Annotated in this window: 45 protein-coding genes and 2 tRNA genes (1 of these 47 running past the window's edge); 31 read left to right on the forward strand and 16 right to left on the reverse strand. The window is 73.1% G+C overall.

The annotated features are described in order from the left end of the window. Positions 1-140 precede the first annotated feature (140 nt). Positions 141-356 (reverse strand): hypothetical protein, encoded by a 216-nt coding sequence (locus ACFWEE_RS23765; protein ID WP_386891920.1) that lies wholly within the window; start codon positions 354-356, stop codon positions 141-143. Between the two features lie 115 nt (positions 357-471). Here ACFWEE_RS23765 and ACFWEE_RS23770 point away from each other — a divergent pair, with 115 nt between their 5' ends. From ACFWEE_RS23770 to moeZ, 7 genes are all read left to right on the forward strand, one after another. Next, on the forward strand, positions 472-1,437 hold the full coding sequence (locus tag ACFWEE_RS23770; RefSeq protein ID WP_386891922.1) for an alpha/beta fold hydrolase: 966 nt from the start codon (positions 472-474) through the stop codon (positions 1,435-1,437). Between the two features lie 8 nt (positions 1,438-1,445). Continuing rightward, positions 1,446-2,942, forward strand: coding sequence for a DUF3152 domain-containing protein (locus tag ACFWEE_RS23775; protein WP_386891924.1), 1,497 nt, complete (start codon positions 1,446-1,448; stop codon positions 2,940-2,942). 308 nt (positions 2,943-3,250) lie between these two features. After that, positions 3,251-5,215: a DUF3492 domain-containing protein gene (locus ACFWEE_RS23780; RefSeq protein WP_386891926.1), complete on the forward strand. Its 1,965-nt coding sequence runs from the start codon at positions 3,251-3,253 to the stop codon at positions 5,213-5,215. Next, positions 5,208-6,605 carry a hypothetical protein gene (locus ACFWEE_RS23785; protein WP_386891927.1) on the forward strand — a complete coding sequence of 466 codons (1,398 nt, stop codon included), beginning with the start codon at positions 5,208-5,210 and terminating at the stop codon, positions 6,603-6,605. Before ACFWEE_RS23780 ends, ACFWEE_RS23785 begins: the two co-directional genes overlap by 8 nt. A gap of 272 nt (positions 6,606-6,877) precedes the next feature. After that, positions 6,878-7,843 (forward strand): NAD-dependent epimerase/dehydratase family protein, encoded by a 966-nt coding sequence (locus ACFWEE_RS23790; protein ID WP_328719545.1) that lies wholly within the window; start codon positions 6,878-6,880, stop codon positions 7,841-7,843. Continuing rightward, positions 7,831-8,664: a phage tail protein gene (locus tag ACFWEE_RS23795; RefSeq protein WP_386891929.1), complete on the forward strand. Its 834-nt coding sequence runs from the start codon at positions 7,831-7,833 to the stop codon at positions 8,662-8,664. The genes ACFWEE_RS23790 and ACFWEE_RS23795 overlap by 13 nt, the downstream gene beginning before the upstream one ends. An 85-nt stretch (positions 8,665-8,749) precedes the next feature. Beyond that, complete coding sequence (moeZ, locus tag ACFWEE_RS23800; RefSeq protein ID WP_386891931.1) at positions 8,750-9,928, forward strand: adenylyltransferase/sulfurtransferase MoeZ; 1,179 nt, start codon at positions 8,750-8,752, stop codon at positions 9,926-9,928. A 119-nt stretch (positions 9,929-10,047) separates the two neighbouring features. On the opposite strand, the gene ACFWEE_RS23805 is transcribed toward moeZ, so the two are convergent. Both ACFWEE_RS23805 and ACFWEE_RS23810 read right to left on the reverse strand, forming a co-directional pair. Further along, a complete protein-coding gene (locus ACFWEE_RS23805; RefSeq protein WP_386891933.1) occupies positions 10,048-11,640 on the reverse strand; it encodes an alpha/beta hydrolase in 1,593 nt (530 codons plus the stop codon). A 158-nt stretch (positions 11,641-11,798) separates the two neighbouring features. Further along, entirely contained in the window at positions 11,799-14,609 is a 2,811-nt protein-coding gene (locus ACFWEE_RS23810) for a YbhN family protein (protein ID WP_386891935.1), read from the reverse strand. A gap of 252 nt (positions 14,610-14,861) precedes the next feature. Between ACFWEE_RS23810 and ACFWEE_RS23815 the strand changes: the two genes are divergently transcribed. From ACFWEE_RS23815 to nudC, 5 genes are all read left to right on the forward strand, one after another. Then, positions 14,862-15,341 (forward strand): MGMT family protein, encoded by a 480-nt coding sequence (locus ACFWEE_RS23815; protein WP_386891937.1) that lies wholly within the window; start codon positions 14,862-14,864, stop codon positions 15,339-15,341. Positions 15,342-15,701: 360 nt separating this feature from the next. After that, positions 15,702-19,217, forward strand: coding sequence for an ATP-dependent helicase (locus ACFWEE_RS23820; protein WP_386891939.1), 3,516 nt, complete (start codon positions 15,702-15,704; stop codon positions 19,215-19,217). An 87-nt stretch (positions 19,218-19,304) separates the two neighbouring features. Next, the gene (locus ACFWEE_RS23825) at positions 19,305-22,844 is read left to right on the forward strand and encodes a UvrD-helicase domain-containing protein (protein ID WP_386891941.1); all 3,540 of its coding nucleotides are present in this window, start codon (positions 19,305-19,307) and stop codon (positions 22,842-22,844) included. A 10-nt stretch (positions 22,845-22,854) separates the two neighbouring features. Continuing rightward, on the forward strand, positions 22,855-24,258 hold the full coding sequence (locus ACFWEE_RS23830; protein ID WP_386891942.1) for a dipeptidase: 1,404 nt from the start codon (positions 22,855-22,857) through the stop codon (positions 24,256-24,258). Positions 24,259-24,295: 37 nt separating this feature from the next. Continuing rightward, positions 24,296-25,243 (forward strand): NAD(+) diphosphatase, encoded by a 948-nt coding sequence (nudC, locus tag ACFWEE_RS23835; RefSeq protein WP_386891944.1) that lies wholly within the window; start codon positions 24,296-24,298, stop codon positions 25,241-25,243. A 323-nt stretch (positions 25,244-25,566) separates the two neighbouring features. On the opposite strand, the gene ACFWEE_RS23840 is transcribed toward nudC, so the two are convergent. Next, a complete protein-coding gene (locus tag ACFWEE_RS23840) occupies positions 25,567-25,824 on the reverse strand; it encodes a glutaredoxin domain-containing protein (RefSeq protein ID WP_266708857.1) in 258 nt (85 codons plus the stop codon). Between the two features lie 277 nt (positions 25,825-26,101). Between ACFWEE_RS23840 and ACFWEE_RS23845 the strand changes: the two genes are divergently transcribed. The 5 genes from ACFWEE_RS23845 to ACFWEE_RS23865 all read left to right on the forward strand — a co-directional run bounded on the left by ACFWEE_RS23845 (position 26,102) and on the right by ACFWEE_RS23865 (position 30,373). Then, positions 26,102-28,324 (forward strand): UvrD-helicase domain-containing protein, encoded by a 2,223-nt coding sequence (locus ACFWEE_RS23845; protein ID WP_386891946.1) that lies wholly within the window; start codon positions 26,102-26,104, stop codon positions 28,322-28,324. A 175-nt stretch (positions 28,325-28,499) separates the two neighbouring features. Continuing rightward, complete coding sequence (locus ACFWEE_RS23850; protein WP_386891948.1) at positions 28,500-28,835, forward strand: hypothetical protein; 336 nt, start codon at positions 28,500-28,502, stop codon at positions 28,833-28,835. A 172-nt stretch (positions 28,836-29,007) separates the two neighbouring features. Continuing rightward, complete coding sequence (locus ACFWEE_RS23855; RefSeq protein WP_386891949.1) at positions 29,008-29,376, forward strand: WhiB family transcriptional regulator; 369 nt, start codon at positions 29,008-29,010, stop codon at positions 29,374-29,376. Positions 29,377-29,393: 17 nt separating this feature from the next. Next, positions 29,394-29,732: a hypothetical protein gene (locus tag ACFWEE_RS23860; protein WP_386892017.1), complete on the forward strand. Its 339-nt coding sequence runs from the start codon at positions 29,394-29,396 to the stop codon at positions 29,730-29,732. 440 nt (positions 29,733-30,172) lie between these two features. Continuing rightward, a complete protein-coding gene (locus ACFWEE_RS23865) occupies positions 30,173-30,373 on the forward strand; it encodes a hypothetical protein (RefSeq protein ID WP_386891951.1) in 201 nt (66 codons plus the stop codon). Positions 30,374-30,567: 194 nt separating this feature from the next. On the opposite strand, the gene ACFWEE_RS23870 is transcribed toward ACFWEE_RS23865, so the two are convergent. After that, entirely contained in the window at positions 30,568-32,154 is a 1,587-nt protein-coding gene (locus tag ACFWEE_RS23870; RefSeq protein WP_386892019.1) for an ABC1 kinase family protein, read from the reverse strand. A gap of 71 nt (positions 32,155-32,225) precedes the next feature. Next, positions 32,226-33,368 carry a ThiF family adenylyltransferase gene (locus ACFWEE_RS23875; protein ID WP_386891953.1) on the reverse strand — a complete coding sequence of 381 codons (1,143 nt, stop codon included), beginning with the start codon at positions 33,366-33,368 and terminating at the stop codon, positions 32,226-32,228. A gap of 301 nt (positions 33,369-33,669) precedes the next feature. On the opposite strand from ACFWEE_RS23875, the gene ACFWEE_RS23880 reads away from it, so the two are divergent. The 4 genes from ACFWEE_RS23880 (at position 33,670) to ACFWEE_RS23895 (ending at position 37,466) form a co-directional block, all read left to right on the forward strand. Continuing rightward, positions 33,670-34,290, forward strand: a complete 621-nt coding sequence (locus ACFWEE_RS23880; RefSeq protein WP_386891955.1) for a M48 family metallopeptidase — start codon at positions 33,670-33,672, stop codon at positions 34,288-34,290. A gap of 107 nt (positions 34,291-34,397) precedes the next feature. Continuing rightward, a complete protein-coding gene (locus ACFWEE_RS23885; RefSeq protein WP_386891957.1) occupies positions 34,398-36,011 on the forward strand; it encodes a TerD family protein in 1,614 nt (537 codons plus the stop codon). A gap of 11 nt (positions 36,012-36,022) precedes the next feature. Beyond that, positions 36,023-36,703, forward strand: coding sequence for an AIM24 family protein (locus tag ACFWEE_RS23890; protein WP_327177876.1), 681 nt, complete (start codon positions 36,023-36,025; stop codon positions 36,701-36,703). A 16-nt stretch (positions 36,704-36,719) separates the two neighbouring features. Further along, positions 36,720-37,466, forward strand: coding sequence for an AIM24 family protein (locus tag ACFWEE_RS23895; protein ID WP_386891958.1), 747 nt, complete (start codon positions 36,720-36,722; stop codon positions 37,464-37,466). A 147-nt stretch (positions 37,467-37,613) separates the two neighbouring features. On the opposite strand, the gene ACFWEE_RS23900 is transcribed toward ACFWEE_RS23895, so the two are convergent. Together ACFWEE_RS23900 and ACFWEE_RS23905 are read right to left on the reverse strand one after the other, a co-directional pair. Next, a complete protein-coding gene (locus tag ACFWEE_RS23900) occupies positions 37,614-38,150 on the reverse strand; it encodes an NUDIX hydrolase (RefSeq protein WP_386891959.1) in 537 nt (178 codons plus the stop codon). Beyond that, positions 38,147-39,625, reverse strand: a complete 1,479-nt coding sequence (locus tag ACFWEE_RS23905) for a zinc-dependent metalloprotease (protein ID WP_386891960.1) — start codon at positions 39,623-39,625, stop codon at positions 38,147-38,149. The genes ACFWEE_RS23900 and ACFWEE_RS23905 overlap by 4 nt, the downstream gene beginning before the upstream one ends. 192 nt (positions 39,626-39,817) lie before the next feature. On the opposite strand from ACFWEE_RS23905, the gene ACFWEE_RS23910 reads away from it, so the two are divergent. The 4 genes from ACFWEE_RS23910 to ACFWEE_RS23925 all read left to right on the forward strand — a co-directional run bounded on the left by ACFWEE_RS23910 (position 39,818) and on the right by ACFWEE_RS23925 (position 43,209). Beyond that, positions 39,818-40,960 carry an SDR family oxidoreductase gene (locus tag ACFWEE_RS23910; protein ID WP_386891961.1) on the forward strand — a complete coding sequence of 381 codons (1,143 nt, stop codon included), beginning with the start codon at positions 39,818-39,820 and terminating at the stop codon, positions 40,958-40,960. 168 nt (positions 40,961-41,128) lie between these two features. Then, a complete protein-coding gene (locus ACFWEE_RS23915) occupies positions 41,129-41,590 on the forward strand; it encodes a molybdenum cofactor biosynthesis protein MoaE (RefSeq protein WP_386891962.1) in 462 nt (153 codons plus the stop codon). A 159-nt stretch (positions 41,591-41,749) separates the two neighbouring features. After that, complete coding sequence (locus ACFWEE_RS23920) at positions 41,750-41,920, forward strand: hypothetical protein (RefSeq protein ID WP_266708887.1); 171 nt, start codon at positions 41,750-41,752, stop codon at positions 41,918-41,920. 200 nt (positions 41,921-42,120) lie between these two features. Further along, positions 42,121-43,209 carry a PDZ domain-containing protein gene (locus ACFWEE_RS23925; RefSeq protein WP_386891964.1) on the forward strand — a complete coding sequence of 363 codons (1,089 nt, stop codon included), beginning with the start codon at positions 42,121-42,123 and terminating at the stop codon, positions 43,207-43,209. Positions 43,210-43,353: 144 nt separating this feature from the next. Here the strand turns inward: ACFWEE_RS23925 and ACFWEE_RS23930 are convergent, their stop codons facing one another. Next, positions 43,354-43,914 carry a PPA1309 family protein gene (locus ACFWEE_RS23930; RefSeq protein ID WP_386891966.1) on the reverse strand — a complete coding sequence of 187 codons (561 nt, stop codon included), beginning with the start codon at positions 43,912-43,914 and terminating at the stop codon, positions 43,354-43,356. 135 nt (positions 43,915-44,049) lie between these two features. Between ACFWEE_RS23930 and ACFWEE_RS23935 the strand changes: the two genes are divergently transcribed. From ACFWEE_RS23935 to ACFWEE_RS23950, 4 genes are all read left to right on the forward strand, one after another. Beyond that, entirely contained in the window at positions 44,050-46,998 is a 2,949-nt protein-coding gene (locus tag ACFWEE_RS23935; protein WP_386892021.1) for a UPF0182 family protein, read from the forward strand. A 101-nt stretch (positions 46,999-47,099) separates the two neighbouring features. Continuing rightward, positions 47,100-47,173 (forward strand) — tRNA-Met (locus tag ACFWEE_RS23940). A 209-nt stretch (positions 47,174-47,382) separates the two neighbouring features. Continuing rightward, positions 47,383-49,494 carry a tetratricopeptide repeat protein gene (locus tag ACFWEE_RS23945; protein WP_386891968.1) on the forward strand — a complete coding sequence of 704 codons (2,112 nt, stop codon included), beginning with the start codon at positions 47,383-47,385 and terminating at the stop codon, positions 49,492-49,494. Positions 49,495-49,592: 98 nt separating this feature from the next. Continuing rightward, positions 49,593-49,666 (forward strand) — tRNA-Met (locus ACFWEE_RS23950). Between the two features lie 143 nt (positions 49,667-49,809). Here ACFWEE_RS23950 and ACFWEE_RS23955 read toward each other — a convergent pair. Continuing rightward, entirely contained in the window at positions 49,810-50,232 is a 423-nt protein-coding gene (locus tag ACFWEE_RS23955; RefSeq protein ID WP_386891970.1) for a Fur family transcriptional regulator, read from the reverse strand. Between the two features lie 154 nt (positions 50,233-50,386). Here ACFWEE_RS23955 and ACFWEE_RS23960 point away from each other — a divergent pair, with 154 nt between their 5' ends. Then, positions 50,387-51,856: a catalase gene (locus ACFWEE_RS23960; protein ID WP_386892022.1), complete on the forward strand. Its 1,470-nt coding sequence runs from the start codon at positions 50,387-50,389 to the stop codon at positions 51,854-51,856. Between the two features lie 77 nt (positions 51,857-51,933). Here the strand turns inward: ACFWEE_RS23960 and ACFWEE_RS23965 are convergent, their stop codons facing one another. The 6 genes from ACFWEE_RS23965 to ACFWEE_RS23990 form a co-directional block, all read right to left on the reverse strand. Next, entirely contained in the window at positions 51,934-52,338 is a 405-nt protein-coding gene (locus ACFWEE_RS23965) for a cyclic nucleotide-binding/CBS domain-containing protein (RefSeq protein ID WP_386891972.1), read from the reverse strand. A 207-nt stretch (positions 52,339-52,545) separates the two neighbouring features. Beyond that, positions 52,546-53,346: a histidinol-phosphatase gene (hisN, locus tag ACFWEE_RS23970; protein ID WP_386891973.1), complete on the reverse strand. Its 801-nt coding sequence runs from the start codon at positions 53,344-53,346 to the stop codon at positions 52,546-52,548. 82 nt (positions 53,347-53,428) lie between these two features. Then, complete coding sequence (locus ACFWEE_RS23975; protein WP_327177888.1) at positions 53,429-53,752, reverse strand: multidrug efflux SMR transporter; 324 nt, start codon at positions 53,750-53,752, stop codon at positions 53,429-53,431. 147 nt (positions 53,753-53,899) lie between these two features. After that, positions 53,900-54,916 carry a ribosome small subunit-dependent GTPase A gene (gene rsgA, locus ACFWEE_RS23980; protein ID WP_386891975.1) on the reverse strand — a complete coding sequence of 339 codons (1,017 nt, stop codon included), beginning with the start codon at positions 54,914-54,916 and terminating at the stop codon, positions 53,900-53,902. A gap of 3 nt (positions 54,917-54,919) precedes the next feature. Next, a complete protein-coding gene (gene aroA / locus ACFWEE_RS23985; RefSeq protein WP_386891977.1) occupies positions 54,920-56,266 on the reverse strand; it encodes a 3-phosphoshikimate 1-carboxyvinyltransferase in 1,347 nt (448 codons plus the stop codon). Between the two features lie 95 nt (positions 56,267-56,361). Then, positions 56,362-57,075, reverse strand: a complete 714-nt coding sequence (locus ACFWEE_RS23990) for a M50 family metallopeptidase (RefSeq protein ID WP_386891979.1) — start codon at positions 57,073-57,075, stop codon at positions 56,362-56,364. A 53-nt stretch (positions 57,076-57,128) separates the two neighbouring features. Here ACFWEE_RS23990 and ACFWEE_RS23995 point away from each other — a divergent pair, with 53 nt between their 5' ends. Then, on the forward strand, positions 57,129-57,671 hold the 5' portion of the coding sequence (locus ACFWEE_RS23995; protein ID WP_386891980.1) for an SOS response-associated peptidase. The gene runs 273 nt beyond the window's last position; the window shows 543 of its 816 coding nt (coding positions 1-543); it begins with the start codon at positions 57,129-57,131; its stop codon lies off the right edge, out of view.

Here is a 57,671-nt window from a genome sequence, read left to right on the forward strand (position 1 = left end):
GCGCCCGCGGGGGGGGGGTTGGGGGGGGGGGGGGGGGGGGGGGGGGGGTGGCTTTGCCCCGCTCGGGGGGCCCCGCCCCGGGCCGGCGGGGCGGGGGGCCCCCGGCGGGGGGGGGGGCCGGTGACGCCGGTGGGGCGCGCTCAGCGGTAGTCGTCCTCGTTCTCGACGACCACCTTGGTCTGCTCCGCGACATCGGCCGCGTCGGCCTCCTCGCCGCCGGCCTCCGTCAGCGGGTCGTCGTCCTCCTGCCGGACCTCCGTCCGCTGCTCCGCGGCGTCCGCGTCGGGGGCCTCCAGCCCCGGCGGGTCCGGCTGCTCGTCCTCGAAGGTCTCCGGGTCGCTCGGGTCGACCGTCATGGTGACTCCCTTCCGTCCCTCATCCGAAAGCCTATGAGCTCGGCTCCTGCCCCGCGATGCGGCCTGTGACCGCGAACACATGAATCAGCGCGTGATCGTCTCGTAACATTGCCGCATGTCTTCGACCGAGCTGCCGGGTGTCCAGGCCGCCGCCGCGGCGGTCGCCCCCACGGTCAGTGCCGTGCACGTCGGGTCCGGGGAGAGTCTGCGCACCGTCCCCCTGGCCGGGCTGAGCCTGACCGTCCGTTCCCGCCCCGGCACGCGCGCCGGGCTCCCTCCGGCGCTGTACGTCCACGGGCTGGGCGGGTCCTCGCAGAACTGGTCCGCCCTGATGCCGCTGCTGGCGGACCTGGTGGACGGCGAGGCGGTCGACCTGCCCGGGTTCGGCGACTCCCCGCCGCCGGACGACGGCGCCTACTCGGTGACCGCGCACGCCCGGGCGGTCATCCGGCTGCTCGACGCGCAGGCGCGCGGCCCGGTCCACCTCGTCGGCAACTCGCTGGGCGGCGCGGTCTCCACCCGGGTCGCGGCCGTCCGCCCCGACCTGGTGCGCACCCTCACCCTGATCTCGCCCGCCCTGCCCGAGATCCGCGTCCAGCGCCCGGCCGTACCGACCGGACTGCTGGCGCTCCCCGGGGTCGCCGCGCTCTTCTCCCGGCTCAGCCGGGGCATGACCGCCGAACAGCGCACCCGCGGGGTCATGGCACTCTGTTACGGCGATCCGTCGCGGATCACCGAGGAGGGGTTCCGCCAGGCGGTGGCCGAGATGGAACGGCGGATGGAACTGCCGTACTTCTGGGACGCGATGGCGCGCTCCGCCCGTGGCATCGTCGACGCGTACACGCTCGGCGGGCAGCAGGGACTGTGGCGCCAGGCCGAGCGGGTGCTCGCGCCGACGCTCCTGGTGTACGGCGGACGGGACAAGCTCGTCTCGTACCGGATGGCGCGCAAGGCCTCCGGGGCGTTCCGCGACTCGCGCCTGCTGTCGCTGCCCGAGGCCGGGCACGTGGCGATGATGGAGTACCCGGAGGCGGTCGCCCAGGCGATCCGGGAATTGGTGGACGACAACGGCGGGAGCTGATCCGGGGCGTGGGACGACACAGCCGAAGGGGCGCCGGGGCCGAAGGCCCGGCGGGCGAAGCCGCACCGGACCGGGCCGGTGCGCCGGGGGCGGGCTCCGGCAGTGGACGCCGCAGGCGGGCGCCCGAACCGGCGCCCTCCGGGCGCGACGGACGGCGACCGCCCGAGGCGCCCGAGGACACCCCGTTCCAGGGCGTCCCGCAGGTTCGCGGCGGCCACCCCGAACAGCGTGAACCCGGCGGCGGCTGGGGCACGGGACCGCAGCCGCGCTACGGCCGCGGCGAGGCCCCGGGGCCCGGACGGCCCGCACAGCCCGTCGGCCCGGCCGGGCAGCAGACACGTTCGGGCGAATTCCCGTCCGCCCGGCCAGGAGTCCCCCGTGCCGGTGACCCGCGTGCCGGTGATCCCCGTGCCGCAGGCCGGCGGCCGGAGGGCGCCGGGGGTGCGGTGGGCGCCCCGGCCGGCCGGTCGGTGTCCCGGCCCGCGCCCGGCGGTACGCCGCTGATACCCGGCCCCCGGCCCGAGTTCGTGGAGGCCTTCGACGCCCCGTCCGCGGGACTTCCGGTGCGGTCCGTCCCCTCGCGGGTGTCCGTACCGGCCGAGGCGCCCGCGGCCGGGGACCGGCGCGACGACGCCGCGGACGGTGGCGCCGGGGACGGTGACGACGGCACGGACGGCACCCCGGGCAGGAGCAACCGGGGCGGCAAGGGACGGACGTTCACCGGTATCGCGGCGGCGGCGGTGACCACCGTGCTGGCCGTGGTCGTGGCCGGGCAGGTGGCCCAGAGCCACGGCGGCGACGGCTCCCCGCAGGCATCCGGCGCCCGGGGAAGCGGTCAGGGAGCCTCGCGCTCCGACGCCCGCCCGACCCCCGGGACGGCCAAGTCCACGCCGCTCAAGGTCATGTCGTACGAGGAGAAGATGGCCACGCCCTATCCGCTCGCCGCCGATCTGGCGGGCGGGGGGAAGTTCGAGGTCGTCCCGGGCGCGGCGAAGGCACCCGGCACCGGGCACACGTACCGCTATCGGATCGACGTGGAGGTGGGACTCGGCCTCGACCAGGGTCTCTTCGCCGAGGCCGTGCAGAAGACCCTCAACGACGACCGCAGTTGGGCGCACCACGGGGACATGACCTTCGAGCGGATCTCCACGGGCACACCCGACTTCGTCATCACCCTGGCCAGCCCCGGCACCACCGGGGTCTGGTGCGCGAAGTCCGGCCTGGACACCACCGAGGACAACGTCTCCTGCGACTCCGCGTCCACCGAGCGCGTCATGATCAACGCCTACCGGTGGGCCCAGGGCTCGGTCACCTTCGGCCCCGACAAGCTCCTGCCCTACCGGCAGATGCTCATCAACCACGAGGTCGGACACCGGCTCGGGCACAACCACGTGAGCTGCCGGACCCCCGGGACGCTCGCGCCCGTGATGCAGCAGCAGACGAAGTCGCTCGACATCGACGGAATCCCGTGCAAGCCCAACCCCTGGGTGTACCCGGTCGGTTGATCCACCCGCCGACCCGCGCTCCGGTCGGCCGACGCTCCGACCGGACGGTCGAACAGGATGCCGTCGACGAGGTGTGCGGCGCCCCCCGGGCCGCGCGCGAGGGGCTTCCGGCGGCCCGGCGGAACGTGTGCGCACAGGCCGTTTCGCGTCGAAACGCGCGGAGACCGGGAAAGTTACGCCGGTTCACCCCTTCTGGTGGCGTGACGGACAACCGTCCGTCGCGCCACCGGCGTATCCGCTTACGGTCGTCCCGACGCTGGTCACCGGCCCAACGGTGGCCGCCCACATGGGAGATCGGGGGTGTACTCGTGCGTATCGGCCTGCTCACCGAAGGCGGTTATCCGTATGCGGACGGTGAGTCCAGACTGTGGTGCGACCGCCTGGTACGTGGTCTGCCCCAGCACGAGTTCGACCTCTACGCGCTCAGCCGCTCCGCCCGCCAGGAGAAGCAGGGGTGGGTGAGGCTGCCTCCCCAGGTGGGGCAGGTGCGGACCGCGCCGCTGTGGACCACGCCGCTCGGCGCGCCGGACGCGAGCGCGCGCCGGGACGAACCGGGCGGCTGCCTCACCCGGCTCGTGACGGGCAGCGGGGGCGCCTACGGCCGCCGCGAGCGCCGGCGCTTCACGGCGCATCTGACGGCGCTCGCCACGGCGGTCAGCGCCGCCGGTGCCGGTGCACCGGCCCTGGCCGGGAGCGACGCACCGGGCGGGGCCGCGCGGGCGGCGGACGGACCGGCCGGACTCTTCGGCGACGCGCTCTACGGACTCGCCGAACTGGCCCGGGAACACGGCGGACTGCCCACCGCGCTCCGCTCCGAGACGGCCCCGCGTGTGCTGGAATCCGCCTGCCGCGCCCGGGGCACCGGCCGGACCGTCCAGCGCGCCACCGTCACCGACCACCTGGCCTTCGCCACCGAACTCGCCCGGCTGCTGCTGCCGCTCTCGCTCGACTGGTACACCACCGAGGCGCTCGGCGGCGTGGACGTCTGCCATGCGGCCTCCGGCGGCACCGCCGCCCTCCCCGGACTGCTGGCCAAACGCTTCTTCGGCGTTCCCCTCCTGGTCACCGAGCACGCTCTGCCGCTCCGCACGCACTACCTCTCCGCCACGGACGCGCCCTTCGGTGCTCCGGTACGCGCCCTGCTCGCCAACTTCCACGCGCTCCTGGCGGCCGAGGTCTACCGGCAGGCCGCCGTCGTCACCCCCGGCAACACCCACGTACGTCGCTGGCAGCAGCGCTGCGGCGCGGACGCCGCGAAGCTGCGCACGGTGTACCCGGGCATGGAGACCGGGCGTTTCCCGCAGGTGGGCGAGGGCGACAGCGCCGGTCCGGACACCCTGGTGTGGGTGGGCCGGGTCGAGCCCGCCAAGGATCTCGTCGCCCTGCTGCACGCCTTCGCCGAGGTGCACCGGGCCGAACCCGGGGCCCGGCTGCGGATCTTCGGCGCCCCCGTCGAGGGCGCCGAAGGCGCCGCGTACCTCGCGCACTGCCGCGCCCTCGCGGAGCTGCTCTTCCCCGGGACCACCACCCGTGCCGAAGCCCAGGACGCGGGCGAGGACGAGAGCGAGGCAGGAGACGCGGGCGCGCGGGGGACGGGGGAGTCCGGAGCCGGAGAGTCCGGGGCCCGGGAACGCCCGGTCTCCTTCGAGGAGATCGGCGGGGCCGCCGGAGCGGACGAACTCGCCGGGGCCTACGCGGCCGGCGGAGTCGTCGTGCTGTCCAGCGTCGTCGAGGGCTTCCCGATCAGCCTGGTGGAAGCGATGTTCTGCGGCCGGGCCACCGTCTCGACGGACGTGGGTGCGGTGGTCGAGGTCATCGGCGGCACCGGACTGGTGGTCCCCCCGCGCGACACCCCGGCGCTCGCGGACGCCTGCCTCGCGCTGCTGCGCGACCCGCAGCGCCGTGCGCGCCTGGGCGAGGCCGCACGGGCGCGCGCCCTCGAACTCTTCACCGTGGAGCAGAACCTCGCCGCCTTCCGCTCGCTCTACCAGGAGCTGGCCACGGGCCACCCGCCGCACCCGACGGGCGCCGCCCAGGCCACCGGCCGCCCGGCGGGGACCGGGAACACGCGGAGCGGCGGAGCACCGGACGCCTCGACGCCCCGCCCCTTCGCGGTCCCGCCCGAGGAGCACGTGCGCCACGGGCGGCCCCGTACCGACCCGGCGGGGCGACGGCCCGTCAGGACGGCCGCCGGGCGGACCCCGGCCTGGGCCGCGGCACCCGAGAAGGTCGGCGCCGCCGCGACGGCCGGAGCGGGGGACGGCGATGCGTGACCCCCTCGACCACCTGTCCGCCTCGGGCAACGAACCGTACGGAGGAACCCTCATGGGCCGCGCGCCCGACGCCCTCGACGTGCCGAACGGTCCCTCGCCCGCGACCGCCGCACCCGCCCCGACGGTCGCCGAACCCGGCCGGGCCGCCGCACCCTCCCCGGCGGGACCCGTCCTCGCCGGACACGTCGCGGAGGAGCGCGCGGAGACGGTGCGCGCGGAGACGGTGCGCGCGGAGGCAGAATCCGTGGCGGCACGACCCGTGGCGACGGAATCCGCGGACGCGGCGGGCACCGTCGCGACCGTGCCCTCTCCGAGGGCCGTCCCCGCGTCGGCCGACCCCGTGCGCGCCCTGCTGCACCGCCACCGCGAGCTCTGCGAGCGCGCCGTCGACCCGTTGGAGATCGCCGCCGGGCTGGAGGCGCACGGGCTCACCGACCGGGCCGCCGCCCGCTACCGCCACCGGGACGTCTTCTCGCTGGCCGAGGAGCTCTACGCCCGGGTTCCCCGGCCCGCCACCGGCCCGGTCCGGGCGGTGGCCGACCGGCGGACCGGTCACGATCCCGGCCACCGCGCCGCCTGGAGCCTGCACGCCCTGCTGCCCGGGGCCGCCTGCCTCACCACCGTGGGGGCGCTCCGGGTGACGGAGGGGGCGCTCGGCACCGGCGCGCGGAACGTCCTGACGGCCGCCGGTGTCCTGCTGGTCTTCCTCGCGCTCCGGTCCGCCCTGGCCACCGGCCCGCTGCACGCCCCGGCGGGCTCGGGCCGGACCGCCCGCTACACCTGCTGGCTCCTCGGCTACGCGGTGTACGGGGAGGAACTGCTCGCCCAGGTCCTCAGCGGTGGCCCCGACGGCCACTGGCCCGGCACCCCGGCCCCGCTCCTCGGCCTCTCCCTCGCCGTGGTCCCGGCCGCCTGGAGCGCCCATCTCTTCGCCGTGCGCGCCCGGCGCAAACTCGGCGGCAGCCGGGCGCTGGAGGAGTTCGGCGCGGGGGTGCGCCCGGTGCTGCTCACGAGCGTCGCGCTCTTCCTCGCCGCCCTCCTGCCGCTCATGCTCCTCGCCGACCTCGGGTACGGCGGACACGGCGTCCCGCTCTCGGCCTACGCCCTCGGGATGCTGCTCTTCCTGGCCCGGCTGGAGACCGCGCACGGCCTCCCGGCCCCCGCCGTCACCGCGCTGGCCGCGGCCTGCGCGGTCGAGGCGGCGGCCCCGCTCCTCGTGCTGAGCGGCCGGCTGCCCGGCCTCGGCCTCCTGGCCCGGCCGGTGGACCTGCTGGTGATGGCGGGCGGCACCGGCGCCGTACCCGCCCTGGCCTGCGGCGGAGCCGCGCTCGGGCTGCTGGCGCACGCCGCCGTCGCGCTCTCCCGCGCCTCCGCCCACCACCGGCACTGACCCGCGCGCATTGACCCGCGCGCCCCGAACGCACACCGAGTACCGCGCGCACCGAACGCGAGGGGTGCCTCCGGACCCGGCCCGGTCCGGCCGACGACCGCACCACCGCGCACGACCGCTCCACCCCCGTACCACCCGTACATCCCACCGCCCGCGGAGCCGATGCCGTGGGCGATCCGTACCGCACACGCCTTTCCCCTCAAGGAGAAACCGGACATGACCCGCCGCCCCGCCGCACCGGCCACGCGCCGCCGACACCCAGGGAGTGCACGATGAGGGTTCTGCTGCTCGGCGCCAACGGATTCCTCGGCCGCTTCGTCGCGGACCGCCTGCTGGCCGACCCGGCCGTCCACCTCACGGCCCTCGGCCGGGGCGACGACGCCGACGTACGGTTCGACCTCGCGGGCGGCAGCCCGGGGGCGCTCACCCGCTTCCTGGACGCCGTCCACCCCGGGGTCGTCGTCAACTGCGCCGGGGCCACCCGGGGCCAGGCCCGCGAACTGACCCGGCACAACACCGTCGCCGTCGCCACCGTCTGCGAGGCACTGCGCCGCAGCGGCTGCGGGGCGCGGCTCGTCCAGGTCGGCTGCGCCTCGGAGTACGGACCCTCGCAGCCCGGGTCCTCCACCGCGGAGGACGCCGTGCCGCGCCCCGGCGGCCCGTACGGCGTCAGCAAGCTCGCCGCCACCGAGCTCGTGCTCGGCTCCGGGCTCGACGCGGTCGTGCTGCGGGTCTTCTCGCCGGTCGGCCCCGGGACCCCGGCCGGTTCCCCGCTCGGCCGGCTCGCCGAAGCCATGCGCCGCGCGATGCAGTCCGGCGACGGCGAGCTGAAGCTCAGCGGGCTCGGCGTCCAGCGCGACTTCGTGGACGTACGGGACGTGGCGCGGGCCGTGCACGCCGCCTCGCTCTCCGCCGCCCAGGGCGTCGTCAACATCGGTACCGGCCGGGCCGTGCGGCTGCGCGACGCCGCCGCCGTGCTCGCCCGGGTCTCCGGGTTCGCCGGTGTCCTCCACGAGTTGGAGGTGCCGCCCGGCCGCCTCCCGATCGGCGCCCAGCGCACCTCCGCCGAATCGGTGATGGAGCACCTCGCGGCCACCCCGTCGCCCTACCCGGACGGCTGTGGTGCCTGGCAGCAGGCCGACGTGCGCACCGCCCGCGACCGACTGGGCTGGCGCCCCCGGATCAACCTGGAGGAGTCCCTTGCCGATATCTGGATGGAGGCGGCGTGCCGCATCTGACCGGCACGGGAACGGCCCGCCGGGCGAGCGGCAATGAGCAGATGGGTTTCGGTGTGCCTGGATACGCTCACCCGTTGCTCGCTCCCACGGAGTGGGCGGAACTCACCCGGCCCGGCACGCCGTTGCACTGGGCGGTCCTCAACATCGCGGACGGGCCGGGCACCCGGCCCGACCCGCACTGCCTGGAAGCGGCGGGAAAGCTGCACAACGCCCGGGAGCGCGCCCTGCAGGGGTGCGCTCCCGGCGCCGCCACCCCGGGCGGGCGGCTGCTCGGACACCTCGATCTGGTCCACGGGGCGCGGCCGTTCGGCGATCTCGTCGTGGACGCCAAGCGGTTCCTGGACTGGTACCGGGTCGGCGGCTTCTACCTCGGCCGCTGCCCCACCGAGCGGGCCGGCCTCCCGGCGGTCCGCCGGCTCACCGCCACCCTGCGCGAACTCGTCGCGCAGAGCGAGGCCGACCGGGGTGCCCCGGCCGGTGACGGCGGGCAGATCGTGCTGGGGCTCGGCACCCATCCGTACCCCGGTTACGCCGAGGCCGCCGACCAACTCGTCACCTTCCAGGGGGCGTGGCCCGACTATCGCTGGTCGCAGGCGGCCCAGTGGACCGCCGAGTACCCGCCCGAGCGGTTCGCGCACTTCGTCCACGGCGTCCCGCGCACCCACCTGGACGAGGCGATGCGCATCGCGCGGTGGCAGGGCGCCGGCACGATCTTCTTCACCGACCGGGACGGACGGAACCGGCAAACCGACCCATTCGCGGCGCTGCCCGGTTACTGGGACGAAATCGTCTCGCGGATCGGACCGGGTATCTCGGAATGAGTGGGGGCGTGGCAGTGTTACCGGGAGAACAACCGTACGTAACTGAAGTACGTAGAAACCGACCACCTGCATTGTTGAGGTTCCTGTGTCGCTGCCACCCTTGGTCGAGCCGGCTGCCGAGCTCACCGTCGATGAGGTCCGCAGGTACTCCCGCCACCTGATCATCCCGGATGTCGGGATGGACGGACAGAAGCGGCTGAAGAACGCGAAGGTGCTCTGTGTCGGCGCCGGCGGCCTCGGCTCGCCCGCCCTGATGTACCTGGCCGCCGCTGGTGTCGGCACGCTCGGCATCGTGGAGTTCGACGAGGTCGACGAGTCGAACCTGCAGCGCCAGATCATCCACAGCCAGGCCGACATCGGCCGCTCCAAGGCCGAATCGGCCAAGGACTCGGTGCTGGGCATCAACCCGTACGTGAACGTGATCCTGCACGAAGAGCGGCTCGAAGCCGAGAACGTGATGGAGATCTTCGCCCAGTACGACCTGATCGTGGACGGCACGGACAACTTCGCCACCCGCTATCTCGTCAACGACGCCGCCGTACTGCTGAACAAGCCGTACATCTGGGGCTCCATCTACCGGTTCGACGGACAGGCCTCCGTCTTCTGGTCCGAGCACGGCCCCTGCTACCGCTGCCTCTACCCGGAGCCGCCCCCGCCGGGCATGGTTCCCTCCTGCGCCGAGGGCGGGGTGCTGGGCGTGCTCTGCGCGTCCGTCGGCTCCATCCAGGTCACCGAGGCCATCAAGCTGCTCGCCGGTGTCGGCGACCCGCTCGTCGGCCGTCTGATGATCTACGACGCGCTGGAGATGCAGTACCGCCAGGTCAAGGTGCGCAAGGACCCCGACTGCGCCGTCTGCGGCGAGAACCCGACCGTCACCGAGCTCATCGACTACGAGGCCTTCTGCGGCGTCGTGTCCGAGGAGGCGCAGGAGGCGGCGCTCGGCTCCACGATCACTCCCAAGCAGCTCAAGGAGTGGATCGACGCCGACGAGAAGATCGAGATCATCGACGTCCGCGAGCCGAACGAGTACGAGATCGTCTCGATCCCGGGCGCCAAGCTGATCCCGAAGAACGAGTTCCTGATGGGCAACGCCCTCCAGGACCTGCCGCAGGACAAGCGCATCGTCCTGCACTGCAAGACCGGTGTCCGCAGCGCCGAGGTCCTCGCGGTCCTCAAGTCGGCGGGCTTCGCCGACGCGGTGCACGTGGGCGGCGGCGTCATCGGCTGGGTCAACCAGATCGAGCCGTCGAAGCCGGTCTACTAGGGCGTCGCCGGACAGGCGGGACTTTCGACACACGCCCTGGACCCGCGCCGTTCTTCGGAGGGCCCCGCCACGGAACGATCGTGGCGGGGCCCTCCGCGTACGGTCGGACGAGTGCCGCGTCAGGACGAGCAGACCGAGCCGTCCGCCGGGACCTTTCCGTCCAGGAAGTAGGCGTCCGTCCTCGCGGTCACGCAGGTGCCGTTGCCGTAGGAGCCGTGGCCCTCGCCCTTGTTGGTGAGCATCACGCCGACGCCCTCGCCGAGTTCGTCCGCCATCCGCTTCGCGCCCTCGTACGGGGTCGCCGGGTCGCCGGTCGTGCCGATCACCAGGATCGGCGCCGCGCCCGGGGCGCTCGCCTCGGGGGTGTCGTGCTCCCCGGCCACCGGCCAGCCGGCGCACCAGCCGGCGGTGTCCCAGGCGAGGAACGGGCCGAAGACCGGTGAGAGCTTCCGGAACCCGGGCAGCAGCGCCCGGGCCTCGTCGGCGGTCGGCCGCGCCGTGCTGTCCGCGCAGGAGATGGCCCGCTGGGACTGCGACTGCGTGTCGTAGTGCCCGTTCTCGTCCCGGCCGTTGTAGGAATCGGCGAGCGCGAGCAGCGTGTTGCCGGTGCCGTTGTTCTCCGCCTCGTCGAGCGCCTGCGTCAGCGCGGGCCAGTTGCCCTGGGAGTAGAGGGGAGCGACGATGCCGGTGACGGCGAGCGACTCGGTGAGCATGCGGCCGGAGTCGGTCGGCAGCGGGTCCTTGTCCAGCTTCGCGAGCAGCCGGGCGATGCGCGCGCTCCCCGCTTCCGGGTCCTCGCCCCGGTCCTTGAGGTAGTCCTCCAGCGCGCGCTGGAAGCCCGTCGCCTGGTTCCGGGCGTGCCCGACCGTGTCCGCCGTGGGGTCCACGACCGCGTCCAGCACCACCCGGCCGACGTTCTCCGGGAAGAGGTGGGCGTACGTGCCGCCCAGCTCGGTGCCGTAGGACATGCCGAAGTAGTACAGCTTCGCGTCGCCGAGGACCTGGCGGATCAGGTCCATGTCGCGGGCGGTGTTGGTGGTCGTCAGGTACGGCAGGACCGTGCCGGAGCCCTTCGCGCAGCCGGCACCCATGTCCGCGCCGTCCTTCAGGAAGGCCGCCTCCTCCGCCGGAGTGTCCGGGGTGATGTCGACGCGTTTCAGGGCCGCTTCGGTGGCGCCGTCGCTCCGGCAGTCCACCCCTTCGCTGGCGGCGACCCCGCGCGGGTCGAAACTCACCAGGTCGTAACGGGAGTTGAGCTTTCCGTACGCGCTCGCCGCCCGGGGCAGGATGCTCACCCCGGAGCCGCCCGGGCCGCCGAAGTTGAAGAGCAGCGAGCCGATCCGCTGTCCTCTGGAGGTCGCCTGACGCTTGATCAGGGCGATGCCGATCGTCTCCCCGTCCGGCTTCCGGTAGTCCAGCGGCACCTGGACGGTGGCGCACCGCCACCGGCTGCCGGGGGCCTCACCGCCCTCGGGCGCCTCGCACTTCCGCCAGTCCGCCTTCTGCGAGGTGAGCGCGGCCGGCAACGCGGTCCCGGCGGGTGCGGGCGTGGCGGTCGCGGAGGCGGCCGGAGCCCCGGCGGTCGCGGTCGCGCTGCCCTTGTCCGAGGGGGCGGCCTCCGTGGAGCCGTCGCAGCCCGCGAGCGCGACCGCGGTGAGCAGCGCCACCCCGCCCAGAGCCGTGACGCGGCGGGCGCGTGGGTGCATGTGCATGGTGTCGTCCTCCCGATGCCCGGAACGGTGGACCGCCCCGGCACGACATGTCAGCCGCCACGGTAGTGGGGCCGCGGACGCCACCCGCCGCCGGGAGCCGCACGCGCACGACTCCGGGCCCGCACGCGCCCGGCTCCCGGCGCCGTACGCGCTCCCGGTTACAGCTGGCCCCGGCGCGTCAGCTGGTTGAAGCAGAGCCAGCCGGGCAGCACCGGCAGCCAGAGCGTCATCACGCGGAACAGCAGCACCGCCGGAGCCGCGACCTCCTTGGGCAGCCCGACCGCGATGAGACCGATCGTCAGCGCACCCTCCACCGCGCCCATGCCGCCCGGGGTGGGCGCCGCCGAACCCAGGGCGTTGCCCGCGAGGAAGACCACCGCGACGCTCGCGTACGACAGCGTGGGCACGTCCGGCCCGCTGAACGCCCGGATCGACGCGTCCAGGCAGAGCACGAAGAGCACCGTCAGCAGCAGCATCCCGCCGATGCCGGTGGCCAGCTTCTGCGGGCGCTGCACCACGTCCAGCATGCGCGGCACGACCCCCGCGAACAGCGACCGCACCCGCGTCACCACGAACTTCCGCAGGAACGGGATGGCCGTCACCACCAGCACCAGCACCGCGACCGTGAGCAGTCCGGCGATGACCGTACGGGACGGGGTCAGCGAGTCCGGCGTCTTCTCCGTACCCGTCAGATACCCGAACAGGGCCAGCAGCAGGATGTGGCAGCCCAGCCCGAACAGCTGCGAGGCACCCACGCTGGCGACCGCGAGACCGGGCCGCACCCCCTGGCGCTGGAGGAAACGGGTGTTCAGCGCCACCCCGCCGACCGCCGCCGGAGCCACGATCTTCACGAACGACCCGGCCACCTGCGCCAGAACCGTGCGCCGGAACGGCACCCGCTCGGGCACGAAGCCCAGCAGGCTCATCGCGGCGGCCACGTAACTCAGCGCCGAGAAGCCCAGGGCCGCCGCCACCCAGCCCCACTCGGCCTGCTCCACGACGGTGCCGAAGTCGGCCTGGGTGATCTGCGAGATCACGAAGTACGCGGCGATGGACCCGGCGATGAAACTCAGCAGGGTCCGCGGCTTGATGCGTTCCAGCCGGACCGGCTCGACCGGGGCCTGCGGGCGGATCAGCAGCACCTGACGGCGGATCTGGGTGAGCAGGTCCTCCTCGCGGGCCTCCTCCCGCGCCTCGTCCAGGGCCCGCTTCTCGGCCTGCTTCTCCGTACGCTGCGACTTCCGTCCGGTCTTCCGCTCCGACTTCCGGTCGCCGGGGGAGACCACCGCGGAGGAGGCGGACTCCGCCCGGTCCCGGCGGGCCGCGTCCGAGGCCTCCAACGCCGCCTCGCGCTCCCGCTGCGCCCGCTCGCGGGCGAGCCTGCGCAGGGTCGCCCGGGTGGATCGGGTCAGCGCGATCGGCTGGAGCAGCGGCAGGCACCCGGCCACCGCGTCCGGCCCGAGCACGGCGAGCGCCCCGGCCACCGCACGCTCGGCCCCGACCCGCAGACCGAGCGTGGTCAGCAGCTGGGCCACGTCCATCCGCAGGATCAGGTCACCGGCCGCGATCTCGCCGCCGCGCAGATCGGTGACGTACACCCGGCCCTCGTCGTCCACCAGGATCGCGTCCCCCGCGAGCCTGCGGTGCGCGATCCGCCGCGACTGGAGCGACCGGACCTGCTCCCAGGCGCCGCGCACCAGCTCGTCGGTGATCTCCGCGTCCTCCAGGGCGTCCAGCGACCTGCCGCCGATGTGCTCGTACACCAGCATCACCGCGTCCGGGCCCAGCTCGGACGTGGCGATCAGCTTCGGCGCGTTCGCCCCCGCCGCGATGGCCGCGTACGCGAGCAGCGCCTCCTGCTCCAGCGCCTGGCGCAGCGACTGGACGGTCCGCCGCTGGGTGATGGAGCGCAGCGTGATCCGCCGCCAGGCCCGATAGAAGAACCCCTGGGCCTGCTGTTCCCGGTCCACCACCGTCACGTCGAGCGCCGGACCGTCCTCCAGGGTGACCCGGTAGCGCCGCCCCCGGTCGTTCTGGTCCCCGTTCTCGGGCGGCTCCTCGGCGCGCAGCGCGGCGACCGGCCGGAAACCGACGTGTCGCAGACCGGCCATCAGGTGCTGGCCGGTCGGCCGGACGTTCGGGGAGCCGACGCCGTAGAGCGTTCCGTACGCCACGGTCCAGCCGATCAGCACGGTGAGGATGATCGAGAACGGGGTGGTGTACCCGCCCACCAGCATGGCGAACGCGTCGAGCAGCAGCACCACCCAGAGCACGACCCGCCAGCGCGGGCGCCGCGCCATGCCCACCGCCGTCATGTACGCGATGACGGGTGCGAGGTAGCCGTGCACCGGGTCGGTCAGCGCGTGACCGGGCTGCTGCTGGGTCAGCGCGTCCTGGATCGAGCCGGGGGCGGACCGGGAGACCCAGAGATCGGTGGCGAGTGTCACCCCGTGCGCGAGCACGGCGGCGAGCACCCCGTCCGCGATGCGCAGCCCGTCGCGTTTGATCAGCCGCTCGATGGCGAAGGCGACCGGGACGAGCAGCACCGCGATGCTCGACACCAGCCCGGCGATCTTGATCAGGAGGTCGGGCGCCTGCTCGGTGCCCCGGGAGATGTCGTCCTCCAGGCCCGTCGTGGTGCCCTGGGCGAAGGCGGCGACGGCCAGCAGCACCGCGACGGCGAGCACGCCGACGAGCAGCCGCAGCAGGTCGGACGGGCGGTGCACCCGGGCGGCCAGCAGCGGCTCGTCGCCCGAGACGCGCTCGGCGGGACCGTCGCCGGTGCCCGCGCGGGTCGAGCCGGCCGGACGCGGGGGGCCGTCGGGCGCTCCACCGGGTGCGCCGGACGCTGCGCCGGTGGCCGCGGCCTTCTCCGCACGGGTGGGGTCACCGGTGGGGTCCGGCGTGGAGCCGGAGCCGCCTGGCTGCGAGTCGGCATCGGAGGCGTCCGCCGCCCGGGATGGCTGCACGCCCTGCTCCTTCGTCGCATCTGGTCGATCTTCGTGTTCTCGTATCACCGGTCACCGCCCGCACGATGGTGGCACGGCGGGAGGACACGCGGAGCCATCAGGGTGCACTGCCCGTACGCGCGAGGGGGAGGATTCGCCCCATTGCCCGGGCGCGCGTTCCCGGCCGGCGCGGTCCGCGCGCTCCCTCCCGGGACTTCCGGAAATGTCCGTACGGGCGCCCCGATGTCGGTGGCCTACGGCAAGATGGGACGGATGAGAAAGGACCGGACGCCCCGGCACGGCGGTACGGACGACGGCGCCCCGCCCGGGCGGTCGGCGGACGGCGGGACCTTCGACGCCCCGGCCGCCCAGGCCCACGCCGAGCTCCCGGAGTACGCCGAGCGGGTCCTCGACGTCGCCGACCTGATCCCGCCCGGCCACGTCATGACCTACGGCGACGTCGCCGAGTGGCTGGGCGACGGCGGACCGCGCCAGGTCGGCCGGGCGATGGCGCTCTACGGTTCCGCGGTGCCCTGGTGGCGCGTCGTACGGTCGGACGGCACCCTCCTGCCCGGCCACGAACTGCGCGCGCTGGCCCACTACCGCGACGAGGGCACGCCGCTGCGCGGTGCCGCCCGGTCGGCGGAGGGGCATCTGCCCCGCATCGACATGCGGCGCGCACGGTGGGACGGCGGGACCGGGGCATCCGGCGGATCCGCCGGACCGGACAGGGGCGAGGAAGCTCACACCTGACAGCTTCGGCCATCGGAGCCCGGCAGTCGCCCTCCTCCGGTCCCGTATCCCGCGCGTCGCCGGACGGGCCCGGCGGGGCCGGGGACACCCCGGGCCCGCCGGGGCGCACCGTCCACGTGACGAGCGACGCAGCGGACCCGCGTCCGCCCGCGCCCGCACTGGCGTAGCGTCGATGCCCGAAGCGGCCCCGAGCGCCTGCCGCACCGCTTCCATCCGCGTACCTCTCCGTATCTCTCGTACCTCTCCGTACCTCTGCCGACCGGACCGGCCGGAGACCGATTCCGGCCGGTGCACCACAGCCCACGCACCACCAGCCCACGCACCACCAGCCCACGCACCACCAACAGGACCGGCGAACCAGTGAGCTCCTCCTCCACCACCCGGCACGACCCGCCCCGCGAAACGCGACGGCGGGCGCCGGGCGCGTACCGGCTGGTGCGCACGCCCCCCGGGTCGGTGGAGCCCCCTGTGCTGGACGCGGCGCAGCGCGCGGTGGTTGATCACCCGGGCGGACCGCTCCTCGTGCTCGCCGGACCCGGTACGGGCAAGACCACGACGCTCGTCGAGTCCGTCGCCGCGCGGGTGGCCGCCGGTACGGACCCGGCCCGCATCCTCGTGCTCACCTTCAGCCGCAAGGCCGCCGTGGAACTCCGCGACCGGATGGCGGCCCGGCTCGGCGCGGCGCGCGGGCCGCAGGCCACCACCTTCCACTCGTACTGCTACGCCCTGGTCCGCGCCCACCAGGACGCCGACCTCTTCGCCGATCCGCTGCGCCTGCTCTCCGGACCCGAGCAGGACGTCACCGTCCGCGACCTGCTGGCGGGCCAGCTCGACCTGGAGAAGTCCGGCCGTGCCCACGTCCGCTGGCCCGACGAACTGCGGGCCTGCCTGACCACCCGCGGCTTCGCCGACGAGGTGCGCGCCGTCCTGGCCCGCAGCCGTGAGCTGGGCCTCGACGCGGATGCCCTGGCCGACTTCGCCCGCCGCACCGGCCGCCCCGACTGGGGCGCGGCGGCCCAGTTCCTCGCGGAGTACCTGGACGTGCTGGACGCGCAGGGCGTCCTCGACTACGCCGAACTGGTGCACCGCGCGGTCCTGCTCGCCGAGCGCCCGGAGGTCGCGGAGCGGCTGGCCGGGGAGTACGACGCCGTCTACGTCGACGAGTACCAGGACACCGACCCGTCCCAGGTACGGCTGCTGCACGCGCTGGCCGGCAACCGCGTGGGGCGTACGCAGGCGGGCACGCGCCCCGGCGCGGGCACGGGCGCACGGGGCGGAGAGGCGCCGGGCGGAGACGCGCGGGGCGGCGGCCGGACGCTGATCGCGTTCGGCGACCCGGACCAGTCCATCTACGCCTTCCGGGGCGCCGACGTGAACGGCATCCTCGACTTCCCCGACGCCTTCCGGCGCGCGGACGGCGCCCCCGCGCCCGTGGGCGTCCTCACCACCTCCCGCCGGTCCGGCGCCGGACTGCTCGCCGCGACCCGGCTGCTCACCCGCCGGATGCCGCTCACCCGGCTGCCCGCCGACAAGGTGCGCGCCCACCGCGAACTCTCCGCCGCCCGCGCGGGCGGCCAGGTGGAGGTGTACACCTACCCGACCGCCTCCACCGAGCTCGACAACATCGCCGACCTGCTGCGCCGCGCCCACCTGGAGGACGGCGTGCCCTGGAACGAGATGGCGGTGCTGGTACGCGCCGGGGGGCGCTCGATGCCCTCCGTGCGCCGGGCGCTGACCTCCGCGGGGGTGCCGCTGGAGGTCGACGGCGACGACCTGCCGCTCCGCCACGAACCCGCCGTCGCCCCGCTGCTCACCGCCCTGCGCACGGTGGCGGAGGCCGCCCTGGACCGGGGCCGCCCGGACGAGGCCGCCTCCGACCGGCCCGTACGGGACGAGGCCGCCTCCGACCGGCCCGTGCCGGACCAGGGCGCCCCGGACCGGCCCGTGCCGGACGAGGGCGCCTCCGACCGGCCCGTTCGGGACGAGAGCGCCCCGGACCGGCGCGTGCTGGACGAGGAGACCGCCCTCACCCTGCTCACCTCCCCGCTCGGCGCCATGGACGCCGCCGATCTCCGCCGCCTCGGCCGGGCCCTGCGCGACGACGAGCGGGCCGCCGGCAACCGCGTACCGCCGCCCTCCGGCGAACTGCTGGCGCTGGCCCTCGCCGAACCCGAACGCCTCGCCACCCACGACCCCGTCTACGCCCGGGGCGCCCAGCGCCTCGGCACCTTGCTGGCCCGGGCCCGGACCCTCCTCCAGGAAGGGGGCACCGCCGAGGAAGCGCTCTGGACCCTCTGGAACGGCACCCCCTGGCCCAGCCGCCTGGAGCGCGCCGCACTGCGCGGGGGCGCCGCCGGACGCAACGCCGACCGCGACCTGGACGCCGTGTGCGCGCTCTTCGAGACGGCGGCCCGCGCCGAGGAACGCACCGGCGGGCGCGGGGCGCTCAACTTCCTGGAAGAGGTCGACGCCCAGGACATCGCCGCCGACACCCTGTCGCGCCGGGTCGCCCGGCCCGACGCGGTCCGCCTGATGACCGCCCACCGCTCCAAGGGCCTGGAGTGGCGGCTCGTCGTCGCCGCCGGGGTGCAGGAAGGGCTCTGGCCCGACCTGCGCCGCCGGGGCTCCCTGCTGGAAGCCGACCGGATCGGCCGCGACGGACTCGCCGAACCCCTGACACCCGGCGCGCTCCTCACCGAGGAACGCCGGCTCTTCTACGTCGCCGCGACCCGTGCCCGCGAACGCCTGATCGTCACCGCCGTCAAGGCACCCGCCGACGACGGCGACCAGCCCTCCCGGTTCCTCGCCGAACTGGGCGTCGAGCCCCGCGACGTCACCGGCCGCCCCCGCAGGCCGCTCGCCGTGGCCTCCCTCGTCGCCGAACTGCGCGCCACCACCGTGGACCCCGCCGCCTCCGACGCGCTGCGCGAGGCCGCCGCCCAGCGCCTCGCCCGGCTCGCAGCGCTCACCGACGACGAGGACCGCCCACTGGTGCCCGCGGCCCACCCCCACCGCTGGTGGGGCCTGGACGAGCCGACCCGGTCCGCCGTCCCGCTCCGCGACCGGGACCAGCCCGTCGTGCTCTCCGGCAGCGCCCTCGACCAGCTCGCCCACACCTGCGCGCTCCAGTGGTTCCTCGGCCGCGAGGTCAAGGCCGACGCCCCCGCCACCGCCGCCCAGGGCTTCGGCAACGTCGTGCACGTACTCGCCGACGAGGTGGCCTCCGGCCGCACCCCCGCCGACCTGGACGTCCTGATGGAACGGCTCGACACCGTCTGGAACGGACTGGCCTTCGACGCCCCCTGGAAGTCCGACCAGGAGAAGGGCCAGGCCCGCGCCGCCCTCGAACGCTTCCTCCACTGGCACGTCATGGACCGCTCCGGCCGCACCCCCGTCGCCGGGGAGCACGGCTTCGACGTGACCCTCGAAGCGGGCGAGTTCGCCGTCCGCATCCGGGGTTCCATGGACCGCGTCGAACGCGACGCCGAGGACCGGGCGTACGTGGTCGACTTCAAGACCGGCAAGCAGGCGCCCACCAAGGACGAGGTGGCCCGCCACCCGCAGCTCGCCGTCTACCAGCTGGCCGTCCGCGAAGGCGCCGTCGACGAGGTCTTCGGCGGCCGGCGCCCCGAGCCCGGCGGCGCCGAACTCGTCCAGCTGCGCCGCCCCGCCCCCGTACGCGAGGGCGGGGCGGCCTCGCCGCAGGTGCAGGCCCAGCAGCCGCTCGCCGGGGAGTGGGTCTTTGACCTGCTCGCCACCGCCGCCGGACGCGTCCTCGACGAGCGCTTCACCCCCACCACCGGCACGCACTGCGGCCACTGCGCCTTCCGCGCCTCCTGCAGCGCCCAGCCCGAGGGCCGCCACGTCGTGGAGTGACGGCGGCGTCCCGGCGGGCCCTGCGGCCCGGGGAGAGGTGACCACGGTCCGGGGCACGATGTCGGCCCGCCCGGTTACCGTTCATGGGTGTCCTCACGTCTCACCGATCCCGAGCAGCTCAAGGAGCTGCTGGGCATCCCCTTCACCCCGGAGCAGACGGCGTGCATCACCGCGCCGCCCGCCCCGCAGGTGATCGTGGCCGGAGCCGGATCCGGCAAGACGACGGTGATGGCCGCCCGCGTGGTCTGGCTCGTCGGCACCGGCCAGGTCGCCCCCGAACAGGTCCTCGGCCTCACCTTCACCAACAAGGCCGCCGGGGAACTCGCCGAACGCGTCCGCAAGGCACTGATCGCCGCCGGGGTCACCGACCCGGACGCCATCGACCCGGACAACCCGCCCGGCGAGCCGAGCATCTCCACGTACCACGCCTTCGCCGGGCGGCTGCTCACCGACCACGGGCTGCGGATCGGGCTCGAACCCACCACCCGGCTGCTCGCCGACGCCACCCGCTACCAGCTCGCCGCCCGGGTGCTGCGGGACGCACCGGGCCCCTACCCGGCGCTCACCCACTCCTTCCCCACCCTCGTCGGCGACCTCCTCGCGCTCGACGCCGAGCTCGCCGAGCACCTGGTCGAACCCGAAGCCCTCGCCGCGTACGACACCGGCCTCCTCAGCACCCTCGAAGGCGCCAAGCTCTCCAACGACCAGCTGCGCAAGCTCCCCGAGACCGCCCGGGCCCGGGGCGAACTCCGTACCCTCACCGAGCGGTACCGGCAGGCCAAGCGCGCCCGGGACCTCGTCGACTTCGGCGACCAGATCGCCCTCTCCGCCCGGCTCGCCCTCACCCGGCCCGAGGTCGGCGCCCTGCTGCGCGAGGAGTTCCGGGTGGTGCTCCTGGACGAGTACCAGGACACCTCCGTCGCCCAGCGGCTGCTCCTCTCGGCCCTCTTCGGCCACGGTCCCGGCGGCACCACCGGCCACGCCGTCACCGCCGTCGGCGACCCCTGCCAGGCGATCTACGGCTGGCGCGGCGCCTCCGTCGCCAACCTCGACGACTTCCCCCACCACTTCCCGCACGCCGACGGCACCCCCGCCACCCGCCACAGCCTCAGCGAGAACCGCCGCAGCGGAGGGCGCCTCCTCCAGCTCGCCAACGGCCTCGCCGAACCACTGCGCGCCCGCCACGAGGGCGTCGAGGCGCTGCGCCCCGCCCCCGGGGCCGAACACGACGGGACCGTCCGCTGCGCCCTGCTCCGGACGCACGCCGAGGAGATCGACTGGCTCGCCGACTCCCTCGCCCACCTCGTCCGGACCGGCACCGAGCCCGCCGAGATCGCCGTGCTCTGCCGAACCGCCTCCGACTTCCCGCAGATCCAGGCCGCGCTGGTGGCCCGTGACGTCCCCGTCGAGGTCGTCGGCCTGTCCGGGCTGCTCCACCTCCCCGAGGTCGCCGACCTGGTCGCCGTCTGCGCAGTCCTCCAGGACCCGGGGGCCAACGCCTCCCTCGTCCGGCTGCTCACCGGCCCGCGCTGGCGCATCGGTCCCCGCGACCTCGCCCTGCTCGGCCGACGGGCCCGCCTCCTCGTCCACCGCGCCTCCCCGGGCGACGGGGACGCCGACGCCGACCTGCGCCTCGCCGAGGCCGTCGAGGGGACCGACCCGGCCGAGGTGATATCGCTCGCCGACGCCCTGGACACCTTCCTGGACCAGGGCGGCGACGAGGACGACGGGCTGCCCTTCTCCGCCGAGGCCCGGGTCCGGTTCGCCCGCCTCGCCGCCGAACTCCGCGACCTGCGCCGCTCGCTCGCCGACCCGCTGATGGACGTCCTGCACCGGGTCCTCGCCACCACCGGCCTCGAAGTCGAACTCTCCGCCTCCCCGCACGCGCTCGCCGCCCGCCGCCGCGAGACCCTCGCCAACTTCCTCGACGTCGCGGCCGGGTTCGCCTCCCTGGACGGCGAGGCCACCCTCCTCGCCTTCCTCGGCTTCCTGCGCACCGCCGCCCAGTACGAGAAGGGCCTCGACAACGCCCTGCCCGGCGGCGAGAACACCGTCAAGGTGCTCACCGCCCACAAGTCCAAGGGCCTGGAATGGGACGTGGTCGCCGTCCCCGGCCTGGTCACCGGCCAGTTCCCCAGCAACCGCGCCCGCGAGTCCTGGACCTCCCAGGCGCAGGTGCTCCCGCACGCCCTGCGCGGCGACGCGGCCACCCTCCCCGCGCTGGACACCTACGACGCCAAGGCGCTGAAGGCGTACCAGCAGGAGATGAAGGAGCACCAGCACACCGAGGAGCTCCGCCTCGGGTACGTCACGTTCACCCGCCCCCGCTCCCTGCTGCTCGGCTCCGGCCACTGGTGGGGCCCCGCGCAGAAGAAGCCCCGTGGCCCGTCGGCGTTCCTGGACGCGCTGTACGAGCACTGCGCCGCCGGGTACGGCGAGATCGAGGTCTGGGCCGAGGAGCCGGAGGCCGACGAGGAGAACCCGGCGCTCGCCGCCCCGGACGCGGACATCGCCTGGCCGCTGCCCCTGGACGCCGCCGCGACCGCCCGCCGCCGCGCCGCCCGGGACACCGTCCTTGCGTACCTGGACGCCCGGGCGGGCGCGGCGGAGCTCCCGCACGCCGGACCGGAGCCCGGGCCCGCGCTCCTCGAAGGAGAGGACGACGCGGAGCCGTACGCGGAGCCGTACGCAGAGTCGTACGAGGAGGAGCTGGACTGGGACGACTGGGACTCCCTCGCCACCGACCGGCCCGAGGAGACCCCGCAGGCCGCCACGGAGACCTCCCGGGCCGCCGCCCAGCCCGCCGCCGGGACGACCGGAGCCGACGGCCCCCTCCCGTACGTCCCCGCCGCCCGGCCCCCCGGCGGGCCGGACGCCGAGAGCGAACTCACACCCGAGAGCGAGCCCGCACCCGCGACCGGGCTCACCCCCGAGGAGAGCCGCACCCTCGCCTCCTGGGACCGCGACCTCGACGCCCTCGCCGGCGAACTGCGCCGCGCCCGCGCCACCGTGCGGGACGTCGTCGTACCCGCCTCGCTCTCCGCCACCCAGCTCCTCCTCCTCGCCGAGGACCCGGACGCCTTCGCGCGCGAACTGGCCCGCCCGATGCCCCGCCCGCCGCAGCCCGCCGCCCGCCGGGGCACCCGCTTCCACGCCTGGGTCGAGTCCCGCTGGGAAGAGCTCCCGCTGCCGATGCTCGGCCCCGACGAACTCCCCGGCGGACCGGACACCGACGCCGACATCGCGGACGAGCGCGAGCTCGCCGAGCTGAAGGAGGCGTTCGAACGGACCGAGTACGCCCGCCGCACCCCGTACCGGGTCGAGACCCCGTTCCAGATCTCGCTCGCCGGGCGGACCGTCCGGGGCCGGATCGACGCGGTGTACCGCGCGGACGACGGCAGTCACGAGATCGTCGACTGGAAGACCAGCCGCCACCGCGCCGCCGACCCGCTCCAGCTCGCCGTCTACCGGCTCGCCTGGGCCGAACTCCACGACCTGCCGCTCGACTCCGTGACCGCGACCTTCCTCTACGTACGCACCGGCGAGACCGTCCGGCCCCGCTCGCTGCCCGGCCGTCCGGAGCTGGAGCGGCTGCTCCTGGACGAGCAACCTTCGCGGGCCCGTTAGGCTCAATGGCATGAGCGACACCCCGGACAGCGCCGTCCACCCGTACATCGAGCAGCACCGCGAGTCCTTCCTCGACGACCTCGCGGCATGGCTCCGCATCCCCTCCGTCTCCGCCCAGCCGGAGCACGCCGAGGACGTACGGCGCAGCGCCGCATGGCTGTCCGACAAGCTCAAGGAGACCGGATTCCCGGTCTCCGAGGTCTGGGAGACGCCCGGCGCCCCGGCCGTCTTCGCCGAGTGGCCCTCCGACGACCCCGGCGCCCCCGTCGTCCTGGTCTACGGCCACCACGACGTGCAGCCCGCCGCGCGCGAGGACGGCTGGCAGACCGAACCGTTCGAACCGGTCGTCCGGGACGGCCGGATGTACGGAAGGGGCGCCGCCGACGACAAGGGCCAGGTGTTCTTCCACACACTCGGCGTCCGCGCGCACCTCGCCGCGACCGGCCGCACCACCCCGGCCGTCCACCTCAAGCTACTGATCGAGGGCGAGGAGGAGTCCGGCTCCCCGCACTTCCGCGCCCTGGTCGAGGAGCGCGCCGGCCGCCTCGCCGCCGACGCCGTGATCGTCTCCGACACCGGCATGTGGGACGAGGACACCCCGACCGTCTGCACCGGCATGCGCGGCCTCGCCGAGTGCGAGATCCGGATGTACGGCCCCGAGCACGACATCCACTCCGGAGCGTTCGGCGGCGCCGTCCCCAACCCCGCGACCGAGGTCGCCCGGCTGGTCGCCGCCCTCCACGACGAGCGGGGCCGCGTCGCCGTCCCCGGCTTCTACGACGGTGTGGCCGAGCTCACCGACGCCGAGCGCGCCCACTTCGCCGAGCTGCCCTTCGACGAGGCCACCTGGCTGCGCACCGCCAAGTCCACCGCCGCCCGGGGCGAGGACGGCTACACCACCCTCGAACGCGTCTGGGCCCGTCCCACCGCCGAGGTCAACGGCATCGGCGGCGGCTACCAGGGCGCCGGCAGCAAGACGATCGTCCCCGCCTCCGCCATGGCCAAGATCAGCTTCCGGCTGGTCGCCGGCCAGGACCCGGACGGGGTGGAGAAGCTCGTACGGACCTGGGTCGAGAGCAGGGTCCCGGCGGGCATCCGCCACCGGATCACCTTCCTGCCCGCGACCCGCCCCTGCCTGACCCCGCTCGACCACCCCGCCCTCCAGGCGCTGGCCAGGGCCATGGGACGGGCGTTCGGGAAACAGGTCCTCTTCACCCGCGAGGGAGGGTCCGGCCCCGCCGCCGATCTTCAGGACGTGCTCGGCGCACCCGTCCTCTTCCTCGGCATCTCCGTCCCGTCCGACGGCTGGCACGCACCCGACGAGAAAGTCGAGCTCGGCCTCCTTTTCAAGGGCGTGGAGACCACCGCCCACCTCTGGGGTGAGCTGGCCGCCGCACTCCGCCGAACCAACTGAGTACCCGATCCGCCCCGGGGGAGTAGGAAGCAGCACCTTGAGTACCTTCGACAACGACCACATCGACCGTCCCATCGGCCTCACCGCACCGAGCGGCATCGACCGCGCGGCCCACCACCGCCTGGACGAGGCGTGGCTCGCCGTCGCCTGGAGCCACCCCACCACCAAGGTCTTCGTCGTCTCCGGCGGCCAGGTCCTGGTCGACGACACGGCCGACGGCGGCACCGAGATCGTCATGACGCCGGCCTTCGAGGCCCCGCTGACCGAGACCCACCGCTACTTCCTCGGCACCGACGAGGACGGCGTCAGCTACTTCGCCCTCCAGAAGGACTCCCTGCCCGGCCGGATGGACCAGCAGGCCCGGCCGGCCGGACTGCGCGAGGCGGGCCTGCTGCTCAGCGCCCGCGACGCCGGTCTGATGGTGCACGCGGTGGCCCTGGAGAACTGGCAGCGGCTGCACCGCTTCTGCTCCCGCTGCGGCGAACGCACCATGATCGCGGCGGCCGGGCACATCCGTCGCTGCCAGGCGTGCGGCGCCGAGCACTACCCCCGTACCGACCCCGCCGTGATCATGCTGGTCATCGACGACCAGGACCGCGCCCTCCTCGGCCGCCAGGTGCACTGGCCCGAAGGCCGGTTCTCGACCCTCGCCGGATTCGTCGAGCCGGGCGAGTCGATAGAGCAGTCGGTCGCCCGCGAGGTGCTGGAAGAGGCCGGGATCACCATCGGCGAGGTCGAGTACGTCGCCAGCCAGCCCTGGCCGTTCCCCTCCAGCCTGATGCTCGGCTTCTTCGCACGGGCGACCACGTCCAAGATCGACGTGGACGGCGACGAGATCGAGGAAGCCCGCTGGTTCTCCCGCGACGAGCTGACGCAGGCCTTCGAGTCGGGCGAGGTACTGCCCCCGAACGGCATCTCGATCGCGGCCAGGCTCATCGAGATGTGGTACGGCAAGCCCCTCCCGAAGGCCCGCCCGCTGGGCTGAGCCCGTCGGGGGTGTCGGGGCTGCGGGCTCATCGGGATCGGCGGCGCTGTCGGGGGCTGCGGGGGTCCCGGGCTGCGGGGCTGTCCGGGCTGTCCCGGGCTGTGGGGCCGCTGGGGGTGATCCGCAGCCGCCGATCGCACCGTTCGCACATCGGATGATCAGACGACGCACGAGGCCCTCGGCCGGTGAAGAACCGGCGCGAGGGCCTCGTGCGTCGCGTACGGCGCGTGTGCGGTGCACAGCGCGTGTCGCGTCCCGCGTGTACGGCGTGTGCTGCGGTCGGCGTGTGTCGCGTACGGCGTACGGCGTGTACGGCGTGGCCGTCAGGCGCCGAGCGCCTGCTTGACCTGGGCCAGGCTCGGGTTGGTCATGACGACCTCGGAGCCGCCCTGGGCCGGAACGATCCGGACGGTGGGGACCGTCTGGTTTCCGCCGTTCGCCTTCTCGACGAAAGCGGCCGACTCCGGGTCCAGCTCGATGTTGATCTCGGTGTACCCGATGCCCTCGCGGTCCATCTGGCCCTTGAGGCGGCGGCAGTAGCCGCACCACGTGGTGCTGTACATCGTCACAGTGCCCGGCATGTCGCTGGTGCTCCTCTGGTCGTCTCGTCCGTTTCGCCGCACGCCCGAAGCCGGAAAAGGCCGAAAAGGTGCGGTGTCCGGGTCTCCGTACGCCGCACCCGTGAGGGGACGGTGAACGCGGAACCCGCTGGGACAACGCTCCCACCCCTGGCCCCATTCCCCGGCACCGGCTTCCGCCCCCTGCCCTCGCGCCCATTCCCCGGCTCCGGTATGACGAATGGGTCACCCCTGTGGACGACGATTCCGGTGGCCTCCGGCGACCTGGCAGCATGGCAGGGTGACAGCAGCAACGCACTCCACTCTCTTCCCCCAGGTGCCCGAGTCCCCGGACGCGGTCCTGGAAGGGCTCGATCCCGAGCAGCGCGAGGTCGCCCTCGCCCTGCACGGGCCGGTGTGCGTGCTGGCCGGAGCGGGCACCGGCAAGACCCGCGCGATCACCCACCGCATCGCGTACGGCGTCCGTGCCGGCATCCTCCAGCCCTCGACCGTGCTGGCCGTCACGTTCACCAACCGGGCCGCCGGGGAGATGCGCGGACGCCTCCGCCAGCTCGGCGCGTCCGGGGTGCAGGCGCGCACGTTCCACTCCGCCGCGCTGCGCCAGCTCCAGTACTTCTGGCCGAAAGCAGTCGGTGGCGAGCTGCCCCGGCTGCTGGAGCGCAAGGTGCAGCTGGTCGCCGAGGCCGCGGCCCGCTGCGAGGTCCGCCTCGACCGCAACGAACTCCGTGACGCCACGAGCGAGATCGAGTGGTCCAAGGTCACCCAGACCGTCCCGGCGGACTATCCGGCCGCCGTCGCCAAGAGCCTCCGTGACGCTCCCCGCGACCCCGCGGAGCTCGCCAAGATCTACGCGACGTACGAACAGATGAAGCGCGACCGCTCGGTGATCGACTTCGAGGACGTGCTGCTGCTCACCGTCGCGATCCTCCAGGACCGTCGGGACATCGCCGACCACGTCCGCGCCCAGTACCAGCACTTCGTGGTCGACGAGTACCAGGACGTCAGCCCGCTCCAGCAGCGGCTGCTCGACCTCTGGGTCGGCGGCCGGGACAACCTCTGCGTCGTCGGCGACGCCAGCCAGACGATCTACTCCTTCACCGGCGCCACCCCCGACCACCTGCTGAACTTCCGCACCGCCCACCCGAACGCCACCGTGATCAAGCTGGTCCGCGACTACCGTTCCACCCCCCAGGTCGTCCACCTCGCCAACGGGCTGCTGAGCCAGGCGAGCGGACGGGCCGCGGAGCACCGGCTCGAACTCGTCTCCCAGCGCGACAAGGGCCCGGAGCCGGTCTACACGGAGTACACGGACGAGCCGGCCGAGGCGGAGGGAACCGCCCGCCGCATCCGCGACCTCATCGCCGCGGGCGTCCCGGCGGGGGAGATCGCCGTCCTCTACCGCGTGAACTCCCAGTCCGAGGTCTACGAACAGGCGCTCGCCGACGCCGGGGTGCCCTACCAGCTGCGCGGCGCCGAGCGGTTCTTCGAGCGCCGGGAGGTCCGGGAAGCGGAGGTCGCCCTGCGGGGCGCCGCCCGCGCCGGAGGGAACGACGCCCTGCTCGACGGCGCCGAGGGCCTGCCCTCTCAGGTGCGGGCCGTGCTCTCCACCCAGGGCTGGACGCACCGGCCGCCCGCCGGTTCCGGGGCGGTGCGCGACCGCTGGGAGTCGCTGGCCGCACTGGTCCGGCTGGCCGAGGACTTCGAGCGCGCGAAGCCCGGAGCGACGCTCGCCGACCTCGTCCGGGAACTCGCCGAACGCGCCGCCGCCCAGCACGCGCCGACCGTCCAGGGCGTCACCCTGGCATCGCTGCACGCGGCCAAGGGGCTGGAGTGGGACGCGGTGTTCCTCGTCGGGCTGACCGAGGGCATGATGCCGATCGCCTACGCCAAGACCGACGAGCAGGTCGAGGAGGAGCGCCGCCTCCTCTACGTCGGGATCACCCGGGCCCGTTTCCACCTCGCGCTCTCCTGGGCGGTGTCACGTTCCCCGGGAGGCCGGGCCGGGCGACGGCCCACCCCCTTCCTCAACGGACTCCGCACCGGCTCCGGGGGCGCCCGGGGCGGTGCCGGAGGCGGCGGAGGCATCGACCGCGGTACGCGCACGAGGTCCGCCACCACGGCCGCACGCGCCGAGGGCACCGTCCAGCGCAAGAAATGGGGCCCGGTGCGGTGCCGGGTCTGCGGCCGGACCCTGACCGAGGCCGGCGAGATGAAGCTGATGCGCTGCGAGGACTGCCCCTCGGACATGGACGAGGGGGTCTACGAGCGGCTGCGCGCCTGGCGGGCCGCCCGCGCCGCGGAACTCTCCCAGCCCGTCTACTGCGTGTTCACCGACAAGACCCTGATGGCCATCGCGGAGGCCGTCCCCGGCAGCGAACGCGAGCTCGTCGTCATCGCAGGCGTCGGCCACCGCAAGATGAGCCGCTTCGGGAGCGATGTACTGGCCATCTGCGCAGGTGAGGACGTGGATGAGGGAGATCGCGAGGGGGCCGGCGAGAGGTGAGGAAAACTCGTCGGAAAAATAGTTTGCGCCCGCACCAGTCGTCACCATAGGTTCTTAACCACGGAAACAGCGGCTTCTCCGAAGCCCACCTTCCGTGCTGTACTTGGCTGTACCCATCCGAATACGCAGGACCGGCCCGGCCGGTCCCCCGAGACGCCGAGAGGAGGCGATTCCAGTGATCAGCATCATCCAGACCATCAAAATGACCGATCGCCCCGTCGTCTCCGCATGCTCGCTCGGCCTCCTCGGCTCCTCGGATGTCTCGCTCCTCAGCACCGGTCTGTCCGGCATTTCCGCCGTGCGTCCGCTGCCTCTGGCGTCCCTGCCCGTAGTCCGGGAGCGCAATGAGCGACCGATCCAGGCATCGGCGGCAGCAGGAGCGAAGGCGGAAAAGGCTCAGGCCTATGCCTTTGCGGCAGCCGGTGCCGGATTCGCAGCCAAGAACCAGACGACGCAGCACCACACGATGTGGGCCTTCCGTGGGCCTGAACCCTGGAGCGATCCAGCCTGATCCAGCATCAGGTCGGCACCTTCAGGGCCGCGGAACCCCACTCGGGATCCGCGGCCCTTTTGTTTTGTCCGAACGGACGAGACGGAACGAAGGAGCCTCGGGACAAGCAGTACCTGGTACCAGCCGACAACCGGCCAACAGCCGGAAAGACCAGACGAGGACACCACTCACCGTGCAACTCGAAGCGCACGCCCCGTCCGTACCGCCTTCCGACATGATCGCCCCGCCCGGTTCCACGGAGGACCCCACCTTGTTCCCCCTCTCCACCCTGACCGCTCTCGACGACGCCATCGAGAATCTCGGCACCCCGGTGCCCTGCCGCTCCTACGACCCCGAGGTCTTCTTCGCCGAGTCGCCGGCCGACGTCGAGTACGCCAAGTCCCTCTGCCGGACCTGCCCGCTCGTCGAGGCCTGTCTCGCCGGCGCCCAGGAGCGCCGCGAGCCCTGGGGCGTCTGGGGCGGCGAGCTCTTCGTCCAGGGCGTCGTCGTCGCCCGGAAGCGGCCCCGGGGCCGTCCGCGCAAGAACCCGGTCGCGGCGTGACCGCCGACCTGGGAGCGATGTCTCCCGCAGTACTGCACCTGGTCGGCACCATCGACCGCCCCCACACTCATGACCCGCGAAATCAGGCACCCATGACCACCCCCACGAAGGAGCCCGTCGGCTCTGCCACCCCCGACGTCACCATCTCCGGCGCGAACGACTCGCGTCAGAACAGGAACCGCGAAATGCAACTCATCCCAGAAGCCATGGCTCGTGCGCATATGCACGACCGCTTGGCCGTCGCCGAGGCGGAACGCCGGGCCGTACGCCTGGTCTACGCCCGGCGGATGCAGCGCAAGGCCGAGCGCGCGTCGCTGCGCGCCCGCCGCGCGCTCGCCATGGCGGTCATGCAGTAAGGGGGGAGCGGGAGAAGCCCCGCTCCCCGGAGCGCGGCTCCCCGCGCAGGGCCACCCGAAGCGCAGGGCCACCCGGAGCACGGGCCGTCCCATGCACGGGCCGCCGCACGTACGAGCCAGCGCATGCAGGAGTCACCACCCCGCCCGTCGGGGCCCGCCGAACAGGGCCGGCCCCGACGGGCGGGGTCGTCCCCGACGGGCGGGGTCGTCCGTACGCGGACGAGCGCGCAGGACCCCCGGCGCCCCGGACCGGCCTGGGGCTCCGAGCCCCAGGCCGCTGCGCGGCTAGGCCGCAGAGGGGCCCAGAGACACGAGCGCGGAGGGACCTGGGGGCGCGCGCAGGACGTGGGGTTTCGTCCATGTGTCGTGCGGGCCCCGGTCTCGTTTCCTGCCGTGCGTTCTGCCGCGCCGCCCGTCAGCTGCGGAGTTATCGTCACCGCGTGGACGAGGAGACGTATCACCCCCCGCTGCCGGAAGCCCCCCATGTGTACTGCGCGCGGTGCGGCACCAGCGCCGGTACGAGCGCACCACCCACCTGGATGTGTGCCGTGGCGCAGGGCGTGCGCCAGTACTTCTGCGAGAGCTGCGCGCGGACCCACATCCGGGCCATCGAAAGCCGGCTCGACCCCGCATCCTGGTGAGCCCAGGGCTTTGAGCGGCCGGGCCGGGCCGCCCCCGGCCCCCGTAGCCCGGGACCCGGTCTCTCCGCCCTGGCCCCCTGGCCCTGGCCAATCAGCGGTCCCGCCCCGGGTCGGAGAGGCGGGGGCCCTCCGCGCCCGCCCCGCGCTTCCTCGGGCCCCCGCGCTTCCTCGGGCCCCCGCGCCTCCACGGCCTCCTACACCTCTTCGGTCTCCAGTTCCTTCCGCCCGCCGCGGCCCGCCCACGTCTGTCCCCGGCTCCCGTCCTCCGTCGCGACGGAGCCTCCGGGACCATCCGGGCCATCCGGGCTGACCGGCCCGCCCGGCTCACCCGGCCCGTCCGGAGCACCCGGCCCCTCCAACGCACTCGGGTCCAGAGCATCCGGGCGCTCCGGGCCGACCGGGTCGGTGAAGCCGGGGAGCCACGTTTCGAGCTCGTCCCGCAGGCGTACCGTCGCGCCCAGCTGGCACAGCACGCCGATCGTGCTCAGCGTCACCCGGTGTATGAGGAGATAGGCCGGCGGAAGGTTCAACTGCCTGCCGAGCCGGTGCGCGGGGGAGCGGGGGTCGGCGATCCGCGCCGCCTGCGTGCGCAGCCACCCCCGGCTGAAGGTGAACGCCTCCAAGCGCGCCGGTTCGATCACCGGGAGCAGGTAGTCCAGGACCGCGTCGGGGTCCAGATCCACCGACTCCGGTACGAAGCCCGCCCGCCGGAGCAGTGCGTACACCTCCTCGGCCTCGCCGAGCAGCGTCATCCGCAGGGCCTCACCGATGATCTCGGGCAGTCCGCCCGGCAGCCGGTCGACCGTGCCGAAGTCCAGTACCCCGAGCCGCCACTCCTCGGCCTCGCCGACGCCGGGCCAGTCCTCCGCCGTCCCGGTGGCGGGCGATTCAGGCGTCTCCCCGGCGGGCGGCAGGAGGCGGAAGTTTCCCGGGTGCGGGTCCGCGTGGAGCAGGCCGGTCCGGGCCGGTCCGGAGAAGAGGAACCGTGCGAGCAACTGGCCCGCCCGGTCGCGCTGCTCCGGCGTCCCCCGCTCGATCACCTCGGACAAGGGGACGCCGTCCATCCACTCCGTCACGAGCACCTGGTCCGACTGGAACACCACCCCCGGCACCACCACGTCGGGGTCGTCCGCGAACTCGGCCGCGTGTTCCTCCTGGGCCCGCGCCTCCAGGGCGTAGTCCAGCTCCTCCGACACCCGGTCGCGCATCTCCTTGATCAACGGCTTGACGTCCATGCCGGGGATCAGCGGCCCGAGAAGCCGTGCGAACCTGCTGAGCTGGGTGAGGTCGGAGAGCAGCGCCTCCCCGGCGCCCGGATACTGCACCTTCACGGCGACCTCGCGCCCGTCGTGCCAGACACCCCGGTGCACCTGCCCGATGGAAGCCGCGGCGGCGGGCTGGTCGTCGAACGAGAGGAAGAGGTCGCGCCAGTCCTCCCCGAGCCGCTCCGCGAGCACCCCGTGGACCGTGCGCACCGGCATCGGGGGAGCGGCCTCCTGGAGCTTCGTCAGCGCCGCCCGGTACGGTCCGGCCACCTCCTCGGGCAGCGCGGACTCGAACACGGAGAGCGCCTGCCCGAGCTTCATGGCACCGCCCTTCAGCTCTCCCAGGGTCTTGAAGAGCTGGTCCGCCGTGCGCTGCTGCACCTCCCGGGCCACCAGCTCGGCCGGTCTGCCGCCGATCCGCTTGCCCAGGCCCCACGTGGCCCGGCCGGCGAGGCCGAGCGGCAGCGCGGCCAGTTTCGCGGTGCGGGTGACCGCCTTGCGGGGAAGATCAGACATGTGCTCCTCCAGTTCGCGAACTGCCGTGCCGGGCGCCCTGCGCGTCGGTCCGACGACGGCGGTCACGGCGGTCACCCGGCCATTGTGTCGTGAGCCGGGCCCGAGGCGGGGGAAAGCGCCCCGGTGGTGCGAGCGACGCCGCATACACACGCCTGGTGTGGCGCGATCCGTTCGCTGCGCCACTCCATGAGGGGCAGAGCGGCTTCCCAGCGGGCACCCGTGGTCGCCGGCAGTTCGCCGTCCAGGAAGGAGAGGGCGTGCGAGGCGGCGAGCCCGGCCACCGCGGCCGACAGCGCGAGGTCGCAGGCCGGCACCGCGCCACGCCGCCCGGTCCGCCACTGCGCCACCAGACGCGGCCACTGAGCGTCCTGGTCCGCCCGGTGCAGCCCCAGACAGCCCGCACACCCCGTGCCTCCGGGCAGCACCAGCGGACCGACCACCCCGGTGGCCTCGATCACCCCGGCGTACAGGTGAGGAGTGCCCGAGGAGATCCATGGTTCGGCCGTCCCCGGGTCGGGGGCGTACACCGCGAGGCCGTCGCGCGGGGCGACCACGACCAGGGAGAGCCCAGGGCCGCCGCCCTCCGGCCCCGCGTCGGCCTCCGTCGCGCGCGGCGGAGCTCCGGCGGCCGACCGGCGCACCAGCCGGCGGGCCGAGGCGTCCCGGCGCTCTCCGACGGCCGAGGACGGGAGGCCACCGGGCGCCACGTCCCAGGGCTCCGTCAGGCCACCGTCGAGCACGTCCACCCGGCCCACCCCGGACCCCGAGAGCAACGCGGCGACGGCCGCGCCGACCCGCCCCGCGCCCCGGACCTGCACGCGCATCGCCCGCCGCGCGGCGAGCCGGCGGACCGCGCTCCCCGGTTCGGGATGCACCACGGAGAGCGAGGCGGCGTCCGGGCGCTGGCAGTCCAGAACATCGGCCCGACGGCGTAAGGCCGCGGCCTCCGGGCCGCCCGCGTGCGGATCGTCCAGGAGCCCGGCGCCCGCCAGCCGCTCGACGAGCACGTCCACATGGCGCTCCGCCAGGTCCAGGGAGCGGGCCTCCTCCTTCAGCAGGGGCAGCCCCCGGGTGCCGTCGAGCAGTTCCAGGAAACTCCCCGTGGCGATATCCAGAGGACCGAAGGTGACGGCGTGCGCGGGCGTGACCCCGAATTGCACGGTGCTCCGTCCACGCCAGGCTCGGCGCAGCGCGGGCTTCAGCATCGGATGCATCTCTTTCTCCCCATTACGGTCCGGTCGCACTTCTGCGGATGGTCGGTTGCACGCGGGATGCGGCTGATCCCGGGATCAGCCGCATCCCGGGATCCCGGGCCGGTCTTCTCCCGCCGGTCTTCTCCGGCCGGTCTTCTCCGGTCCTTCTCCGCTCACAGAATGCCGCCGGAGCCCGAAACCCGCCGAAAGTTATCCACAGGGGATGGAATTAGTCGTTCAAATGGTGTGCTTCCTGGGGGGATCGGTGGGGAACCGCTGGGGAGGCGGGACTTCCGCCAGCGACAGCGGGTAACGTCGGGGCGTGCCCGCCGACCCGTCTCCCGGCCTCGCCGGGGAGATTCCCGCGCGCTCCGCCACTGCCCCGCAGCGCGGTGCCACCCGCCCGGTCCGCCCCTCCGCGACGAGCCCGGTGGAGGTGCGCAGGAGCGACCGGCGCCGCAGGACGGTCTCCGCCTACCGGGAGGGCGACCGCACCATCGTGCTGATCCCCGCCCGGATGTCGGAGGCCGAGGAGCACCGCTGGGTCGGGGTGATGCTCGACAAGCTGGCAGCCCAGGAGAGCCGCCGGGTGCTCGGCGACAGCGCGCTCGTCGAGCGCGCCGCGAGCCTGTCCGGTCAGTACCTCGAGGGCCGGGCCCGGCCCGCTTCGGTGCGCTGGGTCACCAACCAGAACACCCGCTGGGGCTCCTGCACACCGGCCGAGGGCAGCATCCGTCTCTCGCACCGGCTGCAGGGGATGCCGGAGTACGTCGTCGACTACGTCCTCGTCCACGAACTCGCCCACCTGCTCGTGCCCGGCCACGGGGCCGACTTCTGGCGGCTGCTGGAGGCCTACCCGCGCACCGAGCGGGCCCGGGGGTACCTCGAAGGCGTGGTGGCGGCGGGCCGGTTGCCGCATCTGCCGACCGCGCGGGAGGAGTGACGACCCGCGACTCTGTACCGAGTGTGTACCGACTTGGCTCGATGTCGTAGTTTGCGGATAGCCTGACGCGACGCATTCACATCCGGGATGGGGGACGGTCGTTACGCATGGCCAGGGAATTCCAACGCGGCCACAAGGCCAAGATCAGCGATCTCACGGCTGGGACGGATCTGTACGTAGGCGTGCAGATCGCAGGCCCGGGACTGACCTTCGACATCAGCTGCTTCGGCCTCGACGCCGATGAACAGCTGTCGGACGACCGGTATTTCATCTTCTTCAATCAGCCGAAATCGCCCGAGGAGTCCATTCAGCTGCTCGGCGCGCAGTCCGGTGACACCGAGTCTTTCCGGGTGACGTTGGATCGCATTCCGGCCAACATCCACAAGCTGTCGTTCACCGCGACCGTGGACGGCGCCGGGCAGATGTCGCAGGTCGGGCCCGGATACATCCGGATCGTCGCGGGCGGCGAAGAAGTGGTGAGGTACGCCTTCACCGGTTCCGAATTCACCACCGAACGCGCCGTCATGCTCGGGGACTTCTACCTGAAGGACGTCTGGCGGTTCGCCGCGGTCGGCCAGGGATTCGACGGCGGACTCGACGCGCTCCTGCGCAATTTCGGCGGCGAGGTCGCCGAGGAGGAGGCACCGGCCGCCCCGCAGCAGGCCGCGCCCTCCTTCGCCCCGCCGGCCCAGGCGTCCGCGCCCCCGGCCTTCGGCGCGCCCGCCGCGTACCAAGCGCCGCAGCCCGCACCCTCGTTCGGAGCCCCGGCGCCCGCCCCGGCCCCCGCGCAGCCGGTGCACCAGGCGCCCACGGTCACCACTCCCGTCGCACCGCAGGCCCCCGCCCCGTACGGCCGGCCGCCGCAGCAGCCGCAGTTCGGGCAGGTGCCCGGGCAGGCCGCACCGCCGTTCGGCCAGCAGCCCCCGGCCCAGTCCTTCGGGCAACAGCCCCCGCAGGCGTACGCGCAGCCGCAGTTCGGCCAGCAGCCGCAGGTGCCGTTCGGCCAGCAGCCGCCCGGCGGCCTCCCGCAGGGCGTTCCCCAGGGCGCGCCCGCCGCCGGGGCCGGACTCGCGGCGGCGCTCCAGCCGTACAAGGAGAAGCCGACCGGCCAGCGCTGGACCCCGCAGAACCAGCAGCTCATGCGGGTCGATCTCACTCTGGGCGGCAACCCCGTGCTGGCCCGTCAGGGCAGCATGGTGATGTACCAGGGCAAGGTCGACTTCGGATACAAGGGCGCCGGATTCACCGGCCGGGTGGTCGGCAACGCCACCGGCCAGGAGATGCAGCTCATGCGCTGCACCGGCCGCGGGCAGGTCTTCCTCGCCGAGGAGGGCTCCCACCTGCACCCCATCGAACTCCAGGGCGACGGCATCTGCGTCTCCGCGGAGAACGTCCTCGCCTTCGACGAGTCGCTCAGTTACGAGGTCCGCAGGGTGGAGGGCCACGGCATCCCCGGCGGAGCCCTGTTCACCATGCAGTTCCAGGGCACCGGCACCGTGGTCGTCAAGACCCACGGCACGCCGGTCGTGCTGCCGGTCACGCCGACCACGTTCGCCGACTGCAACGCCGTCGTCGCCTGGTCGTCGGCGGCCCAGGTCATCATCTCCAGCCAGGTCCGGCTGCGCCGCAACGCGTACCCCGGCCACAGCGGGGAGACCGTGAACCTCCAGTTCCGGGGAGCTCCCGGCAACTTCATCGTCGTCCAGCCCTACGAGGTCTGAGGGAGCCTGCCATGAACCAGCAACTCGCGGGCTACGCCCCGACCCCCGTCACCGCGCGGATGGAGAACCACGGCCACTCGATGCTCAAGGTGGCCATGGCCACCGGCCAGGACCTCTACGCCCGTACGGGTTCGATGGTGGCTTACGAAGGCTTCATCCAGTACGAACCCAACCCGCCCGCCGTCCGGCAGATCGCCTCCCAGTGGGTCACCGGCGAGGGCACCCCCGTCATGAAGTGCTCCGGCGACGGGCTGCTCTACCTCGCCGACTACGGCGCCGACGTGGTCGTCATCAACCTCAACAACGAGTCCATCTCGGTCAACGGCACCAACCTCCTCGCCTTCGACGCCCACCTGGGCTGGGGCGTGGAGCGGGTCAAGGGGATGGCGAAGTTCGCCGGACAGGGCCTGTGGAACGTGGTCGTGGAAGGCACCGGATGGGTGGCCATCACCTCCCGGGGCACCCCGATCGTGGTCGACTGCGGCCGGGGCGACGACGAGACGTACGTCGACCCGGACGCGCTCGTCGCCTGGTCGCCGAACCTCAAGGTCAAGGGCAAGCGGAGCTTCAAGGCGAGCGCGCTCATCGGGCGTGGCAGCGGCGAGGCGTACCAGATGGCCTTCTCCGGGCAGGGCATCGTCGTCGTGCAGCCGAGCGAGGACAGCACCGACCGCCTCCGCGTCCGGTCCTGAAGGGAGGGAGAACACCATGCAGAGTCCGCTTTTCGCCCACACCGAGCAGCAGTCCTCGGAGCGCTACACCGTCCAGAACCCGCAGTTGCTGCGGGTCTCCCTGACGGGCAGCGACGCCGTGCTGGCCCGCAAGGGCGCCATGGTCGCCTACCAGGGGCTGATGGAGTTCGACGGGGAGTACCAGTCGAGCTCCCAGCGCAACGCCCGTGCCCGCACGGGCGAGGGCCTCGACCTGATGCGCTGCACCGGCCAGGGCACCGTGTACTTCGCCAACCTCGCGCAGTACATCCACGTCCTCGACGTCGACCACGCGGGGCTGACGGTCGACAGCGCCTACGTCCTGGCGCTGGACTCCTCGCTGCACACCGAGGTCATCGCCGTGGACAGCCAGTACGGCATCTCCGGCACCGGCAAGTACCAGCTCAACATCTCCGGCAGCGGCAAGATCGCGCTGATGACCTCGGGCCAGCCGCTGATGCTCCAGGTCACGCCGGACAAGTACGTGAACGCCGACGCGGACGCCATCGTCGCCTGGTCCAGCTCGCTCCGGGTCCAGATGCAGGCGCAGACGCACTCCTCGGGCGTCATGCGCAGGCGGGGCAACACCGGCGAGGGCTGGGAGCTGAGCTTCCTCGGCGAGGGCTTCGCGCTGGTCCAGCCCAGCGAGGTCATGCCCCCGCAGAACGCCCAGATCGGCCAGGGCATCCGGGGCCAGTACGGCGTGGGCTCGCAGAACCAGAACCAGAACAACGCCTGGAACTGATCCATCGACGCCTGGAACCGGTCCACCTACGCCTGGAACCGGTCCAACGGCGGCCATCCGCCAGGCACGGCACGCGGCACGCGAACAGGGGCGGCCCCCTCCACGAGGAGAGGGCCGCCCCTGCGGCGTCGTACCGGACGAGCCCGGTCAGAGCGCGGCGCGGGCCGCCTCCAGCAGCCTGACCACCGAGGTGTCGGCGACGTCCGCCACCTCGTCGTACGCGAACCAGCGCAGGTCCAGCGACTCCTCGCTGATCCGCTGCGTGGCACCGGCCGGGGCCAGCGCGGCGTACTGCACGTCGAGGTGCCAGTGGCAGGGGGCCGGGATCGGGTGCCGGTCCAGGCGCACCGGGCCGCCCGCCAGCAGCACCAGGCCGTCGATCCCGGACTCCTCGGTGGCCTCCCGCAGCGCGGCGTCCGCGAGCGTGGCGTCCTCCGGCTCGCAGTGACCGCCCATCTGGAGCCACATGCCGAGCTTCTTGTGCAGGGTGAGCAGCACCCGGCCCGCCGCCGGGTCCAGGACCAGCGCGCTGGCGGTCAGATGCCCCGCCCCGCACGCCTTCCACATTCCGTCGGGGTGGGCGTCCAGGTGGTCGAGGTAGGTCTGGCGGAGCTCCGCCTGACCGGCGTCCCCGCCGCCCTCGTACGCCTTGAGCACGAGGGAGGCGTCGTGGTGCAGGCTCACCGGTCCGTGTCGCCCTTCGGTCCGGAGCCGTCCCGGCCGTCGCCCTCGCCGTCCTCGTCGGCCGCGGCGTCCTCGGCCGACGCCTCCTTGGCCGTCGCGTCCTCGGGCGCCGCGCCGCCGCTCGCGGCCTCGCCGAGCATCCTGTCGAGCTCGGAGAAGTCCAGCTGCTCGTGGTGGACGAAGCCGTCCGGGTCGTCCAGGTCCTGGGCGGTCGGCAGCATGTCCGGGTGCTCCCAGAGACCGTCACGGCCCTCCAGACCCCGGGCGTCGGTCAGCGAGGCCCACAGACGCGAGGCGTCCCGGAGCCGGCGCGGGCGCAGCTTCAGCCCGATGAGCGTGGCGAAGGTCTGCTCCGCGGGACCGCCGGACGCACGGCGCCGGCGCATCGTCTCGCGCAGGGCGTCCGCCGAGCCCAGACGGGGCTTGGCCGCCTCGTGGACCACCGCGTCCACCCACCCCTCGACCAGCGCGAGCGCCGTCTCCAGACGGGCCAGCGAGGCCTTCTGCTCCGGGGTGTCCTCCGGCTGGAACATGCCCTGCTGAAGGGCGTCCTGGAGCTGCTGGGGCTCCGAGGGGTCGAACTGCCCGACGACGTCCTCCAGCTTGGAGGTGTCGACCTTGATGCCGCGCGCGTACGACTCGACGGCGCCGAACAGGTGCGAGCGGAGCCACGGGACGTGCGCGAAGAGACGCTGGTGGGCGGCCTCGCGCAGGGCGAGGTAGAGCCGCACCTCCTCCAGCGGGACGCTGAGGTCCTTGCCGAGGCGCTCGACGTTCAGCGGGAGCAGCGCGGCCTTGCCCGCCGGACCGAGCGGCAGCCCGATGTCCGTGGAACCGACGACCTCGCCCGCGAGGACGCCCACCGCCTGCCCGATCTGCTGCCCGAACATGGCGCCGCCCATCGACCGCATCATGCCGATCAGCGGGCCGGCCATCGCCTGCATCTCCTCGGGCAGCACGTTGCCCATGGCCATGCCGACCCGCTCGGCGACCGGGTCGACCAGCTGCTGCCACGCCGGGAGGGACGCCTCGACCCACTCCGCGCGACTCCAGGCGACGGTGGTGACCGCGCCGGAGGGCAGCGAGGTCACGCCGTCCAGCCAGTGGTCGGCCAGCCGCAGGGCCTCGTCGACGGCGGCGCGCTCGGCCGGTCCGACGCTCGCGTCCTTGCTGCCGTCCTGAGTGCCCTGCGAGACCGTCTGGCGGGCGATCTGCTTGGCCATGTCCCAGTTGACCGGACCGCCCTCGTAGCTCAGCATCTGGCCGAGCTGCTGGAAGGCGGCGCCCAGGTCGTTCGGGTTCATCGAACCGAACATGGCCGCGAACGGGTTGTCCCCGGCGGCACCGGGACCGAAGCCGAACGGGTTCGCCGGTCCGCTCTGACCCTGCCCACCTTCGATGGGGTCCTTCTTCTTGCCGTCGCCGTTCTCCGGCTCCTCCGGCGGAAGGCCGAATCCGAATGGGGTGTCACTCACGGGTTTCCTCGGCTCGTAGGGCCGCCGGCTGGAACCGGCGGCGATGCCCGGCTTGTCACCATCCAGCGTAGACACCCGCTCCGGCTCAGGGGCTCAGTGCTCCGCCGGGACGCGGGCTGCGGCAGGATGGACGCCACCAGGTACGCACGCCTCACTCGGGTACGTACTGAAGACAACCGCTGGAGACGCCTGGTGAGTTCCCCAGATCCTCAGGTTCGCGGAGCGCGAAACCTGACCGACCCCACGACCGGCAGGAAGCCCGAGAAAAACATTTCCGGCAAGCGGGGCCCCGTCGTCGCGATCACCGGCGCGGCGACCGGAGCGGGGGCGCTGCTGACCGCGCACCTCGCCGCGTCGGACGAGATCGGGCGGGTCGTCGCCATCGACGAGCGGCGCGCGGACGTACCCGGGGTGACCTGGCACGTTCTCGACGTGCGGGACCCCGCCATCGCCGAGAAACTGCGCGGCGCGGACGTCGTGGTGCACCTCGCCGTCGACCTCGACCTGGAGACCGACGCGGCGGCCCGCACGGCCTACAACGTGCGCGGTACCCAGACCGTGCTGACCGCCGCCGCGGCCGTGGGCGTCCACCGGGTCGTGCTCTGCACCTCCGCGATGGTCTACGGCGCCCTGCCCGACAACGACATCCCGCTCTCCGAGGACGCCGAACTCCGTGCCACGGCGGAGGCCACCGGCGTTGGCGACCTGCTGGAGATCGAGCGCCTCGGCCGCCGCGCCCCGCGCGCCCACCCCGGCCTGAACGTCACCGTCGTCCGCCCGGCCGTCCTGGTCGGCGGCACCGACACCGCGCTCACCCGCTACTTCGAGTCCCCCCGGCTGCTCGTGGTGGCCGGATCGCGGCCCACGTGGCAGTTCTGCCACGTGGAGGACCTGGTCAGTGCCCTGGAGTACGCGGCGCTGGAAAAGATCGACGGGGAGTTCGCGGTCGGCTGCGACGGATGGCTGGAACAGGAGCAGGTCGAGGAGCTCAGCGGGGTGCGCCGGATGGAGCTGCCCTCCGCGGTCGCGCTGGGCGCCGCCGCCCGGCTGCACCGGATCGGGCTGACCCCCTCGCCGGCCGGCGACCTCGCCTACACGATGCACCCCTGGGTGGTCAGCGTGGGCCGGCTGCACGACGCCGGCTGGCGGCCCCGCTGGACCAACGAGGACGTGCTGGCCGCGCTCCTCGAAGAGGTGGAGGGCCGCCACACCCTGGCCGGCCGCCGGCTCGGCCGCAAGGACGCCACCGCGGCGGGCGCCGCCGGGGCGACGGTCGCACTGCTCGGCACGGCCGCCCTGGTCCGCCGCGCCCGCAAGGCCCGCCGCCGGATCTGATCCCGCGGCCAACCGCCCCCGCCCCCGCCCCGCCCCCGCGCGCCGCCCCGTCCCCGTCCCCGCGCCCCGCCCCTGACCCTGTCCCCGTCCCCGCGCGCCCGGCCCGGTCCTCCGTACGACAGGGACACGTGTTTCCGTCCAGGCCGCCCCGTGCGGCACCATGGCCCCATGGCATCTCCCGACGATCACCCCGGCGAGCGCGCTGCGGCCGACCCCGTCCGGCTCCTCGCGATCCGCGACACCCCTCTCTCCGTCGACGAGGTCTTCCGCGCGGTGGGCGACGACGCGGCCGGCGGGATCGCGCTCTTCGTCGGGGTGGTCCGCAACCACGACGGGGGCCAGGACGTCGGGGCGCTCGGCTACTCCTGCCACCCGTCCGCCGAGGACGAGCTGCGCAGGGTCGCGGAGAAGGTCGTCGCCGACTTCCCGGTCCGGGCGCTGGCCGCCGTCCATCGAGTGGGTGAACTGGCCGTGGGCGATCTGGCGGTAGTGGTGGCCGTGGCCTGCCCGCACCGCGCGGAGGCGTTCGACGCCTGCCGGAAGCTGATCGACGACCTCAAGCACGAGGTCCCGATCTGGAAGCACCAGCGCTTCCTGGACGGGACCGAGGAATGGGTCGGAGCCTGCTGAACCGGCCCGGTGACCGGTCCGTGGATCCACGGCCGCAAACCGTACGGGCACGGATCAGGCCCGATTTGCGTAACCGCCCCCCTGCCACGAGCGTTGGTCCTGCCGCTGGTTAATCTGCAGACCGTCAGTTGCGGTCGCTCATGGGGTAGGGAGGTCGTAGTGGCAGCACTCGCATGGCTCTTGATTCCGCTTTTCGCCGCTCTCGGCGCGGCGATATGGGGAGGCTGGGCCGCACGTAACCGCACGACCGGCGATGTCACCGAACTCGCCGGGTATGCCCGCTTCCGAGAAGCGATGGAGAGATCGCACTCCGGTTCCGACGCCGTCTGACGCATGACGGCCACCCGAGTCGCCGCGCCGGACGTACGCGATCGCCAACCGGGCGTCGCCCCGCGACGCCCCCGCTCCCACCGCGCCTTCCCCGCGCCACGAGCGGACCGCGGGCCTCCGCGACACCTCCCCGCACCCGCCGGCCTCGTACGGACCGGCCCCGGCGGTGGACTGACAGGGGCTTCCCGTACTGTCGTTCCATGCCACGCCGCACCGCGACGATGCTCGCCTCGACTCTCATCTTCATCGCGCTCGTCTGTGTGGGGCTGCTGCTCCCCGTTCATTACGCGGAGATGTCCCCCGGGCCGACCGTCAACACGCTGGGGAACGCGAACGGCGAACCGGTCCTCAAGATCTCCGGTCGCAAGACGTACCCGACGTCCGGACATCTCAATATGACGACGGTCCGCGTCACCGGCGCGGACTACAACATGAACCTGATCGAGGCGCTGTACGGCTGGCTGGCCCACGACAGCGTGGTCGTGCCGCACGACACCCTCTACCCGGACGGGAAGACGGAGGAGCAGTCGACGCAGGAGAACGCCGAGGAGTTCAGCCAGTCCCAGGAGAGCGCCAAGGTCGCCGCCCTGAAGGAGCTGGACATCCCGGTGTCCACCCGCGTCGTCGTGTCGACCGTCGTGAAGGGTGGCGCGGCCGAGGGCAAGCTGCACGCGGGCGACGTGATCGAGTCGGTGGACGGCACCCGGATCAAGGACCCGGCGGACGTCGCCGAGCTGGTGAGCAAGCACGACCCGGGCCAGGAGGTGACCTTCACGGTCGTCCCGGCCGAGCGCGCCGCCGCCGCGGAGAAGGCCGGCAAGGAGCCCGAGGGCACCAACGACGTCACCCTCACCACCCGCAAGGCGGACGACGACGGCCGCGCGATCGTCGGCATCCAGGCCGGGACCGACCACACCTTCCCGTTCGACATCGACATCAACCTCGCCGACGTCGGCGGCCCGAGCGCGGGGCTGATGTTCTCGCTCGGCATCGTCGACAAGCTCACGCCGGGTCAGCTCACCGGCGGGAAGTTCGTCGCGGGCACCGGCACCATCGACGACGACGGCACGGTCGGCCCGATCGGCGGCATCGCCCTGAAGCTGATCGGCGCGCGGAACGCCGGGGCGAGGTACTTCCTCACCCCCGACGAGAACTGCGCCGCCGCAGCGGCCGACACCCCGTCCGGTCTCACCCTGGTCCGGGTCAAGACGATGGACGACGCCAAGAAGTCCCTGGACAAGATCCGCACCGGGGACACCGCCGCCCTGCCGAGCTGCTCGAAGAGCTGACCCCGAGGGGCTGTCCCCACGGTTCCGCGACCCAGTGGACTCCTGGACCCGTAAACGCGTAGACCCGTGGACCTGCGGACCCATGGACAACCCCCCGGCCCCGGAGTCCCCGCGCGGCGGCGGACTCCGGAGGGCCGTCCGTCCTCAGGACTCGAAGGTCGCCGCCAGCGCGTCGGCCAGCCCCGGGACGAGCGACGGGCCCGTGAGGACCTCGCTCGCGGCATCCTTCTCCCGCAGCCGGATCGCGGACTCGCGCTTGCCGTTCCGCAGCACGGCCACGGTCATCCGGACCTCCTGCCGCTCCGGGTGCGCCGCCACCCAGGCGGTCAACTTCTTGCCGCTGAGCCCTTCGGGTACGGACGCCTCGGCGGACGGCGGCAGCATGAGCCGCTCCACCGTCAGCGCGCACCCCGCCACCCCGGCCGGCCAGGCGATCGTGGCGAGGAACTCGTCCAGGGGCTTGCCGGAGGGGATCTCCTCCTGCTCGACGGGGGTGAGGGCGGCGGGCACCGCACCGTCGGCGCCGAGCCCGAGCTGGGCGGCGAGGCCCGGCTCCTGGACGCGCAGGCTGGCGGTGTCGACGAGGGCGAAGAGACGGGCGGGACGGTCCCATCCGAGACCGGCGGCGTACTCGTCGATTTCGAGCACCGCGACGGTGAGGGGATTCGAGGCCATCGGAGGGCCTGAGGAAGAAACGTTGGGCATACCAATATCCTGCCTCCTTTCGCACCCGGAACGGGAACTAGGTAAAGCCTCCGTAAGTTGCAAGGAAGGGCTCTACGATCGCTGAGCCCGTTCCACACGACCCCGAAGTACGAGGTGCGCACGTTGGCTTTCCAGATGCCGGACCGCGGCGGAGGCCCGACCGGGCCACGGATCAGAGTCGGCCGCCCGTCCCGGCGCGCCCGTACTCTTCTCATGACGCTCGGCGTCCTCGCGGCGCTCGTCATGGCGTTCATCATGTTCTCCGGGTTCTGGACCGACTGGCTCTGGTACCGCTCGGTGTCGTACTCGTCGGTCTTCACCACGACGCTGTGGACCAAGATCGGCCTGTTCCTCGTCTTCGGGCTGCTGATGGCGCTCGCCGTCGGCCTCAACGTCTGGCTCGCCTACCGGCTCCGGCCGCCGCTGAGCGCGATGTCGCTGGAGCAGCAGAGCCTGGACCGCTACCGCATGGGTGTCGCCCCGTTCAAGAAGTGGGTGCTCCTCGCGGTCACCGCGCTCGTCGGGCTGATCTCCGGGGCCTCCGCCTCGGGCCAGTGGCGCACCTGGCTGATGTACGTCAACGGCGTCTCCTTCGGGCAGAAGGACCCCCAGTTCCACCTGGACGTCTCCTTCTACGCCTTCGACCTGCCGTGGTACCGCTTCCTGCTCGGCTTCGGCTTCGCCGCGGCCGTGCTGTCGCTCATCGCCGCGGCCCTGACGCACTACCTCTACGGCGGCCTGCGGATCACCAGCCCCGGCGCCCGCGCGACCGGCGCGGCCACCGGCCACCTCTCGGTGCTGCTGGGCGTCTTCGTCTCGCTGAAGGCCGTGGCGTACTGGCTCGACCGGTACGGACTGGCCGTGAAGTCCAGCGACTTCAAGGCCACCGACAACTGGACCGGCCTGCGGTACGTCGACGCCAACGCCTACCTCCCGGCGAAGACGATCCTGTTCTGCATCGCCGTCATCTGCGCCGTGCTCTTCTTCGCGACGCTCTGGCGGCGCACCTGGCAGCTGCCGGTGATCGGCTTCGGGCTGATGGTCCTCTCGGCCATCCTGATCGGCGGGCTCTACCCGGCGATCGTCCAGAAGTTCCAGGTCCAGCCGAACGAGCAGGCCAAGGAAGCCCCGTTCATCAGCAAGAACATCAAGGCGACGCGCGACGCGTACGACATCGACGACGCACAGGTCGACGACTACGCGGGCAAGAGCACCGAGACCGAGGGCGCCGCGCTGCGCACCCAGGCCGACGCCGCCGCGAGTTACCGCGTGATGGACCCCAACGTCGTCTCCCCGGCGTTCCAGCAGCTCCAGCAGAAGCGGAACTACTACCAGTTCCCGGCGACGCTGGACGTGGACCGCTACGAGGAGGACGGCAAGGAGCAGGACACCGTCGTCGGTCTCCGCGAGCTCAACCTCGCGGGCCTGCCCAAGCGGAACTGGATCAACGACCACTTCACGTACACCCACGGCTACGGCGTCATCGCGGCCAAGGGCACCAGCACGGGCACCAACCCCGTGGGCTCCCCGGACTTCACCGAGTCCGGACTGCCGACGACGGGCAAGCTCGGCGACTACGAGCAGCGGATCTACTACGGCGAGAAGACCGAGCAGTACTCCATCGTCGGCGGGCCCCAGAAGGAGCTCGACTACGAGGACGACGGCGAGAAGACCACCAGCTACAAGGGTGACAGCGGGGTCAGCCTCGCCAACGCCTTCAACCGCGCCGCCTACGCGGTCTCGTTCAGCGAGCCGCAGATCCTCTACTCGGGCGCCATCGGCGACGGCTCGCGGATTCTCTACAACCGCACGCCCAAGGAGCGCGTCGAGGCGGTCGCCCCGTGGCTGACCATCGACGGCGACGCCTACCCGGCGGTCGTCGACCACCGGATCAAGTGGATCGTCGACGCGTACACCACGACCAACGGCTACCCGTACGCCTCGCGCACGACGCTGGGCGACACCACGGCCGACTCGCTGACGACCAACCAGCGCGCGGTCGTCGCCCAGCAGAACCAGGTCAACTACATCCGCAACTCGGTGAAGGCGACCGTCGACGCGTACGACGGCACCGTCACGCTCTACGAGTGGGACACCGAGGACCCGGTCCTCAAGACCTGGCGCAAGGCGTTCCCCGGGACGGTGAAGGACAAGTCCGCCATCCCGGAGGAGCTCATGGACCACCTGCGGTACCCGCAGGATCTCTTCAAGGTCCAGCGGGAGCTGCTGACCCGCTACCACGTCACCAACCCCGCGCAGTTCTACAGCGGCAGTGACGCGTGGCAGGTGCCGGACGACCCGACCAACAAGGAACCGGGCTCCGTCCCGCCGTACTACCTCTCCATGAAGATGCCGGACCAGGATCAGCAGACGTTCTCGCTGACCACGACGTTCACCCCCAGAGGGCGTCCCGACCTCGGGGCGTTCATGGCGGTGGACGCCGACGCGGCCAGCGACGACTACGGCACGATCAGACTCCTCAGAGTCACCAACACGGTGAAGGGGCCCGGGCAGGTACAGAGCGAGCTCAACGGCAACGACGACGTCGCCGAGTTCGTGAGAAACCTCAAGGGCACCGACTCGGACATCGAGTACGGGAACCTCCTCACCGTGCCCCTGGACGGCGGGTTCCTCTACATCGAGCCGGTCTACACGCGCGGTGGCAACCAGAACTACCCGCTGCTGCGCAAGGTGGCCGCCTCGTTCGGATCGAAGATCGTCTTCGAGAACAGCCTCGGGGAGGCGCTGAACGCGGTCTTCGACGTGGACGGCACCACCACCCAGCCGACCGAGCCCACCGAACCGACGAAGCCGACCGAGCCGACCAAGCCACCGGCCACCGGTGACGCGGCGCTCAAGGAGGCCATCGCGGACGCCCAGAAGGCGTACGACGCCGGTCAGAAGGCGCTCCAGGAGCAGGACTGGTCGGCCTACGGCGAGGCCCAGGAGGACCTGCAGAGCGCCCTCAAGCGGGCCGCCGAGGCCCAGTCCGGCGCGGGAGGCTCCGAGGCCGGCTCGGGCTCGGGCGGTACGGCCGGGGACACGGCCGCCCCGGCGGGGGGCGCCGCCGACCAGGGCAGCTGAGAAGGACGCCGGGCTCCCGGCCGGAACACCGGTGGGGAGCCCGGCGGGAGAACCGCCGGGAAGACCCGTCCTCGCGTCGTGGTACTGTTTGAACACAACGACGCGGGGTGGAGCAGCTCGGTAGCTCGCTGGGCTCATAACCCAGAGGTCGCAGGTTCAAATCCTGTCCCCGCTACTGAAGGACGAAGGCCCGGATCCACTGGATCCGGGCCTTCGTCATGTCGTGATGCCCTTGTGGAGAGTGGGCGTGAAGTGCGGTTCGCGGGGCACCAGTTGCCCGGGGCCGTGTTTGACTTGTCTCTCTGTGGGCATGTCGACAAAACGCTGAAGTGACCTCACTGTCCGCGCTATACCAGGTGTACGCGGGTTACAGGTGGTGCGACGATGGTATTTATGGGGGACAGGGCAACTCTGTTGGAGACAGGGCGGTTTGTGCAACGGCGGACACGGAGCCCCAAGGGGGCGCCGGCCGCGGCCTCGGCCGTGGTCACCGCCGAGGCGGCGGGGGCCGCCGAGCAGGCCGTGAGCAGTGACGACTTCACCACCGGGGCCACCGAGACGACGGGGGTCACCGTCACGCCAGGAAACACGGACACCACCGCCGGGGTCCTGGCCGCGGCCGACGCGGCCGACATGGCCGACGCCGGGGCCGCCGGAGACACCTCCGGCACGATCGGCACCGCGGAGACCGCCGAGTCCGCCGAGGCCGAGGAGCGCCACCGGCGTGCCGCCGACGCGGGCGACACCGCCTCCATGAGCGTCGTCGGCGCACTGCTGCTGCGCCGGGGCGAACTCGACGCCGCCGAGCCCTATCTGCGCGGGGCCACCGCCGACGGCGACCGGGCCGCCGCCAACAACCTCGGCGTCCTGCTGCACCAGCGCGGCTACCCGGACGAGGCGGCCGGCTGGTGGCGCATCGCGGCAGTCGCCGGATCCGCCTCCGCCGCGCACGCGCTCGGCCGCCACCTGCGCGAGCGGGGCGACGAGCCGGGCGCCGAGTACTGGCTGCGCCAGTCCGCCGAACAGGGCCACGCGCTGGGCGCCTACGCCCTCGCCGACCTGCTGGAGCACCGCAGCGACGTGGGCGCCGAGCGCTGGCTGCGCGCCGCCGCCGAGCAGGGGCACCGGGAGGCCGCGTACCGCCTGGCCCGGACCATCGAGCGCAACGCCGTCGAGGACCCGCACCAGGCCTTCGGGCTGGGGCGGATGCCCGCCGAGGCCGTCGAGCCCCCGGTGAACGTCGTCGGCGCCCCCGGCGACGGCCCGGTCGCCGGTCCCGCCGAAGGACGCGTCGGCGAGGCCGAGCAGTGGTACCGGCAGGCCGCCGCCCGGGGCCACCGCCGCGCCGCGCTGCACCTCGGCGCCATCCTGGAGCGGCGCGGCGAGCTCAAGGAGGCCGGGCGCTGGTACCTCACCGCCGCGCGGGCCGGTGAGGCGCGCGCGGCGTGCGCCCTCGCCTTCCTGCTGCGCGACGTCGGCGACGTGGAGAGTGCCGCCGTGTGGTGGCTGCGCGCCGCCCAGGAGGGCGACGGCAACGCCGCCAACGCGCTCGGCGCCCTGCACGCCGACCGCGGCGAACCGCAGACCGCCGAGCGCTGGTACCGGGCCGCCCTGGACGCGGGCGACGTGAACGGGGCGTACAACCTCGGGCTGCTCTGCGCCGCCCAGGACCGCACCCCGCAGGCCGAGCAGTGGTACCGCCGGGCCGCCTACGCGGGTCACCGCGAGGCGTCCAACGCGCTCGCCGTGCTCCTCCTCCAGGCCGGGGACGCGACCGGCGCCGAACCCTGGTTCTCCAAGGCGGCCGAGGCGGGCAGCGTGGACGCCGCCTTCAACCTCGGCATCCTGCACGCCGGCCGGGACGAGGACCTCGCGGCGCTGAGCTGGTACAAGCGCGCGGCAGCCGCCGGACACACCGACGCGGCGCTCCAGGTCGCCATGGCGCTGCTGCGCCGGGGCGAGGACCAGGAGGCCGAACGCCATCTGCGGACCGCCGCCGGCGGAGGCAGCGCCGAAGCCGCCTTCCGGCTGGCCGGCGTCCTCGACGCGCGCCGCCCGCCGCGCGCGACACCGGTGCTCGGCGAGCCGATGCCGGAGAAGACCGAGTGCGAGGAGTGGTACGAGCGCGCCGCCGAGCAGGGCCACCGCCGCGCCCAGGTCCGGGTCGGCATGCTCTGCGCCGCCCGTGGCGACGTGGAGAGCGCCGCCCGCTGGTACCGCGAGGCCGCCGAGGCGGGCAGCCGCAACGGCGCCTTCAACCTCGGGCTGCTGCTGGCCCGCGAGGGCAGCGAGCGCGAGGCCGCCCTCTGGTGGAGCCGCGCCGCCAACGACGGCCACGGCCGGGCGGCGCTCCGCCTCGCGCTGCTCGCCGCCCGCCGGGGCGAGCTCACCGAGGGCCAGCGCTGGTGCGCCCGCGCGGTCGAGCTGGGACCCGCCGAGGTCGCGGAGCGCGCCGCCCGCCTCCAGGAGGCGCTGCACCAGGAACTCACGGCGTGAGCGGGTGCCCGCGGACGCGCCGCGCGTCCCGGCGGGCACCCGCTGCTGAATGGATTTGCCACGGCCGAGCGGGTGACGTAACGTTGCATTCACAACGACGCGGGGTGGAGCAGCTCGGTAGCTCGCTGGGCTCATAACCCAGAGGTCGCAGGTTCAAATCCTGTCCCCGCTACTGAAGGACGAAGGCCCGGATCCACTGGATCCGGGCCTTCGTCGTGTTCGCTCCCGCGCGGGGACCGGGCCGCGCACGCGCGAGTGGGCCGCGCGCGAACGACCGGCCGGTGAGGAGCCCCGGCCGGTCGTGGTGGGTGGAGATCAGGCGGCGGTCGCCGCGCAGTCCGGGCAGAGCCCGCGGTACGTCACCTCGACGCCGGACACCGTGAAGCCGAAGCGCTCCTCGGCCGGCAGGTCCGCCAGCGGGTTGCCGGCCGGGTGGACGTCGCGGATGGCCCCGCAGCCCGCGCAGACCAGGTGGTGGTGGGGGCGGCGGGCGTTCGGGTCGTACCGCTTGGCGCGGCGGTCCGTGGAGACCTCCAGCACCTCGCCGAGCGACACCATCTCGCCCAGGGTGTTGTAGACGGTCGCCCGGGAGATCTCGGGCAGGCGGTCCACGGCCCTCGCGTGCACCTCGTCCGCGGTCAGGTGTACGTGTTCGCCGTCGAGGACCTCGGCGACCACGCGGCGCTGCGCCGTCATGCGCCAGCCGCGTCCACGGAGTCGTTCCAGCAGGTCACTCATGACATCAGCCTAACAGTGAGCGGAACCGAGTCCTGAACAGGTGTGACTTTGGATGTTCACTTGACTTGGACAAAGTCCATCGTAGGATCGGATCCGGCAGAAGCCGAGGGAACGGCCGTGCGCGCCGCCGGGAGACGGCGGGCGGACGGCGGACATCACGCAGGAGGCGTACGTGACGCAGGGACCGCTCACCACGGAGGCCGGAGCTCCGGTCGCCGACAACCAGAACAGCGAGACGGCGGGCGTCGGCGGTCCGGTCCTCGTGCAGGACCAGGCGCTGCTGGAGAAGCTCGCCCACTTCAACCGGGAGCGCATCCCGGAGCGCGTGGTGCACGCTCGCGGCGCCGGTGCCTACGGCACCTTCACGCTGACCCGCGACGTCTCGCGGTGGACGCGCGCCGCGTTCCTCTCCGAGGTCGGCAAGGAGACGGAGACCTTCCTCCGCTTCTCGACCGTCGCCGGGAACCTCGGCTCCGCCGACGCCGTGCGCGACCCCCGCGGCTTCGCGCTGAAGTTCTACACCGAAGAGGGCAACTACGACCTCGTCGGCAACAACACCCCGGTGTTCTTCATCAAGGACGCCATCAAGTTCCCCGACTTCATCCACACCCAGAAGCGCGACCCCTACACCGGCTCGCAGGAAGCGGACAACGTCTGGGACTTCTGGGGGCTGTCGCCCGAGTCGACCCACCAGGTCACCTGGCTCTTCGGCGACCGCGGGATACCGGCGACGCTGCGCCACATGAACGGGTACGGCTCGCACACCTACCAGTGGAACAACGAGGCCGGCGAGGTCTTCTGGGTCAAGTACCACTTCAAGACCGACCAGGGCATCAAGAACCTCACCACCGAGGAGGCCAACCGCCTCTCCGGCGTCGACCCCGACAGCCACCAGCGCGACCTGCGCGAGGCCATCGAGCGCGGCGACTTCCCGTCCTGGACCGTGCAGGTGCAGATCATGCCCGCGGCGGACGCGGCGACCTACCGCTTCAACCCGTTCGACCTCACCAAGGTGTGGCCGCACGAGGACTACCCGCCGGTCGAGATCGGGAAGCTGGAGCTCAACCGCAACCCGGAGAACATCTTCGCCGAGGTCGAGCAGTCCATCTTCAGCCCCGCGCACTTCGTGCCCGGCATCGGCCCGTCCCCGGACAAGATGCTCCAGGGCCGCCTCTTCGCGTACGGCGACGCCCACCGCTACCGCGTCGGCATCAACGCCGACCACCTGCCGGTGAACCGCCCGCACGCCACCGAGGCGCGGACCAACAGCCGTGACGGCTTCCTCTACGACGGCCGCCACGCCGGTGCGAAGAACTACGAGCCGAACAGCTTCGGCGGCCCGGCCCAGACCGGCCGGCCGCTCTGGCAGCCCGTCCCGGTCGACGGTGCCACCGGCAACCACGTGGCACCGAGCCACGCCGAGGACGACGACTTCGTGCAGGCGGGCAACCTCTACCGGCTGCTCTCCGAGGACGAGAAGGCGCGGCTGGTCGACAACCTCGCCCAGTTCATCGCCAAGGTCTCGCGCGACGAGATCGCCGAGCGCGCGGTGAACAACTTCCGCCAGGCCGACGGCGACTTCGGCAAGCGGCTGGAGGACGCGGTCCAGGCCCTGCGCGCCTGACCGCCGAACGCGTCGCGTACGCCAGGACGGGCCGGACACCACCCGGGTGTCCGGCCCGTCCTGCCCGCACGCAGGGGTCAGCCGGCCAGTTCGACCGCGTGGCGGCGGCGCAGCGGGGCCCAGCAGCGGATGATGTCGCGGACCGACACCAGCCCGACCGGGCCGCCCTCGTCCAGCACGATCAGGTGGCGGAACCCGCCGTGCGTCATGGCCTGGGCGGCTTCCTCCAGCGTCCAGGTGGGGGCGGCGAAGACCACGTCCGTGGTGGTGTGGCCGGACACCGCCTCCCGGTCGGGATCCTGGCCGAGCCCGACGGCGTCGAGGACGTCTCTTTCGGTGATGATGCCGAATCCGCAGGTGTCCGGGTCGTGGACGACGGCGGCCCCGACCCGGCGGGCCGACATCAGGGCGGCTGCCTGGCGGAGTGTGTGGGTGGGGCCGATGGTGAGCACCACGGTGGTCATGGCGTCTCGGACCAGCATGACGGGGGCACCTCCTTGGTGGACCGGCCGGAACGTGAGCCGATTCACAAGTTCACAAGCGGGGATTTCAGGATGGCACCCCGCTCGCGGCCCGACAAGAGGTACGGGGAGCCGCCGCAGGGCGTGCGCGCGCACGCCCTGCGGTCCCCGGGCGCCCCGGGCGCTCCGCCGGTCGGGGCGGTACCCCCGGGCCCGGCGGCGCGGCCGTCAGTAGCGCTGGTTGAGATAGCCCAGCAGTTCGTCGTGGAGCAGACCGTTCGACGCGGCTGCGTTGCCGCCGCCCGGGCCGGGGACGCCGTCCAGGCCGGTGAAGCTGCCGCCCGCCTCCTGCACCACGATCGCGGTGGCCGCCATGTCCCAGAGCGAGAGCTCGGGCTCCGCGCACATGTCCACGGCACCCTCGGCGACCATCATGTACGACCAGAAGTCGCCGTATCCCCGCGTCCGCCAGCAGGCCCGCGACAGATCGAGGAAACCGTCCAGCCGCCCCTGCTCCTCCCAGCCGGTCAGCGAGGAGTACGCGAAGGAGGCGTCCGAGATCTGCCCGACCTTCGAGACCTGGAGCCGGGTCGCGGCGGTGAGGCTGCGGCCGGAGAACGCCCCGGACCCCTTCGCCGCCCACCAGCGCCGGCTGAGCGCGGGCGCGGAGACCACGCCGACCACCGGCTGGAAACCGTCCTCGCCCGCCTCCATCAGCGAGATCAGGGTCGCCCAGACCGGTACCCCGCGCACGTAGTTCTTGGTGCCGTCGATCGGGTCGATCACCCAGCGACGGGGACCGGTGCCCTCCAGCCCGTACTCCTCGCCCAGGATCGCGTCGCGCGGGCGGGCCCGGTGCAGGTGGCCGCGGATCAGCTCCTCGGCGGCCTTGTCGGCCTCGCTCACCGGAGTCATGTCCGGTTTGGTCTCCACCTTGAGGTCGAGGGCCTTGAACCGGTCCATCGTCGCCGCGTCGGCGGCGTCCGCCAGTACATGGGCGAGTCGCAGATCATCGTGGTAGTCGGGCATGCCGTCACAGTATCCAGCCGGGTCCGCGCGGGGCCACACGGCCCGGCGCCACCCGGTCGGAGCACCGGGAGTGCGGCAGCGGTCAGTGCGCGGAGCCGGAGAGCTGGAGGCCGATCACGCCGATGATCACCAGCGAGATCGAGACGAGCTTCAGCACGGACACCACGTCGTCCAGGAAGACCATGCCGTAGATCGCCGTACCGGCGGCCCCGATACCGGTCCACACCGCGTAGGCGGGCCCCACGTCGAGCTTCCGCAGGGAGAGGGTCAGCAGGCCGAAACTGGCGAGCGCGAACGCGGCGAACGCGATCGTCGGCCAGAGCCGGGTGAACCCGTGCGAGAGCTTCAGACACACGGCGAAGCCGGTCTCCAGCAGTCCTGCGACCACGACCAGCAGCCACGCCATCGTCCGTAGTCCTCCGCCTCGGTGACCGGTTCGCCCGCTCGCTGCGATTATGCCCCTACCACCGTCGCACCGTCGCAAACGTGCGCGCGTCGCGACGGGCGGACCCGCCGGTGACCGCACCGGTGGTGGTGCCGGTGCGCTCCCCGGTCAGTCGCCCTCGCGGCGTTCGCGGGTCGCCAGCAGCCGGCGCAGCGAGTAGAGCCGCGCCGGATCGGCGTGCCCGCCGGCCACCCACGCGTCGAGCGCGCACTCCGGCGCGTTGTCGTCGTGGGTGCAGCCGCGCGGGCAGTCCTCGGTGCCCGGCTGGAGGTCGGGGAACGCGTTGATCACCCGGGACGGGTCGATGTGGTGCAGCCCGAACGAGCGCACGCCCGGGGTGTCGACCACCCACCCCGCGCCGTCGGGCAGCGGCAGCGCCAGCGCCGACGTGGTGGTGTGCCGGCCCCGCCCGGTGACCGCGTTGACATGACCCGTCGTACGCCGCCGGTCCTCCGGCACCAGGGCGTTGACCAGCGTGGTCTTGCCGACCCCCGAGTGCCCGACGAAGGCGGTGATCTTGCCGTTCAGCTGCTCGCGCACCCGGTCGGCCGCGTCGCCGTTCGCCAGCTCCTCCCGGTTGGTGACGATGAACGGCACACCCAGCGGCGTGTACGCCTCCAGGAGCTTGTCCGGGGACGCCAGGTCGGACTTGGTGAGCACCAGGAGCGGGGTCAGCCCGCCGTCGTACGCGGCGACGAGGCACCGGTCGATCATGCGCGGGCGCGGCTCCGGATCGGCGAGCGCCGTGACGATGGCGAGCTGGTCGGCGTTGGCCACCACCACCCGCTCGAACGGGTCGTCGTCGTCGGCCGTGCGGCGCAGCACCGAGCGGCGCTCGCCGATGCGGACGATCCGCGCCAGGGTGTCCTTGTCGCCGGAGAGGTCCCCGACGATCGACACGGTGTCGCCGACCACGGCGGCCTTGCGGCCCAGCTCGCGGGCCTTCATCGCGACGACCGTGCGCCCGTCCACGAGGCAGGTCAGCCGGCCCCGGTCGACCGTGAGGACCATGCCGTCCTCGGCGTCCTCGTGCTTGGGCCGGGTGTGGGTGCGGGGGCGGTTGCCCTTGCGGTTCGGGCGGACGCGGATGTCGTCCTCGTCGGGGTTCTTCCCGTAGCGGCGCATTTTCTAGGCTCCGGCACCGAGCATGCCGGTCCACATGTCCGGGAAGTCCGGCAGCGTCTTCGCGGTCGTCCCCACGTTCTCGATCTGCACACCGGGCACCACCAGGCCGATGATCGCGCCCGCCGTCGCCATCCGGTGGTCGTCGTAGGTGTGGAACACCCCGCCGCGCAGCGGGCGCGGCCGGATGTGCAGGCCGTCCGCCGTCTCGGTGACGTCGCCGCCGAGCTCGTTGATCTCCTTGGTGAGCGCCGCCAGCCGGTCCGTCTCGTGCAGCCGCAGATGGGCGACCCCGCGCAGCGTGGACGGGGAGTCGGCGAGCGCCGCGACGGCCGCGATACCCGGCGTCAGCTCGCCGACCTCGCCGAGGTCCGCGTCGATGCCGTGGATCCTTCCGGAACCCGTGAAGGTGAGGCCCCGCGGCGTCAGCTCGCAGGAACCGCCCATCGCCGTGAACAGCTCACGCAGCGCGTCCCCGGGCTGTGTGGTGCGCTCCGGCCAGTCGCGTACGGTGACGCGCCCGCCGGTCACCAGGGCGGCGGCCAGGAACGGCTGGGCGTTGGAGAGGTCGGGCTCGATCGTCAGGTCGCGGCCGAGCAGCGCGGAGGGGGAGACCCGCCAGACGTCCGGCTCGCCGCCCGTCTCCGGCTCGTCCACCTGGGCGCCGACCGCGCGCAGCATCTCCACCGTCATCCGGATGTGCGGCATCGACGGCAGCGACGAGCCCACGTGCCGTACCTCCACGCCCTGGTTGAACCGGGGGGCGGAGAGCAGCAGCGCCGAGACGAACTGCGAGGAGGCGGAGGCGTCGATGCGTACCGGACCACCCTCCAGCGCGCCCGCGCCGTGCACCGTCAGCGGGAGCGAGCCGCGCTCGCCGTCCTCGATCCGGGCGCCGAGCGCGCGCAGCGCGTCGATGACGCCGTGCAGCGGACGCTCGTAGGAACGCGGGTCGCCGTCGAAGTGGACCGGGCCGTCCGCGAGCGTGGCGACCGGGGGCAGGAAGCGCATGACCGTACCGGCGTTGCCGACGTCGACGGTGACCGGGCCGTGCAGCCCGGCGGGGATGACCCGCCACGCCTCGCCGGTGACGTCCGGACCGTCGGTGGCCGACGAGCTCGACGACACCGTCTCCTCGATGCGGACGCCCATCGCGCGCAGCGCCTGGGCCATCAGCAGGGTGTCGCGCGAGCGCAGCGGGCGGCGCAGCCAGCCGGGCTCGGCGGCGAGGGCGGCCAGGACCAGCGCCCGGTTGGTGACCGACTTGGAACCGGGCACGGTGACGGTCGCGTCGACGGGGCCGCTCGCGTGGGGGGCGGGCCAGAGGGCGGGGTGCACGGAACTTTCGGTCATGCCCTCACTTTAGGGGGTGTCCGGAGAAGGGCTCCGCGACGGGCGGCGTCGGGCTCCGGGGCGTGTCCCCCGGGGGAACACGGCCCCCGAGCCGGTCAGACGCCCAGCAGCCAGCGTCCGCCGCCGATGAGCGAGCAGAGCGACACCGCGTGGAAGAGGAACAGCCAGAGCCAGGCCGGGGCGTCCGTCAGCCGGGCCAGCTGGTCGGCGTCGGAGTCGGGTGCGCCGCCGTGGCGTCGCTTCGACTGGAGCTCGAAGACCGGCCGGACCCCGCCCATCAGCAGGAACCAGACCACCGCGTACGCGAACGCCGACTGCACGGCGGCCGAGGTCAGCCAGGAGACCAGCAGGAACAGGGAGCCCGTGAAGATCACGGTCAGCGCCCCGTACAGATTGCGGATCATCACCAGCATCACCGCGAGCAGCGCGGTGGCCAGCCACAGCAGCAGCGTGATGCGGCCGTTGGTCAGCAGCCACGCGCCGCCGAGGCCGAGCAGCGAGGGCGCGGTGTATCCGGCGGCGGCGGTGAGGATCATGCCGATTCCGGTCGGCTTTCCCCGGCTGACGGTCAGCCCACTGGTGTCCGAGTGCAGCCGGATGCCGGAGAGCTGCCGCCCGGTGAGCAGGGCGACCAGCCCGTGGCCGCCCTCGTGGGCGATGGTGATCGAGTTGCGGGTCAGCCGCCACAGCGCGTTCGGTACGACGGCGACGAGCGCGGCGGTCGCGGTCACCACCACCAGCCACTGCTCCGGCGCGGGCTGGGTGCCGAACACCCGGTCCCACAGGGCGCCCAGTTCGTTGCTGTCCATTGCGGCTGGGACTCCTTGCGGCGGGGACGGGGGTTCGTGGCAGGCTGGCAGACATGTGCGGACGTTATGCGGCGAGCCGGCGGCCCGAGGACCTGACCGGACTCTTCCAGGTGGAGCGGTGGGACCCGGACGAGACTCTGGACCCCGACTGGAACGTGGCGCCGACCAAGGAGGTCTACGCCGTACTGGAACGCCCCTTGAAAGACGCGGCGGACCGCCGTCCGGTTCGCCAGCTCCGTACCCTCAAGTGGGGCCTCGTACCCTCCTGGTCCAAGACGCCGGAGGGCGCCGCGCGGATGATCAACGCCCGCGCCGAGACCGTCCACGAGAAGCCCTCCTTCCGCACCGCCTTCCTCCAGCGCCGCTGCATCCTCCCCGCCGACGGCTACTACGAGTGGATGACCGGCGCCGACGAGCGGCAGCTGGAGGAGCAGGGGAAGAAGAAGCGCCCCCGCAAGCAGCCGTACTTCGTGACCCCCGCCGACGGGTCGGTCTTCGCGATGGCCGGGCTCTACGAGTTCTGGCGCGACGCCACCCTCCCGCCCGACCACCCGCAGGCGTGGTGGGCGACCTGCTCCGTGCTCACCACCGAGGCG

It is taken from the genome of Streptomyces sp. NPDC060184 (genome assembly GCF_042728795.1).
GTDB lineage: Bacteria > Actinomycetota > Actinomycetes > Streptomycetales > Streptomycetaceae > Streptomyces.

Coding starts and splice junctions, on each gene's coding strand:
- ACFWEE_RS23765 (WP_386891920.1), bottom strand. CDS start 356: ATGACGGTCGACCCGAGCGACCCGGAGACCTTCGAGGACGAGCAGCCG.
- ACFWEE_RS23770 (WP_386891922.1), top strand. CDS start 472: ATGTCTTCGACCGAGCTGCCGGGTGTCCAGGCCGCCGCCGCGGCGGTC.
- ACFWEE_RS23785 (WP_386891927.1), top strand. CDS start 5,208: ATGCGTGACCCCCTCGACCACCTGTCCGCCTCGGGCAACGAACCGTAC.
- ACFWEE_RS23790 (WP_328719545.1), top strand. CDS start 6,878: ATGAGGGTTCTGCTGCTCGGCGCCAACGGATTCCTCGGCCGCTTCGTC.
- ACFWEE_RS23805 (WP_386891933.1), bottom strand. CDS start 11,640: ATGCACATGCACCCACGCGCCCGCCGCGTCACGGCTCTGGGCGGGGTG.
- ACFWEE_RS23815 (WP_386891937.1), top strand. CDS start 14,862: ATGAGAAAGGACCGGACGCCCCGGCACGGCGGTACGGACGACGGCGCC.
- ACFWEE_RS23830 (WP_386891942.1), top strand. CDS start 22,855: ATGAGCGACACCCCGGACAGCGCCGTCCACCCGTACATCGAGCAGCAC.
- ACFWEE_RS23840 (WP_266708857.1), bottom strand. CDS start 25,824: ATGCCGGGCACTGTGACGATGTACAGCACCACGTGGTGCGGCTACTGC.
- ACFWEE_RS23860 (WP_386892017.1), top strand. CDS start 29,394: ATGTCTCCCGCAGTACTGCACCTGGTCGGCACCATCGACCGCCCCCAC.
- ACFWEE_RS23870 (WP_386892019.1), bottom strand. CDS start 32,154: ATGTCTGATCTTCCCCGCAAGGCGGTCACCCGCACCGCGAAACTGGCC.
- ACFWEE_RS23875 (WP_386891953.1), bottom strand. CDS start 33,368: ATGCATCCGATGCTGAAGCCCGCGCTGCGCCGAGCCTGGCGTGGACGG.
- ACFWEE_RS23885 (WP_386891957.1), top strand. CDS start 34,398: ATGGCCAGGGAATTCCAACGCGGCCACAAGGCCAAGATCAGCGATCTC.
- ACFWEE_RS23890 (WP_327177876.1), top strand. CDS start 36,023: ATGAACCAGCAACTCGCGGGCTACGCCCCGACCCCCGTCACCGCGCGG.
- ACFWEE_RS23895 (WP_386891958.1), top strand. CDS start 36,720: ATGCAGAGTCCGCTTTTCGCCCACACCGAGCAGCAGTCCTCGGAGCGC.
- ACFWEE_RS23915 (WP_386891962.1), top strand. CDS start 41,129: ATGGCATCTCCCGACGATCACCCCGGCGAGCGCGCTGCGGCCGACCCC.
- ACFWEE_RS23925 (WP_386891964.1), top strand. CDS start 42,121: ATGCCACGCCGCACCGCGACGATGCTCGCCTCGACTCTCATCTTCATC.
- ACFWEE_RS23930 (WP_386891966.1), bottom strand. CDS start 43,914: ATGCCCAACGTTTCTTCCTCAGGCCCTCCGATGGCCTCGAATCCCCTC.
- ACFWEE_RS23935 (WP_386892021.1), top strand. CDS start 44,050: ATGCCGGACCGCGGCGGAGGCCCGACCGGGCCACGGATCAGAGTCGGC.
- ACFWEE_RS23945 (WP_386891968.1), top strand. CDS start 47,383: ATGGTATTTATGGGGGACAGGGCAACTCTGTTGGAGACAGGGCGGTTT.
- ACFWEE_RS23955 (WP_386891970.1), bottom strand. CDS start 50,232: ATGAGTGACCTGCTGGAACGACTCCGTGGACGCGGCTGGCGCATGACG.
- ACFWEE_RS23965 (WP_386891972.1), bottom strand. CDS start 52,338: ATGCTGGTCCGAGACGCCATGACCACCGTGGTGCTCACCATCGGCCCC.
- hisN (WP_386891973.1), bottom strand. CDS start 53,346: ATGCCCGACTACCACGATGATCTGCGACTCGCCCATGTACTGGCGGAC.
- ACFWEE_RS23975 (WP_327177888.1), bottom strand. CDS start 53,752: ATGGCGTGGCTGCTGGTCGTGGTCGCAGGACTGCTGGAGACCGGCTTC.
- rsgA (WP_386891975.1), bottom strand. CDS start 54,916: ATGCGCCGCTACGGGAAGAACCCCGACGAGGACGACATCCGCGTCCGC.
- aroA (WP_386891977.1), bottom strand. CDS start 56,266: ATGACCGAAAGTTCCGTGCACCCCGCCCTCTGGCCCGCCCCCCACGCG.
- ACFWEE_RS23990 (WP_386891979.1), bottom strand. CDS start 57,075: ATGGACAGCAACGAACTGGGCGCCCTGTGGGACCGGGTGTTCGGCACC.